We start from the raw sequence: 57,671 nt of genomic DNA, 5'->3' as shown, positions 1-57,671 counted from the left end.
TCAATCTCGCCTTCTCATTCCAAAACAATTGATTTTCCACACTCTTATCTTGTTGCATATAATTAACCCAACGCTCATGAGTTTGCATAACAACAAGGATAAGCATGACTCCGGATTTTCAGATCGTTACTCAGCGCTTACAACTTCGGTTAATTACCCCTAGCGAAGCACCAGAATTGATGCAGCGTATTCGTCAATCTCAAACACTTCATCAATGGGTAGACTGGTGCCACGCGTTATTTAGTACACAAGAAGCCGAACAATTCATTCAGGCGACTCGGTTAAATTGGGTTAAAGCGGAAGCGTATGGATTTGGGGTTTTCGAACGTCAAACACAAACACTGGTTGGGATGGTGGCGATTAATGAGTTTTACCATACCTTCAATATGGCCAGCTTGGGTTATTGGATAGCGGATAATTGCCAGCGGCAGGGTTATGGTAAGGAAGCTCTTACCGCACTCATCCTATTCTGTTTTGAGCGCTTAGAATTAACCCGGTTAGAAATTGTCTGCGACCCCGATAATGTGCCTAGCCAAACGTTGGCGTTGAGATGTGGTGCCGTTCAAGAGCAGTTGGCGCCCAATCGATTCTTATATGCAGGGGAACCCAGAGCCGGAATTGTCTTTTCATTAATTCCCTAAACAGCAGATAAAAATAAAGCGGCACTCAACGCCGCCTTACTCGATAACCAACCAAAACTATTAATGCAGTTTAAGGTTTGGACGTAGAACACGGTTAATTCGTCCAACCAACATCATCAGCCCTGTTTTGAGCATGCCATGCAGCGCCATTTGATGCATGCGATACAACGAAATGTACACCACGCGAGCAATTCGGCCTTCTACCATCATCGAACCACGAGTTAAGTTACCCATCAGGCTACCCACGGTGGAGAAACGGCTCAAAGACACCAGTGAACCATGATCTTTGTAGACATAAGATTTCAGCTCACGGCCATACATTTTGGCAACGATGTTACGGAACGCCAATGACGCCATTTGGTGTGCCGCTTGAGCACGAGGCGGCACAAACTTTCCATCCGCTTGGGTACATTGCGCCAAATCACCAATCACGAAAATATCGTCATCACGGGTGGTTTGTAGCGTACCCTTAACCACAACTTGGTTAATACGGTTAGTCTCCAACCCAGCAATATCTTTCATAAAATCAGGAGCTTTGATACCCGCAGCCCATACCATGATATGCGCGGAAATTTTCTCACCATCTTTCGTGGTTAAGCCATCTTTTTCCGCTTTAGTCACCATCGTCATGGTACGAACATTCACACCTAACTTAGTGAGTTCTTGATGCGCCGCTGCTGAGATACGTGGTGGTAATGCAGGTAAAATACGCTCACCGGCTTCAATTAAGTTTACGTTTAACTTGCTTGAATCGAGATCACCGAAACCATAAGTACGCAGTTCTTTCACAGCATTGTGCAATTCGGCTGAGAGCTCAACCCCCGTCGCACCCGCACCCACAATCGCAATGTCCACGGTGCCTTGCCCATTTTTCGCGTGCAGTTTCAGGAACTCATTGTTCATTTCAGTACGGAAACGGTTGGCTTGTTCAGGGCTATCTAGGAAGATGCAGTGTTCTTTGACGCCTGGGGTGTTGAAATCGTTCGAGGTTGAACCAATCGCCAACACCAACATGTCGTATTCCAAATCGCGTTTAGGCATGAGCAGTTCGCCATGCTCATCTTTGAGCTCGCTTAACGTGATTTTTTTGTTTTCACGATCAATCGACTCTAAACTGCCGAGTTGGAAATCAAAGCTGTGATTTTTGGCATGTGCGCGGTAGCTCAGTGCGTCTACCCCTTCGTCCAGAGAACCGGTTGCAACTTCATGCAGCAATGGTTTCCAAAGATGACTTGAATTGCGGTCAACCAAAGTGACATTGGCTCGACCTTTGCGCCCTAGTGTGCGACCCAGTTTGGTGACTAGCTCTAAACCGCCAGCTCCACCACCTACAACGATAATTCGTGTCACAACAACAATCCTCAAATAAAGATGAATAATTATTATCCAGCCCGATCACTCGTGCTGAGGGAATCTGTTATAGCCATGACGTATTGTCCATCTTGGCATGCTTGGGTGAGGGTGAGTTACTCTCAGTGGCACGTTACGAGGCAGAAAAGGCTGCGCTAACACAAATAAATGGCAAGTTTTCAACTCGCTCTCAATTTTTTTTGACATTTATCAACAAATCTTTGCGTCAGTCATTATATAGGGCTGAATCTATCGCGCAACCACAGATTCACTCATATTCATTAGATTTTTTGTGGGTTTGGATAAATAAAAACAGCCTCAACATGAGGCTGTTAAACAATGCATACATCGACGAAATCAAACGGCTTTGAAGGCTTTCATCGCCTGTAGATGCTGAGCGATTTTTTTGAATTTGTGGGTTTGGGTTTCATCCCAGAGAATATCGTAGTAGTCCTGTAGCTCTTGCGCGGTTTTCTGGTTGTCATGGATTTCGTCCTGACGCGACAGTACCACTAAGCAGCGGCCTTGGTTTTTGGTACGAAATTTTTCAACACATTTAGTCGCGATGTCCTCGTACTCTTCAGGGCGATCAATACGTCCCTGCATTGTCAACTCAGGATGCAGATTAGGATTAAAGATAACTTGCTTAATTCCACACAAGAAGCCAATCCGTTCAGACCAATATCCGCCTAAACCAACGCCGCAAATCAATGGATGTGGATCGCCCGATTGTTCAATGGCTTTGTGCACTTCTTTCAGTAAGTGCTGCATATCATGCTTAGGATGTAAGGTGCTGTAATTAATGAAACGAACATCACTATCAATGAACTGCAATTGCAGCACTTTTTCATGGTTGCCCGGGCTGGTTGAATCAAATCCGTGTAAATAAATAATCATAATATTTCCCCCGTTCCTTGAGGTTTAATCTACCACGAAGATTATGGTTTTAAACAGCCTCACGGACATCTCCATAAAGAGAATCAGAAAAAATTTCTTTTCGTTGCCCAACGGGCATTTTGCCAAGCGCAATACGGTTAAAGAAATCCATCACTGTGTGCTCTTATAGGTGGCGAATCGCTGCTCTAATTGCTGTGCACATTGAAGATAAAGATCATCACCCCACAATTGATAAGCCAAGAGATACCATAACATTGCCATCATCATTGTGCGTGGCCGCCATGCTTGCACGCCTTCAACCCAGTCATCAATGCCAGAGAGTTCTCGCAATTGACAGTAACGAAACACGGCATCAAGCACTTTTTCTTCTGCCACATCAATACTCAACGCCAAGTCGATCCTTGGGTCAGCTAACGCCGCATATTCCCAATCGATCACTCGCTGACCTTGGGCGGTTTTCACCATGTTGTAACCGGCAAGGTCAAAGTGACAAAGCACTTGCCCGACATCGGCCAAATTAGGTACTGAACGCCACTGGCCATAAAGCGCTTTTACTGAATCTGTTTTCAGCTCTTCTCGAATTTGTAGCCAATAGTGATCGACCCGACCAAGATAGTTAAACGGCGCAACGGGAATTCGGTGTACATCCAACTCATGGATTCGGATCTGCGTTTTCAAGATGGCATCAAAAGCCACACCGTCGCGCAGTGACTCCCCATCAATCCATTCGACAAGCAAACCTTGATCATTAATTAATTCAGCTTTAGGGCCGATATGATCATGCTCAATCGCCTTGAGTATTTGATACTCCTGAAATCGGGAAATAGAAAAAGCTTTGGTGATGGCCGTTGCAGGTCGCCAGACAAAGGCTCTCTCGCCCGTCACGATTTTCCAACAACGATTAGTGAGACCTCCGGTTAAGGTCTGCGCATAGTTAGGTGGCACAGAGAAGAAGTGATTCAATGACAACAGTGATGGATCTAACGAGCTTGCTTCGCGCCACGCAATCTTTGCCATTGCCAACTCCTTCTCTGTGTTAGTGGATTACAAACCGAGTAAGCTCTTAGATTGTTGCTTACGGATTTCGGTTTCATCCGCCCATTCGATCAAACCTGTTTGTAAGTCCATCAAACGCATGGTCATTTTGTAGTAAACGTCTTTGTCACTACCCTCATTCTTTACAATGCTCGATAGGTTGCCGTATAGCATGTATTGAGCACCGACCATTTTACCAAATTGGATTGCTGTGCTTTGATTGACCAGTTCATCATTATTTTGGAAGTTCAGCTGATCGCGAACCGCTTCCACACGATCCATATCCACAAAACGGAACTTGCCAGAATTGAGCATTTTGGTACTGATCGTATCGGTGATTGATTCGGTATCGATATGTTCACTGGTTTTGTTCTTGATCCGCTCAACAAACACAATTGGTCGGCCATCTCGAGTAATGGCAGATACCGAACCCGACATCATCATGCTGTCGACCATTTCTGCGGCAATTTTTTGCAGATCGGTTGAACCAAAATCCACATTCACGGTTTCAACGGCTTGCGCATCACCATAACTGACTTTATTTGAACATCCCCCTAAGATAACCGCTAGACCTAGCAGGGCAATGACACTCTTTTTCATTGTGAATCCTCTTGAACTTACGTTTTATTCATTCGCTTCGCGAATTTGGACACGGAACTGCTTACCGTTCGGGTTCACCGAAACTTCAGTCAGAGACACGGTTTCCATACCTCGCAAAATGATGATTTTCCATGGGCTTAATTTCGTATTTACTTCAAGCCCATCATTGTCATACCAGTAAAAACGGTACTGTACATGCAGATCACTTTTCTGGTTGCTCTGCAGACGTACCACACCTCGGGTGTGACCATCGACTTCCGTGGTCGCGATATCTTCAATGCTCAAGCTTTTGCTCAACGCACTGTCATTAAATAATACTTGTTGTGATGCGCCATCGACCCGCAAACCTGCGGTATTGGCACTGCATCCCACCAAAAGTAACCCTGTTAATACAGCTAATAGCCACGTTTTCATTACCGTATCCCTAGTTGTTTATGCCAAATCGTCACACTGTTACTCTGTCTCGATAGCCAAACTAACGCGGTGCCTTTTTCTGGAACATGAAAGGTATAGTGAGACCCTGCAATATCCAGCACTTGATCACCCGCTTTTACCACTTGAGTTGCTGTATTGACAGTAGCGGGTAACGTTAACCAGCTGCGGGTATCCGGCTGCTCGGTTAAGGTATTCCAAATATTAAACACTAAATTAGCCACATCTTCTTCTTTTGTGGTCTCTTTACGGAGTTGGTCTTTAGCCACTACGCGTAAGGCTTGACGCAAAACCAGAGTAGGCATTTGCTCTGTAAGTGCCTGTCTAGCCATTAAGTTCACATCCGTCACTGGTGCGGGCTGCACACTCACCCCATTCAAACTGAAAGTCGCACGGTGAGGTATCACAGATTGCTCATAATACGGCAGAGCCAAAGAATACAACACGGTGTTTCCACGACTGTCAGATAGAGGTAAAGAGAGTCGCCATGCTTGTTTAGGCTGCACAATACCCTCCTCTTCAATTACGATCACGCGTGCTTGCGAAGCACTTAATCGTTGAGGCTCACCGTATTGTTGTTTAAGCGACTTGAGATCTTGTTGCATGCTCAAGCGCGTAGCAACTCTCAGCGTTCCATCAATCACAGCAGGGTTATTCGGTGCAACGGCTAACGCTCGACGGTAGTCAACATAGGCTGAGTTTAAATCATTGTCAGCCTCATAGAGCAACGCTGACAGATATAATAGATAACCATTTTGTACCGCTTGTAAGGTTTTGCCAGCATCGGGATACTGTGCTAACACGCTGCCTAAACTGGGAGATAAACCTTGTGAGCGCATGTCTTGCTCTGCATTAGCTAGCTCTTGCTCGCGTCTCTTTTTAGCGGCTTCTTGAACCTGATTCGCTCGGCGCATCTCAACCAGCGCACCATCAAGATCATTATTGCGCACATAATTTAACCCTAAGTACAGATGCAAAAAGCCCAGTTCATAATCTGCGGGTTCATACTCATTGAGGTTATCGTTAACAGCGAGCGAGCCCACACTGGTCGCGGTACTGCTCAGCGAAATAATGGCCCGATCTTGCTGTGCTTTAACCGCATTATCAGCTATCGACAAACTTTGCTGACTTTCTGAATATTGCTGACTCAGAAAGTAAACACGTCCTTTCTCAAGATTATCTAAAACATCACCAGCCACATAATCCGGTAATAATTGGCTAGCTTGGTCATATTGCCCTGCCGCAACAGACTGATATAAGCCACTATTTTGAGCACTATAATGGCTAAACAAATTGCCCGCGGTGAGGTTTGCACACCCCGCGAGCAAGACTGAGGTTATGGTCAGTACCAAGCGACGTTTGGGAAATTGCATGTATTGAACCATGGTATTGGTTACCCTATGGCACAGAAGTGCACAGGCTTAGCCCATCAACAGAGGTCCAAGAGGGCGACCTCCCACTAAATGCATATGAATATGATAGACTTCCTGACCACCGTGTGAGTTACAGTTCATGATTAAACGGTAACCGTTTTCTGCAATGCCTTCTTGTTCGGCGATTTTCTTCGCGACGGTAAACATACGCCCAAGGGCGAGTTCATCCTCGACTTCTACATCATTGACTGTAGGAATCAACTTATTAGGAATGATCAAAATATGGCTTGGTGCACGAGGATGAATATCACGAAATGCAGTAACCAGCTCATCTTGATAAAGAATCTCAGCAGGAATCTCTTTGCGAACGATTTTACTAAAAATGGTTTCTTCCGCCATGACTGCTCCATATAAAGGTTTTGATTAAGAATTTTTCTGGATTGAGTATGCGTCAAGGCATGCTAAAGCTCAATAAAAAACACCGTACAGTTAAAAGAACCTGAGCAAGCTCACTGGTGAAAGGCTGTTTTTGTTGTATCGGTCATAAAATGCGATTCCCAACCTCAATACAATAATGATTATTTTGTTACTTTTTTAAGACAACATTTGTCTTTAATGAATTCTAATAAAAACGAGTTATGTTCGAGGGAGAGAAAATATGCAGGGTTCCGTAATCAGGCGTATGTACGCAGGATTTGCGCTGATCATTATTATGTTTGTGGTGACGGTCGCGATCATGCTACGTGGGATGAGCCAAATTCACAGCAACTTTGAAAGTGTGTCGAAAACATCGTTGCCGCTTGTGTCACTGTCTAACCAGACTAGCGTGCAACTGCTATCTGCCGATAAATCATTCAAAGACTTTCTGACCACGCAAGATATGACACGTATGGAAGGCATGCGTCAGGAATTTGCGAAATCAAAACAAAATTTTCAGACCGTCTTGGATGAACTCGGTCAAGCGAGCTTAAATCACCCCGAACTTGAACAACCTATTGCAGACCTAAAAAAACTGGAAGCGCGTTATTTTAACGAAGCAGATCTCGCGATGGATAACTATCAAGCCATGTTCGCTGCTCAAGCTGCAGTACAGAAATCCACCCGAGAATTTCAACGCCTCCATTCTGAGTTAAGCGTAGGGATGAAAGAATTTGTCGATAACAATGACAGTATTTCAGTCAAAGTCATGGCTAAAAGCTATTTCATCAAACTCAAAGATGCCGAGTTGATCACTTCGGATGCGTTAGCCAGCTCGGATGTCAGTTTCGTTGAAAAAGCCGTCAACCAGAATAAAAAGGCGGTGACTCATCTTAACTACGCCTATCGTGGCCTAGTAACCCAAATGCCACAGATTAAAGAGCGTTTTGATGATTTGGTCGCTAAATTCACCCAAGACATTGGACAAAAAGGTGGTGTACTCGATCAGCACAATGAATATCTACAAGCTCGTGCTGCGCTTTACGACAACATCGCCAATCTTGCGAGTGAAGTTGATAAAGCGATGACGATTTTGGGTTCTTTTAACCAAACTGCTAGTGATGACCTCAATCAATCTCTGACCGAGGCGGGTTCGGTTTACAAACAGGGTACGATCAAGGCTATCATCATTGGCATTGCAGTAGTGCTCTTAGCGACTGCGATTGGTTACCATATTGCGCATAGTGTGCGAGAGCCTGTAACACGTATTCTGAAAACATTAGAAAGCCTCACCCAAGGTAACATGACTCAACGCATTGAAATCCGTTATAACAACGAATTCAGCCGCCTCAGTCGTCATATCAATACCCTTGCTGATAGCTTGCACGATATTTTGCTCAAGCTGAACAATGCCTCCGATGATTTAACCGCAACGGCTTCGAACAACCAAAGCACCTCACTCAGCGCTCAAAGTAAACTCAATAGTCAACGTGAGCAGACTTCGAGTGTGGCCGCCGCAATGACAGAAATGGCACATTCAGTACAAGAAGTCGCAAACAGTGCACAAAACTCGTTGTCGATGGTTCAGCAGGTCGAAACGGCGTCTGAATCGGGTCGCCAGATCATGAGCACGAACATCAGTACTATTCGCCAACTGGAAACCCGTTTAATTGAATCGGTTGAAGCGGTGGGTGACTTACGCAAGATGAGTAGCCAAATTGGTTCAATTTTAGATGTGATTCGTAATATCGCCGAACAAACCAACCTACTCGCGCTCAACGCTGCGATTGAAGCGGCGCGTGCCGGAGAACAAGGACGTGGTTTTGCGGTGGTCGCAGATGAAGTTCGTGTTCTTGCCCAACGCACTACGCAATCAACGTCTGAAATCGAGTCGATGATCAGCAATCTGCAATCAAGTTCTTCACTGGCGAGCAAAGTGATTGAAAGCTGTATGCAGGATATGGAACTCTCTGTGGAACAAGCCTCGCACGCCAACAGCGCGATGGAAGAGATTCAAGCACTCATTATCGAAATCAGCCATATGAGTACCCACATTTCGCAAGCTGCAGGTGAGCAAAATGAAACCACGACGTCGATTGCGCGTAGTATCGAAGATATCAATCATATCTCTGATGAAAGCTACCAAGCGATGTCTCAGATAGCACAAACCAGTGCCAACTTGACCGTATTAGCCAATCAACAAAGTGAGTTGGTACACCGTTTTACCCTCTAAAATCGGTCAGCATTGATACCCTCAGTGTCAATTTTTCCACAAAGAGCGACTTTTAACCGGAGTCGCTCTTGTTTTTTAATCTCCTCATCATTATATGGTTAACAAAGCTTGCGCCACTTTTCTCTCTACTCATGCAAGCAAATCATGAGGATACTTTATGGCTATTCACGTAGGAATTATCGATCAGGACCCGGTTCGTTTAGTGACACCGCTGCTCGATAACCGAACTGTCAGCCGCCACATCATTTTTATTGGCGACCAGACTCAACAATTGATTTTTCAACGCCTGAGTGCGGTATTACAAAAGCGCAATATCACGACAGATTTTTTTGAAATTCCAGCAGGAGCCAATACTTCTGCCATCAAAAGTGCAATTCGTCATCTCGCCGAGACATTAAAAGCCCGTGGTGAGGATGTGAAATTCAACGCAAGTTGTGGCTTACGCCATCGCCTTCTCTCCGCTTATGAAATTTTCCGCAGCTACCATTGGCCAATCTTTGTCGTCGAGCCTAACAGCGACTGTCTCTGCTGGCTCTACCCAGATGGAAATCAAGATACTCAAGTTCAAGACCGCATCACCATTGCCGATTATTTAACCATTTTTGGTGCGCGTGGCGAATTTAATGAGCAGCAACTCCCACCGCAATTAGATCAACAGCTTTACCAATTAGGTGAACGTTGGGCAGGCAATGCTTTAGAGTTGGGGCCTGGTTTGGCAACCCTTAACTATCTAGCGACGACATGCCGTAAAGAACAGCGGCTAGATGTTGAGCTTTCAGAGAAACAACAAGGCTATCGAGAATTAAATCTACTGCTCAGCGATCTTGTCGAAGCCAATATTGCCCGTTATGAAAATGGAGTTCTTACTTTCAGCAATGAAGATGCACGGCGCTTTGCCAACGGAGAATGGTTAGAGACTCTCGTGCACAGCACTGTTAAGCAGATACAAGACGATCTACCCACCATTCAAGATCGCTCACTAAACGTGCAAGTTTACCGCCAACTGGGTGATAGAGAAGTACGTAATGAGCTTGATGTGGCAACCGTGGTCAATAATAAGCTGCACATTATTGAATGCAAAACCAAAGGGATGCGGGATGATGGCGACGATACACTCTACAAATTAGAGTCACTACGCGATCTACTCGGTGGGCTGCAAGCACGCGCGATGTTAGTCAGTTTCCGCCCGCTGCGCCACAACGACATAACTCGAGCCGAAGATTTGGGCCTTGCGTTAATTGGACCTGATGAACTCAAAGACCTGAAAAACCATTTAACACAATGGTTTAAAGCCGCTGGTGGCCATTGATTTTCAACCACCCCATCCTCGTTCGATTAAACGTTATCACCACAAAAAAGCCCGCAACACTGCGGGCTTTTTATCGATTAGATAATCGACTTAACAATCATCTTCCGTAAAATTCGATGGCAGCGTTGTTTTCATCTGATTCCAGAGGTGCCCGCTCGCAATACCATATTGACGAATAACGTGGGGAAGTTGCTCACGATCGCCACTTTGGCATACGGCTAATAGTTGACGATAAAACTCCATCGCCAATTCACGTGCTTCTGGATTCGAGAAATAGTAGCTACCAACACGATCATAGAGCTTTTTCAATCCGTTAAAGATCAAGCCATAAATTTGGTTACCTGAATGGAAAGCCAAACGCTGGAAAAGCATGTAGTCATAGAAATTGAATGTCTTCGCAAGCAAGATTTCTTGTCTTTTTAGCTCGTCTTTTTCACCATCTTCTTTAATATGCTGCTGAATTTTATCTGCATAAGGAGAAGCAGTAATAAAAGCATCCCACGATGGTGCACTCATCAATGCGTCACAAGATTCAATCACATTGATGATGATGCGTTCCGCACTTTCTTTATTCGTCTTAAAGGCATAGCGCATAAATATTGGGCTAATATTCGTTCTGGCCGCAAGAAGGTCCTCGACAATACTCGTGGCATTATCCGCATCAAGCGTCATCAAAGTATCAAGGATATGCAGCCCAGAAGTCTCCATAAACTGATTCACTTTGGTTGGTTTTCCGTGTTGGATAGTCAGCCAGCCATCACGCGCCAAACGCTGTAACACTTCACGTAATGTTGTACGTGTCACCCCGATTAACTCTGAAAGCTCACGCTCTGCAGGTAAGATGGAACCCGGTGGAAAGCGACCATTCCAAATACTTTCAATAATGTACTTCTCAGCGAAACCTGCTGGGCTTTTTGCCTTAATGACCATTAATAACTTATCCAATGCTTGTTTTATTTGGGTCGAATGGCACTCATCATACCACTACTTAGGGTGACTCGAAAACCAAGCATCGATAATCTTGTCACAAAGCAAACATAGTGTAATTACTCTAATTTAACTTACAGCAAGCATTGTGAATATTTTGTTGAATAATATGGGTTGCGAATATTTTCTAAAAAACCGAAAAACACAACGTATCTAAAATTAAATCGACATAGCTCACACTCTTCTATTTCTTATCAGCAAAATAAACTTACTCTAAAGAGGTATTTATTCCGAGTTAATATGTATTAAATTCAATTTCGCCTAACTCACGGCTTCTAAATGAATTTTTTATCAACTTTGTGCTATGCTTACACCACTTAGATCGCGTTTTTTAACGAAAGTTTAGTAACTTTTTATCATCATGATATTTGTTGTTGACTATTATTTAACGGCAAGTAGAGTGCGGTCGAAGTACGGAGTGCTTGTTTTTCTCAGGGAGTGACTCGGTAAGAAAATATTTTGGTTTGATAAAGTATTTTCTTACCGAGTCACTGTTGAAGAAGATTTTGTCTAAACACTAAGTCTGATGTTTTCGTGAGAACAGGCACGACACAAAGTCTATCTATAACAACAGCTAAAGAGTAATCATCATGCCGATGTCCCTCGGAAATGCGTTTATCAAGAACTTTCTTGGTAAAGCGCCTGACTGGTACAAACTTGCCATCATTGCTTTTCTTATTATTAACCCCATCGTGTTCTTTTTTATCAATCCCTTCCTTGCGGGTTGGTTGTTGATTATCGAGTTCATTTTTACCCTTGCAATGGCTCTAAAGTGCTACCCACTACAACCGGGGGGATTACTGGCCATTGAGGCGATTGCTATAGGTATGACAAGCCCTGCTCAAGTGAAACATGAGCTAGTCGCCAACATCGAAGTTTTACTACTGCTGGTGTTCATGGTGGCTGGTATCTATTTCATGAAACAGCTGCTGCTGTTTATCTTTACTAAGATCCTGCTTGGCATCCGTTCTAAAATTCTACTTTCGGTCGCTTTTAGCGTAACGGCCGCTTTTCTCTCGGCATTTCTTGATGCTCTAACCGTGATCGCGGTCATCATTAGTGTTGCTGTTGGGTTCTATTCGATTTACCACAAAGTGGCTTCAGGTCAGAGTATTCAATCTTCACATGACCATACCCATGATGATGCTATTCCCGAATTAACTCGTGATGACTTAGAAAACTATCGCGCCTTTCTACGATCACTTCTTATGCATGCTGGTGTGGGTACTGCATTAGGTGGTGTAACAACCATGGTGGGTGAACCACAAAACTTAATCATTGCGGATCAAGCAGGTTGGCATTTTGGTGAGTTTTTACTACGGATGGCACCAGTAACTGTGCCAGTTTTCATTGCAGGTATGCTCACTTGCATGTTAGTTGAAAAATTTCGCCTCTTTGGTTATGGCGCTCGCTTACCTGCCAATGTTCGACAAATTTTGCTCGATTTCGATTCGGAAGAACGTAAAAACCGCACTAATCAAGACGTTGCTAAGCTGTGGGTACAAGGTGCCATTGCGGTTTGGTTGATTGTTGGTTTGGCGTTGCATTTAGCAGCGGTAGGTTTAATCGGTTTATCCGTCATTATTCTCGCCACCTCTTTCACAGGTGTGATAGAAGAGCACTCGTTGGGCAAAGCGTTTGAAGAAGCACTGCCCTTTACGGCTTTGCTCGCCGTATTCTTCTCTGTAGTTGCCGTGATTATTGATCAAGAACTGTTTAAGCCCGTTATTGATGCGGTGTTGAATGTGGAAGATCATGGTGCACAGCTTGCCTTATTCTACGTGGCAAACGGCTTGCTCTCCATGGTGTCGGATAACGTATTCGTCGGAACCGTCTATATTACGGAAGTCAAAACTGCCTTAATGGAGGGGATGATTTCTCGTGACCAATTTGACCTACTTGCGGTAGCCATCAACACGGGTACCAACTTACCTTCGGTCGCAACCCCGAATGGTCAAGCCGCATTTTTATTCTTACTCACTTCAGCCCTAGCTCCACTGATCCGTCTGTCATATGGTCGCATGGTTGTCATGGCATTCCCATACACTCTCGCACTGTCAGTCGTTGGTTTTATTGGCATTATGTTCTTCCTTGAGCCTATGACGGATGTTTTCTACAGCTTGGGTTGGATCAATCACCATGTGGTGCCTGCAGCAAATACGCTATTGCAAAGTGGACACTAAATTTCAGTTGAACCTGAAACTATTCCAAGATAAAAAGCTCTGAGTATTCAGAGCTTTTCTTTTCAACAAGGATCATTTGTGCGTTTACTCTCCTCTTTAAAAACCTTTTCACAGTCGCGATTATCTTGGTTATTGCTACTGGCTTTTGTGGTGTTCTTTGAATTATGTGCACTTTACTTCCAGCATGTGATGCTACTCGCGCCATGCGTGATGTGTATCTACGAACGTGTGGCGATGTTGGGGGTCGGTGCGGCGGCTATCGTAGGTGTAATTGCTCCACAAAACCCACTTTCACGTTGGTTAGGTCTCGCCGCTTGGGGAGCAAGTAGCTATAAGGGTCTGATGTTGGCGATAGAGCATGTGAACTATCAATTCAATCCTTCACCTTTTGCGACTTGTGATCTCTTTGTGACTTTCCCGTCATGGGCACCGCTCAACCAATGGGCTCCTGCCATGTTTGAAGCTTACGGAGATTGCAGCAAGATCGTGTGGCAATTTTTGACACTTTCGATGCCACAGTGGTTAGTGATCATTTTTGCGGCAAACTTGCTCGCAGCAGGTATCTTCCTAATCGCACAACTAGCGAAAACGACACGCTAGTTGAACGTCAGAAAATAAAAAAGGCGCTGAATGCGCCTTTTTTATTTTCCATTAATCACGAATGGGCGATGGAGCCAGCACATCACGGTTACCGTTATGTCCAGGAGGACTCACAATACCCTGCGCTTCAAGCTGCTCAACAATCCGTGCCGCACGGTTGTAGCCGATTTTAAAGCGACGCTGCACACCAGAAACCGAACCTCGCCGTGTTTCTACAACATGTTCAACCACTTGATCAAACAGGGGATCGAGCTCTTCGTCTGATTCAGACTGCTCTCCAGGCAATAAGGCTTCAGGGCCATGATCGCCTTGAATGATATCGCTGATGTAATTTGGTTTACCTCGTGCTTTCCAGTTATTCACTACTGCATGCACATCATCGTCAGACGCAAATGCACCGTGAACACGGATTGTATGGCTTGAGCCTGGAGGGAGATAAAGCATATCACCCATACCAAGCAAAGACTCTGCCCCACTTTGATCCAAAATGGTACGCGAGTCAGTCTTAGTCGAAACTGTAAAGGCGACGCGAGTCGGAATATTGGCCTTAATCAAACCGGTGATAACATCGACAGATGGACGCTGTGTAGCCAAAATTAAGTGGATGCCTGCTGCACGCGCTTTTTGTGCTAAACGGGCAATCAACTCTTCCACTTTTTTGCCAACCACCATCATTAAGTCAGCAAACTCATCCACCACAACGACGATATAAGGCAGTTTTTCCAATAATGGCGGTTCACTGTCCATACTATCCCCCTCTTTCCAAAGAGGATCGTAGATTGGATGCCCAGCCTCAGCAGCCATCCGCAACTTATCGTTGAAACCCTTAATATTACGCACACCCAATACCGACATCAGTTTATAGCGCCGTTCCATTTCTCCCACACACCAACGTAGCGCGTTAGAAGCATCTTTCATGTCGGTTACAACTTCAGCCAATAGATGCGGAATCCCCTCATACACCGATAACTCAAGCATTTTCGGATCAATCATGATGAAGCGTACATCTTCAGGAGATGCTTTATACAGCATACTCAGGATCATCACGTTCACACCGACTGACTTACCAGAGCCAGTGGTACCTGCAACCAACACATGAGGCATTTTTGAAAGATCCGCCACCACCGCATCACCGGCGATATCTTGACCAAGCACAACCGTAGTCGGGGACTTAGACTCTTTAAACTGAGGACTCGCTATCACATCAGATAAATAAACGGTTTGACGCGACATGTTAGGCAGTTCAAGTCCGACATAAGGCTTGCCTGGGATCACTTCGACCACTCGTACCGCCATTGCCGATAGAGAACGCGCTAAATCCATCGATAGGCTGGAAATACGGCTAACTTTCACGCCTGGAGCTAAATCTAACTCAAAACGAGTGATGACCGGCCCCGGAAAAATATCCACCACTTGCGCTTGGATTTTATAATCTGCCAATTTTGATTCAACCAAACGGGCAATCTCTTCCAAGGCATCGCGATCAATAAAGTTTTCGCGCTTTTCTGGATGATAAAGCAGCTCTAAGGTCGGCATCGGTTCCGTAGGCTTGGGCAAATTCACCGATTTTTGAACTAAAAATGGGTTTTGCTTTGCAACTGCACTCGCTTGCGCTTCGGCAACCATGCTTTGAAACGCGGTGACATCACGATCTCCGGAATCCCCCTCCTCTTCCCAGTCTTGATCAAGAGTTTGGGACATGTTAACGGAAGGTATCTCGTCCAACTCATCCTCTTCATCTGACCAATTGAGGTTGGAAATACTTGGTTCAACCTCTTCATCCTCAACATTAATATTGAATGAATGGCTAAATGATTCGGAGCTTAGATCATCGTCTTCCACGTCAGCAATTGAGTGTGCTGGTATAGTTGGCTGAACTTGCTCTTGCATCCCATTCGGGGCAAGTGATAAGTTTTCCTGTTCCTCTGCATAGTCGTCCATTAAGCGGGCTTGTTGATCTAACTCTTCGATGGTGACATCCCACTGTTGGGTACGTGGTGGGTTAATTGGTGCCGGTTGGGTAACCCCCACTGATGGGCGTGGCAGGGCAGGTTCGGCCTCAAATTTAGGTTCATGGGTAATGACAGGAACATCTCGTTCTTCAGGCATATGAATGTTGAATCTACGCAAGTTTGCCGCAGGCTCTTCAACCTCAGGTTCCACAAAACTCAGCGTTGGTTCAAGGTCTTCAACATCATTCTCTTCAGCATCTTCGGCAGGTAATTCTGGCTTGACTAAAGCTGGTGTTACTCGCTCTGCTTTTTCACCACGCAGACGATTAAATACCCCCACAAAAAACGCAATGCTACGATCACCAATCCATTCAACGATTCGTAGCCACGAAATTCCTGTTAATAACGTAAACCCAGCTCCCCACAAAAACAGCAGGACTAATGTTGTTCCCAAAATATTCAAGGTCGGCAGAGCCAAACTGGTTAATACATCACCAATCACGCCACCAGATGAGAAATACCAAATATCATCAAAGTTGATATCCGCTAAACCACAACTGGTTAAGAGCACAATGGTTAATCCAAGTAACCTTGTTCCCCAGAGCGTAAAATCAATTTCTTCATCTTCATCACGTTTGCGTAATACGACCCAAGCAGCAAAAGCAATAATGAAAGGTAATGGATAAGCTAAAGAGCCAAAAACAAAAAACAGCGTATCAGCCAGCCAAGCACCAACTAAACCACCTGCATTATGAATATCCGCGCCCCATGCAGTTTGTGACCATGAAGGATCGGCAGGATTAAAACTAAATAGGGCAACCGCAAGAAAAATAGAAGACAAGAAAGCGAGAATGAGTCCACTTTCTTTTAGACGTTGTGAGCCATTGAGTCGAGAAGAGGCAACCTCTTCACTCGTTTTAATAATGGTTTCGACTTTATTTTTGTTCTCTTTGAACATAAACCAACTTGACTATGATTAAGGCCGTTCATACTGCGCAACACTATACGCAGTTTCATGGCGTTGAAACAGTCCGAGCGGCTAACGCCGCTCGGTTTGTTTGGAGATTTAACCATATCAAGGGCAAAAACCCAATTCGCGAAAGTCAGAATGTGGAAAGATCTCCAACATTCGCTCTGAGTTAGCGAGTTTTAATCACTAATTGGTTGGTTTGCTTAACTTCTTCCATGACCACGTAAGTACGTGTGTCATTTACACCAGGTAAGCGGAGTAAGGTGTCACCTAACAAGCGGCGATAAGCCCCCATATCCGATACACGGGTTTTTAGCAGATAGTCAAAATCACCGGAAACTAGGTGACACTCTTGAATATCATCTAGCTTTTGAACCGCGGTATTAAACTGTTCAAATACATCGGGCGCACCACGATTTAACGTAATTTCAACAAACACCAATAGTGATGCATCCAAATACTGAGGATTCAATAACGCGGTGTAGCCGGTAATAAATCCTTGACGTTCGAGACGACGAACACGCTCAAGACACGGTGTAGGTGAAAGTCCTACACGCTTTGATAATTCTACGTTTGAAATTCGACCGTCTTTTTGCAATTCATTCAATATATTGCGATCAATACGGTCTAAGTCCTTAGACGGCTTCTTATAACTATCCACCATTTTTTATTCCACCTTATTACTTCCCTGCAAAAAAATATACTACAACTTCTTAATATTTAGCATCAAATTTTTCACACTAGTCACTATACTAGCCACAAATTCGATAGAACAACCCTACATATAGTCAATACAACCAAATTAATCTAAGGAGTTAGGATGATCATTGGCGTTCCTAAAGAAATCAAGAACCACGAATATCGTGTGGGCATGATTCCAGCTAGCGTGCGAGAACTTGTCACACACGGTCACCAAGTTTACGTAGAAACAAATGCCGGTTCCGGCATTGGCTTTTCAGACGATGATTACATCGCTGTAGGCGCATCCATTCTTCCTACCGCTGCAGACGTATTCGCGAAAGCAGAGATGATTGTAAAGGTCAAAGAACCTCAAGCTGTAGAGCGTGCCATGCTCAAAGAGGGGCAAATTTTATTTACTTATTTGCACCTCGCTCCAGATTTTCCACAAACTGAAGAGCTAATCAAGAGCAAAGCTGTCTGCATAGCCTATGAGACTGTAACAGATAATATGGGTCGTTTACCACTATTGGCTCCAATGTCTGAAGTTGCGGGCCGGATGTCCATTCAGGCTGGCGCTCAAACATTAGAAAAATCTCACGGCGGTAGCGGCTTATTGCTCGGCGGCGTACCCGGTGTAGCTCCTGCCAATATCGTCATCATCGGTGGTGGCGTTGTCGGCGCCAATGCTGCTCGTATGGCGATTGGGTTACGTGCAAATGTTACCATCTTAGATCGCAATATTGATACCTTACGCAAACTCGATGAAGAGTTTCAAGGCCGAGCTAACGTGGTTTATTCCACCACAGATGCTATCGAAAAATACGTATTAGAAGCAGACTTAGTGATCGGGGCGGTACTGATTCCCGGTGCAGCAGCTCCCAAACTGGTTACCAAACAACACATTGAGCGCATGAAACCAGGTTCTGCAGTCGTTGACGTTGCTATCGATCAAGGCGGCTGTTTCGAAACCTCTCATCCAACTACCCACGCAGAACCGACTTACATCGTTGATGATGTCGTTCATTATTGTGTGGCTAATATGCCTGGTGCTGTGGCGCGCACTTCTACCTTTGCTCTTAATAACGCCACGCTACCATATATCGTTAAACTCGCCAATAAAGGCTACCAAAAAGCCTTATTGGAAGACGCAGGATTTTTAAAAGGCCTCAACGTAATTCACGGAAAAGTGACTTATAAAGAGGTAGCAGAAAACTTTGGCCTCGAATATGTCGAGCCAGCCAAAGCGATTGCGATGTTTAATTAATTTTTCTGAGAGCCGATATTATCGGCTCTCTCCTTTTCGACGCTGAGCGTTTACCACCAAATTTCGTGGCGTTACCTTACGGTCACAAAACTCACTCAGGTTGACTTCATAGCCGTTTTCCTGCAAATACAGCGCCTTATCTAGCACAAGCCAAAGCTCTAGCAGCCGCCGGAAACCATCTTGAACTAGGCTTATCCGTTCCATTTGCCAAAATCGCTGATATCCAATACTCTCAAAGTAAGCAAAATCAACTTCAGTAAAATCCACTGCAATATTTTTTTCTTGCACCGCCCACTGGCAAAATTCTGCAAATCCTTGGTTAAGCTTGGATTTTTGAATACTGGGAACTGGCGTATAAGAAGGACAATTACACACTTGGCTCATTAAGGCATCAAAACCAAAGCGGTAAACCATCTCTTGTTGACGATGTCTCTTAACGCGGTCACCACCCGTCACAGTTTCTTGAAGCGGTAATCGCAGCTCTTGGCGAGTCAGGGTAAGAGCAGAACGCTGCGCAACACTCGACATGCATTGATACTGCTCCGTTTGAGTCAAATGGTAACAACAAGGAGAAAAGCTGATGGCATCAGCATGAGCAGATGTCGCGTACTGCAGCATCTTTACGTGTAAATCACCACACGCATGTAGCGCAACAGCGTGAGTATTGGGTTTAAACAAAGCGGCTGAACGCTCATCCAATGCATCCCCCTGTACAAACTGCATCGGCAGCTGAAGTGAGTCCGCATCTTTCTGCCCAGAACAGCAAAGCTCAGCTTGATACTCAAAACTGACCACGGGTTGCTGACTCACACAAGCCAAAATGCGCCCTAAATAACCTTTACCTGCACACCACTCTAGCCATTCATTTCCTTGATGATGAGCGATAAGCACTTTGCTCATTGCTTCGATCTGCTGCCATTTGCGCCCAGGGATTCCTTTGTCAAAGAACTTAGGCAAACGTAATGCCGGCAATGAACAAGACTGGATGGCAATTGTGTTTTTGACCTCATCCAACTGTGGGAAAAAATCAGACAGAATGGAGAATAGATGCTCAGGTTCAGCCTTGTATTGCTCTATCTCACTATGAGTGAGCGAATGCAACCAAGCGGTTAACGTAGGCTTTCGTCCTCCCCAAGGCACATCGGCCAAACGACAAGCGTGAAAAGCCTCATAACGCCAAAAAGGTTGTGTTTGGGTTAAGAATAAATCGAGTAGTTTGAACTGAGCTTGCATGCTTCCTCCAATGGGTGAGCCATTCTAGGAGGAAGCACAGCGAAGTGAAAGTAAAAGCGCGTTAACGTACCGGAAGATCAATGTCCTTAAACATTTCAGCGATCTCAACATTAGATTTAAGCGAAATTGCCTGTTCAACTACAGGACGAGTCAAATGTGGAGCAAAACGCTCCATAAAATCAAACATATAAGAACGCAGGAAAGTACCACGACGGAAACCAATACTGGTTGTACTGGCACTAAAAATGTGGCTCGCGTCGATGGCGACAAGATCGGTATCCTGTTTTTTATCAACGGCCATACTCGCAATTACCCCCACACCGATACCCATGCGCACATAAGTCTTGATCACATCCGCATCCGTGGCAGTGAACACCACTTTAGGTGTCATACCAACTCGGTTGAATGCACTGTCCAGCTCTGAACGGCCCGTAAAACCAAACACATAGGTCACTAATGGGTAAGCAGCCAGATCTTCGATCGTTACCTGTTCCTTCTTAGTCAGTGGGTGATCTTTCGGAACAACAATCGAACGATTCCAGTGATAACAAGGCAACATGATCGCGTCTTGGTACAAGTGCAAGGCTTCCGTCGCAATCGCAAAATTGGCTGTACCTTTTGCAATCGCTTCTGACATTTGAGTTGGCGTACCTTGGTGCATGTGTAAAGAGACTTTGGGATAACGTTTGGTGAAACCTTTGATCACTTCAGGTAAGGCATATCGAGCCTGTGTATGGGTTGTAGAAATATTCAACGTCCCCATTTCTGGATGAGTGTGTTCAGACGCCACCGCTTTAATGCTTTCTACTCGCGAAAGAATTTCAGTTGCGATCCGTACAATATGCTCCCCCGCTGGTGTCACTTGTGTCAGATGCTTGCCGCTACGCTCAAAAATCTGAATCCCAAGTTCATCTTCCAATAATCTGACCTGTTTACTGATCCCAGGTTGTGAGGTATACAGATTTTCCGCGGTCGCAGACACATTCAAATTGTGATTGACCACTTCAACGATGTATTTTAACTGCTGCAGTTTCATCTTTTTCCCATAATCCCTTGCGATGCTTTGCCACATACACACATATTTTATAATTATTAGTTATAACGCTTCAGGACAACAATTCCTAGCCTTTATCGAAAGAAGCGTGATTTGAATATTCAGCATCTTGCGTATCTGATGAAAAAATTGCCACGTAACCCTCAAAGTCGTTGCGGAAAAGCGGTTTTTGCTTGATAAAACAGGAATAATCAACAGAGTAAATTGTCGGGATTACAACGAGCGTGTATCCTTAATCGTTAGCCATTGAAAACTGAAGATACGGATTTTATGAATATAGGTTTAATCATTGCTCTGGTGGCCATTTTGCTTATTTTGGTTCTTGGCTACAACATCATGTTGCAATATAGAGTGAAGGTCGAAAGTGCTAAGAAGCAAGAATCTTCACGTTATGTTGCGATCATTGATGCCACTGAAGATCTTATCGGTAACGCTCATCACTTACCCTTCAGTAAAGAGCTATTAGTCTGCTTGAACAATCGCATTCTTGATGCACTCCAAAGCATGTTTGACCTTGACCCTAAAAATAAGCAACTCGCTCAACGAATTGAAAATATGAAAGGTCAAATCAACCACCTGCAACAAAGTCATCCTGGTGGTGAAAGTACATCCTTTAAGGTACCAAGTAGCGATAAACAAGCCATCATCATGCTCAAGCTCGTCAAGCGTCTACGTGATACGATCCGCAGCGAACACAACAAAGGCCGTTTTGAAACCCAAGCCTATGTAGCCGAAAATGCTCGCTTAGAAACCATTCAGATCCGTATCAACATAGAGAACGTTATCAAACGCGCTAATGACTCTATTTTGCGTGGTCAACCAGGTACCGCAATTCAGTTGCTACGTAAAGGAATCGATGTATTAGCGTCTAAAAATGATAGCTATTCGAACCAAGCTCGAGAAAAACTACAAACCATGTATGACGAGCTCGAACAAAAACGCCAAAACAAAACTGCGTCTGATTTACAACAGATCGAAGAGAATGAGCGTAAAAGCGATATGGATGTGCTCTTCGGCGAAAAGAAAAAGTGGTAGTATTCCGCGATATATTGATTTGATTAACTTCAGGCCGCTTATGCGGCCTTGCTATTAAATAATGACCATGATTTATTCCTCTACCATTCAACAGCTCTTAGAACCGATTAACCATTTCTTACTATGCCCTACTCCAGACTCATGGATAGCCGAAGCACGTAAACCAGAAAATTTGCGTATTCTACTTTTAGACCATTTACTGTGTGAATTAAAAGCAGGTCAATCGGCTATGTTCCTGATCCGTAAATATGCGGTCGACAAAGACAGTGAAGTATCGCTATTGGATTGGCTTAAGCCTTATGAAGATTTTGCGTACCGCAAAATTGGAGATATTGGCTCGCTCAAAGGAAAAAGCCAAATTTCTAAAGCGATCATTGCTAAATCTGACTCGCCATATAGCCAAGATCTGATCGACAAAATGGTGTTACTGATAAAAGAAGAGTTACACCATTTCTATCAAGTATTAGAAATCATGCAGGCACGCAATATCGACTATGAATCAATTCCTGCTAGTCGTTATGCGAAAACACTTTTATCACACATGAAAACGCATGAGCCTCAGACTTTGATAGATAAATTGATAGTAGGCGCTTACATTGAAGCTCGATCCTGTGAGCGCTTTGCTAAACTCGCGCCTTATCTAGATGAAGAAATGGCGAAATTCTACATTTCTTTGTTACGTTCAGAAGCACGCCATTATCAAGATTACTTACAGCTCGCAGAACAAATTGCCGGCCACGATAATGCTGAACGTGTAGCTTATTTCGGAAGGATTGAAGCGGAATTGATCTCAAGCCCAGACTGTGATTTCAAATTTCACAGCGGAGTTCCAAGCTAAACCATAAAATTAAGCCCTACAAAAGGTAGGGCTTGATGATTACATAGCGCTCATCTTCATCCAACTAGGCTAAAGAACGATTAATTTCTTGCAAGACGAGTGCAGGTTGCTCAGCCTGAGTGATAGGTCGACCAATCACTAAATAGTCGGAGCCCACAGCAATAGCTTGCGCTGGCGTCATAATACGGCGTTGATCGCCTTGTTCAGAACCTGCTGGTCGAATTCCTGGTGTAACGAGTTTGAATTCACGCCCCAAATTTTGCTTCAACAGTGACGCTTCTTGAGCTGAGCACACAACACCATCAAGGCCTGAATTTTTGGTCAAAGTAGCCAGCCTCAATACATGGTCTTGTGGTGAACTTTGAATTCCAATCCCTTGTAAATCAGAAGATTCCATACTGGTTAAAACCGTAACACCAATCAGTAATGGACGATCTTTTCCATATGGTTCTAATATTTCACGTGATGCCGCCATCATACGCTCACCACCACTAGCGTGAACGTTTACCATCCATACCCCCATCTCAGCGGCAGCTTTCACCGCCTTTGAACAAGTATTGGGAATATCGTGAAACTTCAGATCCAGAAACACAGAAAAACCGCGCTTATGTAGTTCACGGACAAAATCAGGGCCAAACAGAGTGAACATCTCTTTACCCACTTTTAATCGACATGAGCTTGGGTCGATCTTATCCACAAACGCGAGCGCATCCGCGAGATTGTCATAATCCAGTGCAACAATCACTTTTGGGTCGTTCATCGTTTCTCCTATCTGTACAACATGTTTAAAAAAAAGCAGCCATAAATAGCTGCATAATACTTCTGAATGCTTTAATTACTCACCGTCTAAGCCTCTGATCGGTTTAATTGAACCCCAGTTCTTACACGAAGGACAATGCCAATAGAGTGAATGCGTTGAAAACCCACATTTACGGCAGCGGTAGTGTGGTTTTACTTTGAGCTGTTCTCCCACCAAACGCTGCAGTGTCGATAAACTGGCTTTCGCTCGACCCTCTTCTGCTTCCGCAATATGGTAATCAATCAGGCGATAAAAACCTTTCATTGTGGGATTCTTAACCAACTGTTTGGTCAATATTTCTTGTGCCGCCGCAGTGCCTTCATGTTGAGCTACGAGCTGAGCTAGCATTAACTCTGCAGATACCCCAGCTTTGTTGGCAATACAGCGACGTAAAAAGTCAATGAGATCTTGCTCGCGGCCCAAGTGGTGGTAACACTCCGCTAAGGTATTAAGCACTTCACCAACAAAATCAACATCTTGTTCAATAACTGCTTCTAAATGGTCAATGGTTTTTTGGTAGTCTTCATTTTGTAGGTAAAGCTTACCAAGTGAGATCGTAGCACGCACACACTTAGGATCTTCTTGTAATGCTTTTTTAAACCACTGGACTGCTTTGCTGTCATTACCATCTGCTTTTTCAAGCATGGCTAATTCACAGTAAAAGTGTGCAATACTGCCTCTCATCCGCTTACGCCCTAACTTTACCAACGCTGAGGCACATTCAATAGCCTTGTGCCATTCACGAGTTTGTTGGTAGATAGCGGTGAGTTGTTGAAGAGCGGATTCACGATGCTCAGGTTCATCAATCAGCTGCTCAAGAATTTTTTCGGCTCGGTCAAGAAAACCTGACACCATATAATCTTTTGCTAGTTGTTGTAGCGCGAGGTTTTTCTGATCAACCGTTAACCCAGATCGAGAGATAAGATTCTGGTGAATACGAATAGCACGGTCCACTTCACCACGAGAACGGAAAAGATTACCAAGCGCTAAGTGAGTATCGATAGTTTCGTTATCGACTTGAAGTAATTCAATGAAGTGATCGACGGCTTTATCCGATTGATCAGAAAGCAGCAGGTTTAACCCCGTTACATATTGCCGTGAAATTTGATGAGATTGTTTCTGCTTGTCTTGCTGGGCACTACGATGTCCCATATACCAACCGTAGGCGGCGGCAATTGGCAATAACAAGAACAGTATTTCTAACATTGAAAAGCAGCCTTATCCGGTATGCACTTTAGTTTCAGGCGCCGATTGCTGATTGGCTAATTTCAGCTGTTTTGACAATTTTCTGATTCTCAGCTGCGATTTCAGGTGCATTGCTCCGAAGATCGCACCTGCACAAGCAAAACCTATAATAAAAACACCACCTAACAATGTAGACAGATGAAATTCACCTTGAGCCAGCAAATAGTTGAAAACCACAACCGACTGATTTTGAGAGCCTAGGGCTAATGCGATTAAGAAAAGAGCGAGTACGGCGACTATCTTTATAATTTTCATAAGTCATTACCTTTTCACAAATTGGCACACAGATTATGCAGGAAAATGGCGAGACAAACCACGGCTAAGTAAGCTTGCTTTCATAAAAAAGCGGCACACTGAATCAGCATGCCGCTTATATGAACAAACTTTACTCAATACCTATTACAAGTTAACGCGTTCACGTAACTCTTTGCCTGGTTTAAAGTGTGGAACGTATTTACCTTCCAGTTCAACCTTATCGCCAGTTTTAGGATTGCGACCAACACGAGGCTCACGATAGTGCAAGGAAAAGCTACCGAAACCACGAATCTCGATGCGCTCACCCGCTTCTAACGTAGAGGCCATATGCTCAAGGATATTTTTTACCGCATCTTCGATCTCTTTTGCAGATAGATGTGTTTGTTCTGCACAGAGTCTTTCAATCAATTCGGACTTAGTCATAGTTTCCCTCTTCGAGTTTTTACTGCTTAATTATAGTCAGTAATATCAATTCCAACAAACACTTGATTTATATTGTAGAAAAAGAACTCGGCGTTGGGCGAGATCTCACATCGGGTTTGTGGTGCTATTGATAAGAGTGAGCGCTCAACTGCACTTTCGCAACTTTTCATCGTGAATCTTAGGTCGCGATCATGAGATTACAAAGACAAAAAAGGAGCCTTGCGGCTCCTTTTATCTTTTAGCGTTTGGCTATTATTCGCCTTTCGCCGCTTTGAAAGCGTCAGCCATAGCATTACCGAACGCAGCTTCATCTTGCTTGTTCAGAGTTGCCATTACTTCTTGCTCTTCAGCTTCGTCTTTCGCTTTGATAGACAGGTTGATTACGCGGTTTTTACGGTCAACACCAGTAAATTTCGCTTCAACTTTGTCACCAACGCTCAGGATCAGTGATGCATCTTCGATACGATCACGTGATACTTCAGAAGCGCGGATGTAACCTTCTACGCCGTCTTCCAGCTCGATGGTTGCGCCTTTAGCGTCAACTGCAGTTACAGTACCGTTAACCAGAGCACCTTTCTTGTTGTCTGATACATAAGCGTTGAATGGATCATTTTCCATTTGCTTGATGCCCAGAGAAATACGCTCACGCTCAGCGTCTACTGCTAGAACAACTGCAGAGATTTCGTCGCCTTTCTTGAATTCACGAACTGCTTCTTCTCCTGGTACGTTCCAAGAGATGTCAGACAGGTGAACCAGACCGTCGATACCGCCGTCTAGACCGATGAAGATACCAAAGTCAGTGATAGACTTGATCTTACCAGTTACTTTGTCGCCTTTAGCTTGCGCTTCAGCGAATGATTGCCATGGGTTAGCTTTACACTGTTTCAGGCCTAGAGAGATACGACGACGTTCTTCGTCGATATCCAGAACCATAACCTCAACTTCGTCGCCAACATTAACAACTTTAGATGGGTGGATGTTCTTGTTAGTCCAGTCCATTTCAGAAACGTGTACTAGACCTTCAACGCCTTCTTCGATTTCAACGAAGCAGCCGTAGTCAGTCAGGTTAGTTACACGGCCAGACAGTTTGTGACCTTCTGGGTAACGCTTAGCGATTGCTACCCATGGATCTTCGCCCAGCTGTTTCAGACCTAGAGATACGCGAGTACGATCACGATCGAACTTCAGTACTTTAACTAGGATCTCGTCACCAACGTTAACGATTTCTGATGGATGCTTAACGCGTTTCCAAGCCATGTCAGTGATGTGTAGCAGACCGTCAACGCCGCCCAGATCAACGAATGCACCGTAGTCAGTCAGGTTCTTAACGATACCTTTAACTTCAGTACCTTCTTGCAGAGTTTCAAGCAGTTCATCACGCTCTACGCTGCTTTCAGATTCGATAACTGCACGACGAGAAACAACAACGTTGTTACGCTTCTGGTCTAGCTTGATAACTTTGAACTCTAGCTCTTTGTTTTCTAGGTGAGCAGTGTCACGGATTGGACGTACATCAACCAGAGAACCTGGCAGGAACGCACGGATACCGTTCAGTTCAACAGTGAAACCACCTTTAACTTTACCGTTAATGATACCGATAACAGTTGCAGCTTCTTCGTAAGCTTTTTCAAGTACGATCCAAGCTTCATGGCGCTTCGCTTTCTCACGAGAAAGTTGAGTTTCGCCGAAACCATCTTCAACCGCGTCCAGAGCTACGTCTACTTGAGAACCAACTTGAACTTCTAGTTCGCCAGCAGCGTTCTTGAATTGTTCAGCAGGGATAGCAGACTCAGACTTCAGGCCAGCATCAACCAGAACGTAGCCGTTCTCGATTGCTACTACAGTACCTTTAACGATGGTACCTTGTTGGAATTGGGTCTCGTTCAGAAACTCTTCAAAGAGTTGAGCAAAAGATTCAGTCATTTATTTAATCTTCAATAAGTAAACGGCCACGGGTGTCCTACCACATGGGGTTATTAAATTCGCCAGCCATCATCCTTGCGACCGACGTTCTTACTTAGCGTGATTCACTCACACCAGTTTAGATTCGATATATTGTAGCGCTTGTTCTACCACTTCATCGATAGTCAATGAGGTTGAATCGAGCACTAATGCGTCTTCAGCAGGACGTAAAGGAGCAACAGCACGATTTCTATCGCGATCGTCTCTTTCCTGAATTTCGCTTAAAAGGGCGTCAAATTTAACATCAAGCCCTTTCAGTTGCAACTGCTTGAATCGTCTACGGGCTCTTTCTTCTGCACTCGCATCAAGGAAAATTTTGGCTTCTGCGCTTGGAAAAACCACAGTGCCCATATCGCGGCCGTCAGCGACTAAACCATTGCCATTCGCAAATGCGCGTTGACGGCGCAAAAGAGCTTCACGAACTCGAGGTAATGCCGCGACTTTTGAGGCTGCCATACCGGTTTCTTCTTTGCGTAATTCGCGAGAAACATCTTCGCCTTCGAGAATGACTTTCACTAAGTCACCCTCGGCAATGAACTGTACATCGAGGTGAGTCGCTAGAGGGACTAAAGCCTCTTCTGATTCAAGATCCACTCCGTGATGAATGGCCGCTAGAGCTAATACACGATAAATCGCACCAGAATCTAGCAGTTGAAAACCGAGCTTTCTAGCCAACAACATGCATAGTGTGCCTTTACCTGCACCGCTCGGGCCATCGACGGTAACAACTGGCGTATGAGAGGACATGCGTTTCTCCACTTTCTAGTTTTAGGCGGCCGATATTACGTCCGCATTTTCGGCGAAGAATTATAAGTGTAAAGGCGCTTCTGTGCTAGGTAAGAGTCTGGATTAACCAACAAAAACACGGTTAATCAAAAAATTAACCCGGTATTAACCGGGTTAAAATGAATCCAAAACACGATTTATAACAAGATCCTTGCGGCATTATTGCGGACAGTCGCGTCACCGATTCCTTTTACCTTAGCAAGGTCATCAATAGTCAAGAAAGGCCCATTTGCTTCACGATATTCCACTATCGCCTGTGCTTTCTTTACACCAATGCCTTTTAGTAACGTGGCTAACTCTTCTGCCGAAGCCGTATTAATATTCACAGTAATAACAATGCCTTCTTCGACTTGAGCTTCAGGCACTGTTTCCTCCGCATTTGCCAATACTGGCAGTGTTGGCAGGCAGAGTGAAAGTAGCAGTATGATTAATTTAGTTTTGAATTGCATAGTTGACCCTCGTTTTGGTTATAGAGGGACATCATAACTAGGATAGTTATGATGCATATTTCAAGGTGTTATAAATAGAACGGGCTACTGCTGTAGCCCGTTTCTTTAAACATATCAATTACAATCTGAATGATTATTCAGTCGCAATATGATACTCAATATCTGTGTTTTGACGCAGTACGCTGATCACGCCCGCTAAGTCTTGTTGTGAACCAATGCGTGATAACTGGGTGGCAATTTGCTCATGATAAGCCGGTGTTACTTTACTCTCGACTTTATCGAGTTCAATCACCACTACGTTGCCATCAAAGTCTTTCGCTTGTGCGTAACCTTTTGTGCCATCTTGTGGTTTAACCATTGCGTAGACGGTATTCGCGAGTGGTGAACTACGATCAATCATTTGCAATTCACCAAAGGCAACGCCGTTTTCAGCTAACACATCCATCTTGCCTGATTTCAGTGACGCAACTAACTGATTCCCTAACTCAAGAGCCTGCTGCTCGCCTTTCATTCGTGAAAGTTGTTCAACCACTTGAGGTTTCACTTCTTCTAAAGGCAATACCGTTTCTGGGCGTGATTCTTCAACACGCACCACAATCACATGCTCAGGAGCAACTTCGATCACTTCTGAATTTAAGCCATCTTCTTTCACTTCTGGAGTTTTTAACGCTTGCAGCACAGCAGGTGCAGCTAACAGTTCAGGCGCTTGTTCAGCCGAAATAAAATCCGTGTGTTGTACCGTAGCGGAAATCGCTTTCGCGGCTTCATCCAAAGAATCCGAGTGTTCAAAAGCTAGCTTTTCAAGTTCACTTTGTTTTGCATAGAACGTATCTAAAGCTTGCTGATCGACCAATTCTTGTTTAATCGCTTCCACAACTTCGCTATATGGCTTAACAACTGGAGCTTTCACTTCATCCAAACGAATAATGTGATAGCCAAACTCAGACTTAACTAAGCCAGAAATTTGCCCATTTTCGGTCAATGCAAAAGCGGCCGCTTCAAACGCTGGATCCATCGTGTCACGCTCGATCCAACCGAGTGATCCACCTTCTTGTGCGCTGCCAACATCTTGCGATTTTTCTTTTGCAACAGTTGCAAAATCAGCACCCGCGTTCAGTTCATCTAGAATCGCTTGCGCTTTTTGCTCATCACTGCCTTCAACGAGGATATGGCTCACTTTTCGCTGTTCAGCGGTTGAATATTTATCAAGGTGCTCTTGGTAATACTCTTGCGCAGCTTCATCATCAATCATGATCTGCTTTTTCAGTGCGTCAGCAGACAGCTCAACATAGGACACTTTCATCTGCTCAGGGCGAGTAAAGCGTTCTGTATTGGCCTTGTAATACTGTTGAATCTCTTCATCGCTGAGCGTGACTTTTTTCGCAAAGTCCGCCAGCGATAGGGTGATGGTACGGATATCTCGGGTTTGAGAAATCAGTTGATCTTGCAGATTCACTTCACCGGGTAGACTGAACTCACTGCCCTGCAATGCGCTCATTAATTGGTTACGGACTAAATCTTTACGTAAATATTCCGCGAACATGTCTGGTGTAAAACCGGCGCGACGCAAGGCTGCTTGGTAAAGTTCTTGATCAAACTGACCTTGTGACTGGAACTGAGGCATGTCCAAAATCATTTGGCGCACTTGCTGGTCACTCACACGTAGACCCAACGACGCCGCATGTTGTTCTAGAAGCAAATCATTCACCATACGGTCCAACACTGACTTACGGAAAGATGCGACATAAGTCGGATCGGCCAGTAAGTTGGAGAAATAATCGCCCAATTGAGCTTGCATACGGTTACGTTCGTTTTGATAGGCTTGCTCAAAGTCACCACGACTAATTTCTGCTTTACCCACTTTGGCGGCTGTGTTGTTACCGCCACTGATCAGGTAGTTACCTACACCAGCAAAAATGAAAGACAGGATGATTAATCCAAGGATAACTTTAACCGCGATGCTGTTCACGCCTTCGCGTAATCGATCCATCATAGTGCTACTACTCTCCGGGGTTGATATCAGGCACGTCAGCCCAAAATGAATGGCGCGATAATATCAGAAAAAGAAATGCGCATCAGTAGGATGCGCATAATTTCAAAAGGTTCGAATTTATTTTGCAGAAAAGTGCAAAATCTTCATTCAAATTAGTTGCAAGCGTCTTTCAGCGCTTTACCAGCTTTGAATGATGGTACTTTTGCTTCAGCGATTTTGATCTCTTCGCCAGTTTTTGGGTTACGGCCGGTACGCGCTGCACGAGTACGTACACTGAACGTACCAAAGCCAACCAGTGCCACTTGGTCACCAGATTGTAGTGTACCACTCACTGCTTCGATGAATGCGTCAAGAGCGCGGCCTGCAGAGGCTTTAGAGATATCTGCGTTCGCTGCAATTTGTTCTACTAATTGTGTCTTATTCACTGTGATTCCCCTTTGGTCACCCGTTATTATTTTATCGGTGCCGATTTCGTTCCATTAAAGTTTTTAAACTAGCCTAAAGCCTTGTTGCATCAGGGCTACAAGCTACTGACAGTAACGTTAGCTTCCAAAAAAAACGCTGACAAGCCTTTTTAGACCTATCAGCGTAAAGATTTACTTATTTTTGCTGCGCATCACTCTTTTTGCTCTCAAAGCTAACCCCTGTCGGGTCTTGCTCTAAAGCAACTTTGAGAACCTCGTCAATCCACTGTACCGGAAGAACTTGCAGATCGGCGATCACATTATCTGGGATCTCTTCCAAATCACGCTCATTATCTTTCGGGATCAGCACCGTTTTGATACCACCGCGATGTGCTGCCAGTAGTTTCTCTTTCAAACCGCCAATCGGTAGCACTTCACCACGCAGAGTGATTTCACCGGTCATGGCGACTTCCGCTTTGACTGGATTCCCCGTCAAACTAGAAACCAGTGCGGTGCACATGGCGATACCCGCACTTGGTCCATCTTTAGGAGTCGCGCCTTCAGGAACATGGACGTGAATATCTTTTTTCTCGTAGAAATCAGGGTTGATGCCCAGTTTTTCTGCACGTGAACGTACCACCGTCATAGCCGCTTGAATCGACTCTTGCATCACATCGCCCAATGAACCAGTTTGGGTGAGCTTACCTTTCCCAGGCATCGATTGGGTTTCGATTGTCAATAAATCACCGCCGACTTCTGTCCACGCCAAGCCGTTTACTTGACCGATACGGTTGCTCTCTTCTGCTTTGCCGTAATCAAAACGTTGGACACCTAAAAACTCTTTCAAGTTTTGTTGGTTTACGACAACGGTTTTCATCCCTTTATCGAGCAGAATTTTCTTCACGGCTTTACGACAAATCTTCGAGATTTCACGCTCAAGGCCACGTACGCCCGCTTCACGCGTGTAATAGCGGATAATGCCGACGATGGCTGAATCTTCAATCACGATTTCACTGGGTTTGAGACCATTACGCTCAATCTGCTTACTAACCAGGTGGTCTTTGGCAATGTTGAGTTTTTCATCTTCGGTGTAACCCGATAGACGAATGACTTCCATCCGATCCAACAATGGTCCCGGAATGTTCATCGAGTTTGAAGTTGCCACGAACATCACATCGGACAGATCGTAATCCACTTCCAGATAATGATCGTTGAACGAGTTGTTTTGCTCAGGGTCAAGCACCTCTAACAGTGCAGAAGCCGGATCGCCACGCATGTCAGATGACATCTTGTCGATTTCATCAAGCAGGAATAGCGGGTTTTTCACGCCAACTTTCGCCATTTTCTGGATAAGTTTGCCCGGCATCGAGCCAATATAGGTACGACGGTGGCCGCGAATCTCTGCTTCATCACGCACCCCACCCAGAGCCATACGCACATACTGGCGTCCTGTTGCAGCAGCAATCGAACGTCCTAATGACGTTTTACCCACACCTGGAGGTCCTACTAAACATAGGATTGGGCCTTTGAGTTTGTTGATACGGCTTTGTACTGCGAGATATTCCAAAATACGTTCTTTAACGCGTTCTAAACCATAGTGATCTGCATTAAGAATCTCTTCTGCTTTTGATAGATCCTTTTTCACTTTACTGCGTTTAATCCACGGAACACTCACCATCCAATCGATATAGCTACGCACAACGGTGGCTTCCGCAGACATTGGCGACATCATTTTCAGTTTATGCAGCTCTTGTTCCGTCTTCTCGCGTGCCTCTTTCGGCATCTTTGAGTCTTCGATTTTCTTTTTCAGCGTTTCAAATTCATCCGGCGCATCATCCATCTCGCCTAATTCTTTCTGGATCGCTTTCATTTGTTCATTCAGATAGTATTCGCGCTGCGATTTTTCCATCTGCTTTTTAACACGGGTACGGATGCGCTTCTCAACCTGTAGCAGATCGATTTCGGACTCCATCTGCCCCATCAAGAATTCTAAACGCTCTGTCACATCGAGCAGTTCGAGCACCTTTTGCTTATCCACCAATTTCAGCGGCATATGCGCTGCAATGGTGTCTGCTAAACGCGCAGCTTCATCAATACCGTTGAGAGAAGTAAGCACTTCAGGTGGAATCTTTTTATTGAGCTTGATAAAACCTTCGAACTGATTAATCGCACTACGAACTACAACTTCTTGTTCACGTTCATCCAGCTCTGGGGTAACCAAGTACTCGGCATCGGCAAAGAAATACTCTTCTTCATAGAATTGAGTGATTTTGGCGCGCTGCTGGCCTTCGACCAGCACTTTAACGGTGCCATCGGGAAGTTTTAGCAGTTGTAAGATAGTCGCTACCGTACCGACTTCAAATAAATCGGCCACTTTCGGCTCATCGGTTTCCGCTTTCTTTTGCGCTACTAACAAGACTTGCTTGTTGTTATCCATCGCCGCTTCAAGGCACTGGATCGATTTTTCTCGGCCAACAAACAAAGGAATGACCATGTGTGGATAGACAACCACATCGCGCAGGGGTAGTACGGGGATCTCGATACGCTCGGAACGCTCCAAGTTCATATTTTTCTCTCTTCCGCTTTGCATTTGTTACGCAGTATATGGGGGCTAACTGACTGGATTCAATGACAGAATAAAAAAAAGGAGGTATTGAATACCTCCTTGTGATTTTTTTGTTGCTTGAGATTACTCCGCGCCAGCGGCTTGGCTCTCATTTGCGCTATAAATCAGTAGTGGTGCAGACTCACCGTTAATTACGGATTCATCGATCACGACTTTACTGACGTCTTCCATCGAAGGCAGTTCATACATGGTTTCCAGTAGAACCGCTTCAAGGATTGAGCGCAGACCACGTGCACCGGTTTTGCGTTTCATCGCTTTAGCAGCAATCGCTTTCAGCGCATCTTCACGAAACTCCAGATCAACGTTTTCCAGTTCAAACAACGCCGCATACTGTTTGGTCAGTGCATTCTTTGGTTCACACAGAATTTGAATCAATGCCGCTTCATCCAGTTCAGTCAGCGTTGCCGTAACAGGCAGACGACCAATGAACTCTGGGATCAAACCGTATTTCACCAAATCTTCAGGTTCAACCTGAGTAAACAGTTCACTCAAGGTTTTGCTGTTATCTTTAGAACGCACATCCGCGCCAAAACCGATACCAGTACCTGTCGCAACACGCTGTTCAATCACTTTATCTAGGCCAGCAAACGCTCCACCACAGATAAACAGGATTTTCGAAGTGTCTACTTGCAGGAATTCCTGCTGAGGATGTTTACGGCCACCTTGTGGTGGAACCGAAGCAACTGTACCTTCAATCAGTTTTAACAGCGCTTGCTGAACCCCTTCACCCGACACGTCACGTGTGATGGATGGGTTTTCAGACTTACGAGAAATTTTGTCAATTTCATCGATATAGACGATACCACGCTCCGCTTTTGCAACATCGTAATCGCATTTTTGCAGCAGCTTTTGAATGATATTTTCTACATCTTCGCCCACATAACCCGCTTCGGTTAATGTGGTCGCATCCGCCATTGTAAACGGTACATCCAGCAAACGCGCCAACGTTTCAGCCAGTAGTGTTTTACCACTACCCGTTGGGCCAATTAGCAAAATGTTACTTTTGCCTAGCTCAACGCCTTCGCTAGTCGTATCACCATTACGTAAACGCTTGTAGTGGTTATATACCGCAACGGCTAGCACTTTTTTGGCTTGTTCTTGACCAATCACATAATCGTCAAGATGCTCACGAATCTTTCTTGGCGTCGGTAACGCCGCTGATTCCTTTTTTGGCAGAACATCTTTGATCTCTTCACGGATGATATCATTGCATAGATCAACGCACTCATCACAAATGTAAACAGATGGACCTGCGATCAGTTTGCGAACTTCGTGCTGGCTTTTGCCACAGAAAGAGCAGTACAGCAGTTTACTACTACCGCCCTCTTTGCTTTTGTCTGTCATTCGCTAACCTCTTAGCCTTTACTCACTTTGGTTTGAGTGTATAACACTTCAATCAAAATTGCGTTATACAATTACGAGCTTACTCGCCACGGTGTTTAAGCACCGCATCCACCAAACCGTATTCCACTGCTTGATCTGCCGACATGAAGTTATCACGATCAGTATCACGCTCAATCACTTCAAGTGGCTGGCCTGTGTGCTCTGCCAACAAACGGTTCAGTTTGTTTTTAATGGTCAGAATTTCTTGAGCATGAATTTGAATATCAGAGGCTTGGCCTTGGAATCCACCCAGTGGTTGGTGAATCATCACTCGTGAGTTCGGCAGTACATAACGCTTGCCTGGCGCGCCGCCAGCAAGCAAGAAAGCGCCCATTGAACAGGCTTGCCCCATACATACTGTGCTCACATTTGGTTTAATGAATTGCATGGTGTCGTAAATTGACATCCCAGCAGTCACACTGCCACCTGGTGAGTTGATGTAGAGGAAAATATCTTTATCAGGGTTTTCAGATTCTAAGAAAAGCAGTTGAGCCACGACAAGGTTTGCCATGTGATCTTCTACTTGACCGGTTAAGAAAATCACTCGCTCTTTCAGTAAGCGAGAATAGATGTCGTATGAGCGCTCACCACGAGAGGTTTGTTCAACCACCATAGGTACGAGTGCGTCAAAAATGGGCGACATTGCATTTTTTTCTTGGTAGCTCATAGTCTTAATATCCCTAAAATAAATGGCCCGAATGATGGGTATCACACGGACCATTGTTAGCAGATGATTGATTGTTTCGTCAACCTTCTACGCTACAGTTTGCTTATTAAGCAGCAACTGGGTTCATCAGCTCGCTGAAGCTGATCGCTTTTTCAGTTACTTGTGCTTTCGCAATGATCGCGTCTACCGCTTGCTCTTCTAGAGCAACGTTACGCATGTTGTTCATCAACTGTTGGTTTTGCTCGTAGTAAGCAACAACTTCAGTTGGATCTTCATACGCGGTAGCCATTTCAGTGATCAGTGCTTTCACTTTGTCTTCATCTGCTTTCAGTTCGTGAGTACGGATTACTTCACCCAGCAGCAGACCAACCACTACGCGGCGTTTTGCTTGCTCTTCGAACAGTTCACGAGGCAGTTGAGCTGCAGCTTCAACATTGCCACCGAAACGTTGTGCAGCTTGTTGACGCAGAACACCGATTTCTTGATCGATCAGTGCAGAAGGAACGTCGATTTCGTTCGCTTTTACTAGACCTTCGATTGCTTGCTCTTTGATGCGCGCTTTGATCGCTTGCTTCAGTTCGCGTTCCATGTTCTTACGTACTTCTGCTTTCAGAGCGTCAACGCCGCCTTCAGCAACGCCGAAACGTGCAACAAACTCATCGTTCAGTTCTGGCAGTTCACGTGCTTCCACTTTGTTCACTTTGATCGCGAACTGAGCCGCTTTACCTTTCAGGTTTTCTGCGTGGTACTCTTCTGGGAAGTTCACATCGATAACGAATTCCATTCCTTTAGTTTTGCCAACGATACCGTCTTCAAAACCTGGGATCATGCGGCCTGCGCCCATTTCCAGAGGGAAGTTTTCTGCTTTACCGCCTTCAAATTCAACGCCGTCGATAGAACCAACGAAATCGATAGAAACGCGCTTGCCGTTTTCTGCAGCTTCGTCAACTTCTTTCCAAGTTGCTTGTTGCTTACGCAGAGTTTCCAGCATTTCTGCTACATCAGCGTCAGTCACTTCTGCTGATGGTTTTTCTACTGCGATGCTTTCTAGGCCTTTCAGTTCAACTTCTGGGTAAACTTCGAATGTTGCTGTGAAAACCAGATCTTTGCCTTCGCCAATTTCAACTGGAGCAAACGTTGGCGCACCAGCTGGATTGATTTTTTCTTTTACGATCGCTTCGATGAAGTGGCGTTGCATCACTTCACCCAGCACGTCTTGACGTACTGCTTTGCCGTACATTTTCGCAACCATCTTCATTGGCACTTTGCCTTTACGGAAACCATCGAAACGACGGTTTTTCGCGATGTTGCGTAATTCAGCTGCTACAGCGTCTTCGATGTTTGCAGCTGGAACAGTAATATTCAGACGGCGCTGTAGGCCTTCTAGCGTTTCAACAGTAACTTGCATTATTTCTAAACCTCAAAACTGGCTCAGGGTTTCTGAGCGTCATGAGCCAACACGACGTGTGGCTGCATCCTTGTGTTGTGCCCGATTGAACACTGAAATGTAAATATTGAGCATCGGCTTTCAAGCAAATCGCCAGAAAACCAGACTAATGAGCGATATCTTTTGGTAAAGGTATCTCTGATTAGTCTCAGGACCAAATTTCAGACGCGACATTCTAACGACCACAGCCGAAGCTGTCGAGTTAATCCCCGGTCAGAGTCAAGCCAATCTCCTGAAAACCCAATCAAGTGCTAAAAATTCCACCAGAAGGAAACCAATAGCCACTCTGAAATGGGGACAATATAGGCTTTTTCAATGGAATCGAGGCTTTTTTTTATTGAAAAGCGTAAAAAGAGATCTTGCTCTTGTTTTGCATACCGAGATTGCGATCTTTTTAAACGCGTGAATGCCCTAGACTCAGTATGATGTGACTAAAGGATTTGTTGAATAAGAGCCAAGGATGTCTTCGATTCGTCGTCTTAGCCTGATCTTGTGGGTTATTTTCATTGCGCTAGCCAGTTTGAGCACGCATCTCTATTGGCGTGTTCAATATCATTCTTTGCTCAGTGAGCATCAATCACAGCTTGATCGATTTTCCAATCATATCGTTGCCACTTTAGATAAGTATGCTCACATTCCCCACTTGATTTCGAAAGATAAAGAGCTGGTTGACGCTCTGCTTTCCCCACAAAATTCAGCGCAAATTGACATTACCAATCGTTATCTCGAACAGGTCAACGAAGTGATTCAAGCGGCAGATACCTATTTGATTGACCGATTTGGTAACACGATTGCATCCAGTAACTGGAATTTGGATCGTTCTTTTATTGGGCGCAACTTTGCATGGCGACCCTATTTTTACCTCTCGATCTCCGGTGAAAAAAGTCAGTATTTCGCGCTCGGTTCGACTTCGGGACAACGCGGTTACTATTATGCTTACCCCGTTATTTATGCTGCGGAAACACTAGGAGTTATCGTAGTCAAAATGGATCTCTCTGCGATTGAAGAAGGCTGGCAGAGCAAGAACAGCTATTTTGTCGCGACGGATGAGAACCAAGTGGTGTTTATGTCTAGCCAACCGGCTTGGCTGTTTCATAGCGTTTCAGACTTGCCTACGTCGCAATTGAAAGCGATTCGTGCCAGCCAACAATATCTGGATAGCCCCATTCCGTCCTTGGGTTGGCGAGGCGATTTGTATGCAGAGCAGAGCGAATGGCGAAAGCCAGAAAAACATTGGCTGCAAGATGACTATATTGTTTCTAGCCGCACCTTACCGCAACACGCACTGACTATTCGTGTACTTTCACCGAAAATCGAACTGTTTTGGTCCGCTTTTGGTTTACTGATTATCCTGTGCATGCTGTTTGCGATCGTCTATCTCGGTTTCCAGCTCTGGTATCACAGGCAGCTGCGCCAACGACAAATTGAACAGCTGCAACAAGAAACCAAACAGAAACTGGAATTTGAGGTGATGGAACGTACCGCCAAGCTGCATGCGGAAATTGCCGAGCGAATAAAAACCGAGCAAGCCCTGCGTCAAACGCAGGATGAGTTGATTCAAGCGGCTAAATTGGCAGTGCTCGGCCAAATGTCAGCCAGCATCAGTCACGAGCTGAACAACCCTCTCGCCGCGATTCGCAGCTTTGCCGATAATGGTCGTCGTTTCCTTGCGACCAACAGGCCAGAACGGGCGGAAGAGAACTTAACGCGCATCTCAGCACTCACCGAACGCATGGCGAAGATCAGCGAACAGCTTAAATCATTTGCTCGTAAATCCACCTCGAATGAGCAGCAAGAAGTCCAGTTGTACCCGCTCATTTTATCCGCCAAAGAGTTGATGACCGCTCAATTCAAAACGCAGATAACCCAGTTAGAGTTATGTGAGGTTGATACTCCGGTCTGGGTACGCGTAAACCCCATCCAGCTTGAACAGGTGCTGATTAATCTACTCACCAATGCGTTACAAGCATTAGAGGGACAAGCTGAGCGCATCGTCCAAATCAGGTTGCAAATTTCTAAGCAGCAGATACAGCTTTATGTGGATGATAACGGCCCCGGCATTGGTCTTGAAACTCTGCCGCATCTGTTTGAGCCATTCCACACCACGAAAAAGAATGGTTTAGGGCTTGGACTTTCTATCTCACAACAGATTTTACACAGCATGCAGGGCGAATTGAGTGTCGCAACATCACCATTAGGTGGTGCGCGCTTTACCATCACCCTGCCTCGTTTCACACCTCTCAATATGGAATAACCATGTGTGATGTATTTTTGATTGATGATGAGAGCGATATTCGCATCGCGCTCGCACAAAGTTTCGAATTGGCCGATCTCAATGCTCAGTTTTTTTCCAGTGTCGAAGAGGCGTTGTTGGCAATCAAGACACAAGGGCTCCCTCTGGTCATCGTCAGTGATATTTGTTTACCCGGTTTAAGTGGGCAGAATTTACTGAGCTCCGTATTACATCAAGACAGTGAACTGCCCGTCATTCTCATCACGGGGCATGGTGATATTTCAATGGCGGTCAAAGCCATGCATGATGGCGCTTACGATTTTATTGAAAAGCCATTCGCTCCAGAGCGACTGATTGATACGGTGCATCGTGCCATCGAAAAGCGTCGCCTTACGTTGGAAAACCGCCAGCTAAAACGCAGTTTAAAAGTCAGCCAAACTTTAGGCCCACGTATTATTGGCGAGACAACGGCGATTCAGTCTTTGCGTGAGACGATAGCCCAAGTCGCTGACACGCAAGCGGATATTCTATTGCTCGGAGAGACAGGAACCGGCAAAGAGTTGGTTGCCCGTTCGCTGCATGAGCAGAGTTCACGCCGTGAGCAAAACTTTGTGGCGATTAACTGTGGCGCGGTACCAGAAAACTTGATTGAAAGTGAGCTTTACGGTCATGAAAAAGGCGCGTTTACGGGTGCCGAAAGCCGACGCATTGGTAAATTTGAACATGCCCAAGGTGGCACTCTGTTCCTCGATGAGATTGAGTCTATGCCAATGCAAGCGCAGATCCGGCTGCTGCGCGTATTACAAGAGCGAGTGATAGAACGCATTGGCTCGAATGAGCTCATCCCTCTCGATATTCGTATGATTGCGGCAACCAAAATTGATTTAAAGCAAGCCGCGGCGGAAGGACAATTTCGGCAAGATCTCTATTATCGACTCAACATTGTCACCTTGGACATTCCACCGCTGCGTGAACGCAGAGAGGACATTCCAGCTCTCTTTCACCATTTTTTACTGGTCGCCGCCGCTCGCTATGGCAAAGCCGCAACCGCTCTGACTCCCATTGATGTGCAGCACCTACTCAGCCACGACTGGCCGGGCAATGTACGTGAGCTGCGCAATGCCGCTGAACGCTACGTGTTACTCGGTAAACTGGCACAATTTGCTGAAAATAATGAGCCTAAGCGCCAGCTGTTGGGGTTGAATGAACAAGTCGCTGAGTTCGAGAAATCCATTCTAGAGCAAACGCTAATAGAGTGCGGAGGCAGTATCAAGGCGACTATGGAACGCCTTAACCTGCCGCGTAAAACCTTGTATGACAAAATGCAGAAGTACCAACTCGATAAAGAGAGTTACAAACCCTAGCTTTCGCCACAGAAAGCACGTACACCGCAATCGGTTGTGGATGTTCGGAAAAAACAGCCCTTCGCATGCGAAGGGCTGTGTCTCATTAACGGTATGCCTCATTCTCTAGCGAGTAATGATTTCCGGCCCCATCAAGAGTGTGGGCAACCATGTCGATATCCACGGTACATAAGTTACAATGATGAGGAATAAGAACATCACGCCAACCCATGGCAGCGCCGCTTTCACCACATTAACCATCGACATTTTTGCAACCCCCGCCGTCACAAACAAGTTCAAGCCCACCGGAGGAGTGATCATCCCAATTTCCATGTTCACCACCATCATGATTCCCAAATGAATTGGGTCAATACCTAGCGCGATTGCGATCGGAAATACCAGAGGTGCGACAATCACTAATAGACCCGATGGTTCCATAAATTGGCCGCCAATCAGCAACAGTAAGTTCACCACAATCAAGAAAGTGATAGGGCCCATTCCCGCAGACAACATCGATTCTGCAATCATTTGTGGAATGCGTTCTTCGGTCAGTACATGCTTGAGGATCAGGGCGTTGGCAATAATGAACATCAGCATAATCGTCAGCTTGCCCGCATCGTACAGCGTCGCTTTGGTGTCTTTGTGTACGAAAGTTTCCAGCACTTTCACTGCTGCAGGTTTGGTGTTGTTCTTATCCGCAAACGGCCCCATATCGCGATAAATGAAGTTGGCGATAAAGAAAGCGTACACTGCCGCAACCGCTGCGGCCTCCGTTGGAGTAAAGATCCCACCGTAGATACCGCCTAGGATAATCACCACCAACAATAAGCCCCAGCTCGCTTCTTTGGCCGCTTTTAATGCCTCTTTCCAGCCGACAAAGGGCTGTTTGGGTAAGTTTTTCACCCGCGCGGTAATGTAAATGGCGATGATCAGCATCAAACCGGCCAATAACCCTGGGATCACACCACCAAGAAACATACGACCGACCGAGACGTTGGTTGCCGCTGAATACACCACCATAACAATCGAAGGCGGGATCAAAATACCCAAGGTTCCCGCGTTGCAGATCACTCCAGCTGCAAACTCTTTGCTATAGCCGTTTTTCACCATACCGGCGATCACAATACTACCGATGGCAACCACCGTTGCAGGAGAAGATCCGGACAACGCAGCAAACATCATACAAGCCACGACGGAGGCAATCGCCAAACCGCCGCGGAACCAACCCACCATCGCAATGGCGAAACGAATGATCCGTTTTGCTACCCCGCCAGTAGACATAAAACTTGAAGCCAAAATGAAAAACGGGATCGCCAGCAGCGTATAGTGTCCTGCAAACGCGTTAAACAACGTTTGCGCCACTGCCGCTAGAGAGGTATCCGAATGCCAAAGCAAGAACAGAATGCTCGACAACCCAAGAGAAATGGCAATCGGTACCCCAATCAACATTAGGCCAATCACCAGAATAAATAACAGTGCAACCGCCATGATTTACTTCTCCTTGCCTTGGGTATTAGGCATCATCGCCTCACTGGCTTCTGAAAGCTCCGCTTTTAGGGCTTCTAGATCTTCTTCTGCTTCATGCCCTGCGATCATACGATCCAGCTGACCCGTTACAATTTTCCAAGCGATCTGCATAAAACGAAAAGTGAGCAATCCCATACCAATTGGCAACGCGGCATAAGGGATAAAACGCGGCAGCTTTTCATAACGCTCACCTTCGTTTAACCAATCCGCGAGAAACTGCAGAGCATCAGGCATAGGAATATCGTCCGTTTCATACCATGCACGTTCACTGATAAAGGGGTACCAATATTGCCAAGATCCGACCAGCAGCATGATAGAAAATGCCAAGCAGCAAGCCACCGCCACTAGCGCATAGAGCTTGCGCAGCCCTTGAGGGGCAATATTAATCAATACATCCACACCAATATGGAAGTGTCTTTTTACGCCGAAAGAGGCACCGACCAGCACCATCCACGCAAACATAAATACGGTGCCTTCTAACGCCCAGAGAATGTTGTCGTTAAACAAATAGCGCATGACGACGTTAGCAAAGGTTAATAGGGTCATTGCGCCCATAAAAAACGCAATCAGAAATTCTTCAATCATGTCGGTAAACTGACCGACTCTAGAAAGCCATGACTGTTCCATGTGATACATCGCTCTAATAGTGTGACGAACAGACAAACGGCCCCACCGCAATGGGGCCAAAAGAGAGATTACTTCTTGTTCGAAGTCAACGCGGCATCAATCAGATCAGAACCGATGTCTTTTTCAAACTTCTTCCAAACCGGCTTGAAAGCATCAACCCATTGCTGACGTTGCTCTGGGGTCAGAGTACGCACCACGCCACCTGCTTCAATGATGTACTGCTTGTTCAGTTCCTCAACCTTATTGGATTCTGCGTTGCGTTCTAACGTCACTTCACGAAGAATTTGAGCAAACTGGTCACGCACATCTGCCGGTAAGCCATCCCACCATTTGCTTGATGTCACAACCAGATAATCCAAGATACCGTGATTGGTTTCGGTCACACCGTCTTGTACTTCAAAGTACTTCTGACCATAGATGTTTGACCAAGTATTTTCCTGTCCATCAATAACTTTGGTCTGCAGACCGCCATAAGTTTCTGCAAATGACATTTTCTGAGGGTTAGCACCGATCTGCTCAAACTGGGCTACCAATACATCAGATGCTTGTACGCGGAACTTCAAGCCTTTCGCATCTGCCGGAACGAGGATCGGTTTATTAGCAGAAATTTGCTTCATTCCGTTGTGCCAGAATTCTAGGCCTTTCACGCCACGGCGAGTCATGGCATTTTTCAACTCTTCACCTTTGGCAGAACTTTGGAAACGGTCAACAGCATCAACATCATCAAAAAGGAAAGGTAGGTCGAAAATGCGGTACTTTTTGGTGAATTTTTCGAATTTTGACAGCGAAGGTGCCGCCAATTGCACATCACCATTGAGCAATGCTTCTAACACTTTGTCATCATCGTACAGTGTCGAGTTAGGGAATACCTGCATACAGGCTTTGCCATTCATCTCTTCGTTGACACGTTTTTCGAGTAGTGACGCAGCAATCCCTTTCGGGTGCTTATCTGTATTGGTCACGTGGCTAAACTTGATCACGATTTCACCCGGATCACAGTTAGCAGCGGCGTTAAAGCTTGTTACAGCGAGGACAGAAGCGGCGATTAGGGTAAGCGGCTTGATCATTCTTATTCTCCTTGGTTGGATTTTTCAGCCCATCATTGGACTGCGTACTTATACCAAAGCAACAAGCGCGCCAATCATTACATATTTTTAACATCACTGAGGAATCAGTACGTTGCAATCCAACACACTGCAAAATAGAACCTCGCGTTACGCTAACACCATAAAAAATGGGTGGAAAACCACCCATCAAATTTAACGTTTGTGTAACTTTCCACCCATGCACAATAATCTAAGATGAGCAGCTAATTTCGAGTTTCTTACCCCACTCAGGAGGCAGCTTTGCATAATGTTCAAACTCTGGGTGTTCATCATAAGGGGTCGCGAGAACCTGAGCCAAATGATGCATCTCTTGGAAATTCCCACGCTCTGCCCACTCAATCACTTGCTGGGCTAAGTAGTTACGCAAGATGTATTTCGGGTTCACTTGACGCATAGCATGACAACGCTCACGGGTACTGATTGGCTGACCATCTTGCCCAAGCTCACGGGCTGCGCGGGTAAGATAACGCTCGATCCAAGCCTGAGCCGATTGACGATCAACCACCAAATCCACCACCGCAGCGGCATCTTGTCGATCCAGACAAGAAAGTTCACGCAAAAAGCGCGTGTAGTCGGTATGGTTATTGGTCAGTAGCGCGAAGAAATCAGCAAACAGCTCACCGTCGCCTTCTTGCTGACTTGTTAGCCCTAACTTTGCTCGCATCAATTGGCTGAAATGAACGTTAAGGTGATCGGAATAACTGGCTAGAGCGGTTTCTAAATCTGCTTTTTCGACTAATGGCGATAGTGCATGTGCGAGCGCAGACAGGTTCCATAAACCAATACGTGGCTGCTGATCAAACGCATAACGCCCCTGATAGTCGGAGTGATTACAGATAAAGTTCGGATCGTAATCATCCAAAAAAGCAAACGGACCGTAGTCAAAGGTTTGCCCTAGGATCGACATATTGTCGGTATTCATCACGCCATGGTTAAAGCCATACACCTGCCATTGCGCAATCATCAGTGCCGTGCGTTCTACGATTTGCTGAAACCAATTGGCATAAGGTTTTGCACACTGAGCGCAATCAGGGAAATGCCATTCAATCACTTTATCGGCTAACAATTTCAGTTCAACGTGTTGTTCGGTATAAAATAAATGTTCAAAATGACCGAACCGGATGTGGCTTTGCGCAAGGCGTACCAACAACGCCCCTCGTTCTTCACGCTCACGATACACTGGCGTATCACTCGCCATCAACGCTAAAGCGCGTGTGGTAGCAATCCCTAAACCAGCCATTGCTTCACTGCACAAATATTCGCGAATGGATGAACGCAACACCGCACGACCATCTCCCATTCGTGAATAAGGCGTGAGTCCTGCGCCCTTGAGATGAATATCAAACACTTCGCCCTGCTTCGTCGCCATTTCGGCCAACAGCAATCCGCGCCCATCACCGAGTTCGGGGTTATAGACACCAAATTGATGCCCTGCGTATTTCATCGCTAAAGGTGCAAAACCGACCGGTAACTGCTGACCCGAAAGTGAGGCCAACAATTCATCATTAGGCACTTCAGGCAAACCAAAATCCTGCGCGAGAGCCACATTCCACATCCCCCAGCGGACGTGTTCTAAAGGCTGCGGACGAATTGATGTATAAAAACATTGAGGTAAAGCAGCAAAGCGTTGGCTAAGACGTACAGAATTCCACACCGACATAATCAGACTCGCGATAAATCATTTGTCCGCACGTTAGCAAATACCCGACCTTTACACTAGGTTTTATTAAGTTCGTTTGTGTGCAGAAAATAACACCAACATAGATTCACAGTTCTATGCTTAACTCAGGCTCTCACAAAGCTATCCAAGCCCATAAAAAAGCCGAGCATTAAGCTCGGCTTTGATAACTATTCGGTGTCATTACAAAAGCATGAAGGTGAAGCCTAATGCCAGCAAGGAAAACACCAAAGTACGACCCACAACACCTAGCATGCTAGGTTGAACCATTTCAACGTGTTCCATATCGATCTCCTCACCTTTATGTTTATGACACGGTAATGACAATATGGTGAAGTTTCGGAAAATCAGCAAGAGATTATGGTGTTAATTTTTTGTGACAAAAGTTGTACCAGATACCCATCCTGAACCCAAACAAACACGACTTTAGTGCTAAGCCTAAAGATGGAACTTGCACGCTGCACACGGGCTACCTATACCTATAAGAGTCACTCATGTATAGAGAGATATATCGAATGAAAACTGGGCGTACTTTATTCTTTACACTACTAGCATTAATCAGCACCAAGCTGTTTGCTGAAGAACCGATTCTAACCCTAACCCATCAGGATCAAACCATTTCTGCCACCTACCAAGATCTTCTGGCACGTAGTGATTTAACGATTGTCACTGAGACACCGTGGACACAAGGCAATACTGAATTTAAGGGCATTTCTGCTCAAGCGATTTTAGCTTGGGTAGGCGTAAAGCAAGCCGATCTCAAAGTTATCGCATTAAATAAATATTGGGCCGTTATCCCTTATTCCGACATCGAGAAATACAATCCTGTGTTTGCTATTCAGAAAAATGGCAAGCCAATGGCCATTCGTGATCGTGGGCCGGTTTGGTCAATTTACCCACTCACCAACAGCGGGGAACTAAACAATGAAGTGCTCCACAGCCGTATGGTCTGGCAAATCAGTCATATAGAAATTATCAGCCCCTAACTATTATGAAAAAGTCTTTACTTGCTTTTTTCACTCTAGTCTTCGCTATGATCCTAATTTCGTTATGGGCCATGGTACGCTTTACCAATACCTACAACATGCTGACCAAATATACTCAGCTTACCGCTTGGTCTTTGGCACAACTGGAAGTAGAGACGCTCAATTTTACCCATAGATTAGACACTTACTTGCTAACCGGAAGCAGTGAAAGCTATAAGGCAATGAGCCTCAACTACGATATTCTGTGGAACCGTTTTGATCTCTTTCTAACCAGCAAAGAGACCCATGAACTTAGGCAGCAGCATGATGCCCAAAAAATCATTCAAGAAACGTTTACTCAACTCAAACGTTATGAGCTAGCAATAAGCCGAGGCGATAAAGCCGCACTTCAGGAGTTGCGGCAAATTCTGGAGCCTTATAACGATCAAATTCGAGATTTAGCCATTGTGAATTTCACGGGTGAAAGCGCCAACGCAAACCTCCGAATTATCACCGACAATAAACAGCAACTGCTCTATTTTTTCGCCGCGATCTTGCTAATTTTGATTTTGCTGTCTTACATGACCTATCGTTCTGCAGATTACCAACAGTTTCTCGCATGGCATGATCCATTAACAAAACTGAAGAACCGCAACTTTATTGTTAAAACACTGAAAAAAAGTCGACTAAAAAAGCAAGAACCTGTCGCGCTAATCCTATTCGACCTCAATCGATTCAAAGAATTAAACGATACGATCGGTTACGCCTCTGGCGATCTATTGCTCGTAAAAATTGCAGGATTGTTGACTCAACGCTGTCACCCATTCGCTTATCAATGTGCCAGAATGGGTGCCGATGAGTTCGCGGTATTACTGCACCCTTGTAATGGTAACGCAGAGTTTTTCATCCGTAATTTATGGAATGACCTGACCAAGTTAGTACAGGACAATGACCCCACAAAACGTTTGAGCGTAGCGATGGGTGTTGTCACCTGCCAAACCCAAGACTTTACTCAAACCAATTCAACCCTACGCGCGAAGAGTTTATTAAACAATGCTGACTTAGCGCTTAATATCGCGAAAAAAACACCAGATGGTCAGGTGGTGTATTACACCCGTGAAATTGAAAGTGCCTACAACAAAAAGCGGATACTCGCAGAGCAATTACAAAAGCTACTGGCAGACCCTAACCAATCTCACTTGTACTTATGCTACCAACCTATTTTATCGCGTAACCCTGAACGATTAGGGTGTGAAGCCTTAATTCGTTGGCAACATCATGAATTTGGTTTCATCAATCCACAATACTTAATCGAAATAGCAGAAGAATACGGGCTCGGGAAAAAACTCGGCGCGTGGATCATGCAGCAAGTCTACCTTGCATTACAAAATGATTGGAAAAACTATAACCGTCGATTAGATGTTTCCATCAACCTTTCCAATTCTCTGTTTGACGATGCATTGCCCGACCTCGTGACCGAAATTTTTGGCAGCCATGAAAACTTTCTCAACGCGATCATTTTAGAACTGACTGAAACCATGACGATCGATGACTTCGCACACAGCATGAACATCATCGAAAAATTGGAAAAAATGAAGGTTCGCCTTGCCTTAGACGACTTTGGAACAGGCTGGTCTTCACTGTATCAACTCAACCACCTCAGATTCAGTAAATTGAAAATTGATAAATCCTTTGTCGACAATATGAATCGAAATCAGCAACAAGCGATTTTCATCGCTTCAATTGTTAATCTCTCCCATCAATTAGGAATGGAAGTCGTTGCTGAAGGTATTGAACAAATGACCCAACTCGAACAACTTAAACAACTGGGTGTCGACGAGTTTCAAGGTTATTACTTCTCACGACCTATCTCAAAAACCGAGTTTACTGCGTTTTGTAAACACTATTTCGCCTCAGGTAATGTGCCTCTTTCAACCCAAATTAATGAGTGATGCATTAACAATCGGCGCCACAAGATTGAGACGCGTGCCAAATATCACTCAACCTACCTTGGTATGACTTCTTTTCACTACAGATTATGTGTTACCACATCGCCTATTGCCAACCACGCTTTCATTTGTGGTAACAAGAGGTTACATGGAAAAGACACTATCTGAAGAGAAAAATCGCCGCCCACTTGCGGTTCGAGAACTGAGCTTCACCAAACGTATTGCCGTTTGGTTGAGCCAAAAACAGATCACACCTAACCAAATTTCGCTCATGAGTATTGCTTTTGCGCTGCTTGGCTGTGCCATTTTGGCCGTATATCAAGGCTACCCTGCTCCGCTTTGGCTCATTCTGGCAGCCTTATCGATTCAAGCACGTTTACTGTGTAACTTGTTTGATGGCATGGTTGCCGTAGAAGGCGGCAAGAAGACCCCTGCTGGCGAATTGTTTAATGATGTACCGGATCGGATCGCCGACCCTTTGTTGATTCTTGGTGCAGGTTTTGTCACGACTTCTGCGCTCGGAATGACCTTGGCATGGCTTTGTGCGCTTCTTGCGGTGCTGACCGCCTACATTCGTGTATTGGGAGTCAGCATGGGCGGTGAAGCTGATTTTCAAGGCCCGATGGCTAAACAGCATCGCATGGCGCTGCTTACCCTCAGTTTGCTCTTTATCGCGACACTGTCACTGTTCGATGAGCTCCCAACCTTTTTCGCATACACCATGGATATCACCTTAATCGTCATGCTGATCGGGCTGGTACTCACGGTTTGGCGACGCTTACAGCACATTTATCAATTCCATGCGGCGCGTGCTTCGTCGTCCGATCATCAAGGTAACTAGTCATGCTCAACATTCCTCAACACTCACTGCACTTGATGTTGGTGATTTTGGCCATTCTAGTGGTAGGTACACTCTGTTATTTGTGGCTGTCTCGCCGCTATCCTGAACGCGATTATCTCGAATTAAAGCTGCGTATTCGTTCATGGTGGTGGATGGTTGCGATTGTGTTTGTCGTATTGCAGCTTCCACTCAACTACACGCTCTTTTTTGTGGGTTTCCTGAGTTTCATGGCACTGAAAGAGTTCCTATCGATTGTGCCAACACGAATGACCGATCGCCGAGTGATTTTCTGGGCTTATTTATCTATTCCATTTCAGTACTACTGGCTCTCCATCGGCTGGTACGGCATGTTCATTATCTTTATTCCAGTCTATGTATTCCTGTACTTACCTATGGTGATGGTGCTGATTGGAGATACTAAAGGCTTTATTCGCTCGGCAGGCATTATTCACTGGGCAATGATGTTGACCGTATTTTGTATCAGCCATATGGCATACCTATTGGTGCTACCAAACTTAAACCCAGATGCAGGTTCACTGGGTATGTTGCTGTTTTTATTGGTGATGACTCAGTTCAATGATGTTGCCCAATACGTATGGGGAAAAAGTTTTGGTAAACATAAGATCGTTCCGAAAGTCAGCCCGAATAAAACTTGGCAAGGCTTTATCGGCGGCACATTGACCGTGGTTACCGTTTCATACTTTGCAGCGCCTTATCTAACACCGTTAACGGCGACGCAAGGGTTGGTCGGCGGAGTCATCATTGCCTTGAGTGGATTTATTGGCGATCTGGTCATTTCTTCAGTCAAGCGCGATTTGCGTATTAAAGATACCAGCCAATTTATTCCGGGTCATGGTGGCATTTTGGATAGGGTCGATAGCTTGATGTTTACCGCTCCGCTGTTTTTCCACTACCTCTATTATCTCTATTACTGAGGCTTATATGGCGCGTATTCTGAAAGTGCTGTTTTTCCTATTGATCGTTAAACCCTTAGTTTTTATTGGGTTAGGGCTCAATATTTTACAGCGTCAAAATCTCCCGACTCAAGGTCCAATGGTGATTGCCGCCAATCACAATAGTCATTTAGATACACTCGTACTCATGGCTCTGTTTCCGCTGCATTTAATTCACCGAGTGCGCCCTGTCGCTGCAGCGGATTACTTTCTGGTGAATCCGCTTGTGGCTTGGTTATCACTGAATATTATAGGCATCATTCCGATCCGTCGTTCCCCCTCAAGCAATGAACGTGACGCGGTACTGCAAGCTTGCCATGAGGCTTTAGACCAAGGCGATATTCTGATTATTTTCCCAGAAGGGAGTCGTGGTGAGCCGGAAATAATGAGTGGTTTGAAAAAAGGCATTTATCATTTAGTCAAAAATCACCCAGAGCGTGCGGTATTACCTGTGGTCATGCGTGGTTTGGGGCGAGCACTACCCAAAGGTACAGCGATATTTGTGCCTTTCAACTGCGATGTGGTGATAGGTGAGCCGTTAACCGGTTTTAGTGATGCGGAACATTTCGTACAGGTCATGCAAAAGAATTACCAGCAATTGGCGACCCACTGTATCACACAAACCCAAGCGACTCAGGATAGCGAAACCATCGACAGCAGAGAAATTTAACGTTTTGCTAACAAGCTCAAGCTTAAAATCGCCATTTACCGTTAGAATATTTGTTCTAATCACAACACGAGTAAAAGGCATGGAATCGCTTTTAAAAGATTTCCCTGTGGTCACAAAAATCGTGGTCGCATGGGGAGAGATGGATGCGCTGCAACACGTCAATAATGTGGTCTACTTTCGCTACTTTGAAACCGCGCGAATTGATTACTTCGCTCATCTTAAGTTGATGGAAGAGTTACAACGCACCCAAGTTGGCCCAGTGCTATCGGAAACACAAGCGCGTTATAAAATCCCCGTCACCTTTCCTGATACGCTGCTGATTGGTTCACGCATTACATCCGTACAAAGCGATCGATTTACGATGGAATACCAAGTGGTGAGCCAAAAACTTGGTAAAGTGACTACACTAGGCAGTGCAACGGTCGTGATGTTTAACTTTAAAACAGGTGAGAAAGCCCTGCTGCCAGAGCCAGTGAGAGACGCCATTCAAGCTTTGGAAGGACCATCCCTCTCCATCACCAACGCATCGTGACGCTAATACCTGCTTGGTCACCCTCAATCCAAGGTAATACTTGCACCGAGTCATCAAACGACTCGGTGAATATCCACGCTGACACCGTTCCTAACGCTGCGCCCGCAAGGACATCACGCCAGTAATGTTTATTACCTTCAACCCTACCCAAACCTGATAACGCCGCCATACCATATGCTGGCAGTCCAATCTCCCAACCATAGCGAATGTTCAGTGTCGTCGCAGCGGCGAAAGCGTTCGCGGTATGGTTTGACGGAAAACTGTCATTACCGCTACCATCTGGGCGTTCTTCATCAATCAATGATTTGGCAACCAAGCCAACACCGGAAGCCGTTGCAAGGCTCAATCCAGCTTGAGTAAAGCCTTGCCAGTCGCTTTGATAAGCTGGCACCACAAGCGCCAAGCCCACTAAACTGTATGTACCTATATCACTGAACGTTTCCCAGTTTTTTGCGTTATCGGCACACACCACTCCAGAATAAATGGCAGTCAACGCCGCACAGCTCAACCAAACCGTTTTCTTCATTATGCTATCCATCTCGTTTCAATACGGCCATTGTATCTTGCGATGAAAGAATACCCCAACCATCTTAAGGTTAGTGCAAATACCCGATGTACAACGCTATCGGTTTGAGGTGAATAAAAAAACATCGGTAAATTGCCGATTGCGCATTATTCAAATGGCCTATATTGTGAATCTGTTGTTAATGGAACTAACACAATAATCCTCTGGCTAGGGAGAGAATAGATGAATACGGCACTCTTGGGACTGTTTATACCCACCTTCTTTTTTGTTTCGATTACTCCAGGTATGAATATGACCTTAGCGCTCACTTTGGGGATGAGCGTCGGTTATCGAAGAACACTGTGGATGATGGTGGGTGAACTACTTGGAGTGGCTTTAGTGGCTGTTTCTGCCGTGGTTGGGATTGCTGCGATCATGTTGCGTTACCCGACTATTTTTACCCTGTTCAAAATTGTTGGGGCCAGTTATCTGATTTATCTTGGCATTCAAATGTGGCGCTCACGCGGCAAACTCGCTATCAATTTCGAGCAATCCTCGACCTACCAGGGCAGCGATTGGGGATTATTCGTGCAAGGTTTTGTGACGGCGATTGCCAACCCCAAAGGCTGGGCATTTATGGTGTCATTGCTGCCTCCCTTTATTGATCAATCATTAAGCCTAGCCCCGCAACTGACGTTACTGGTTGCCATCATTCTGCTTTCCGAGTTTATCAGCATGAGCTTGTATGCCACGGGTGGAAAAGGGCTAAAGCGCTTATTAAGCCAAGCTCACCATGTTCGCTTACTCAATCGGATTGCAGGATCATTAATGGCTGGGGTGGGTGTTTGGCTTTATTTTAGTTAGCGGATTTGCCACCCATCGACAAGATGGGTGGCAACCCAAACACTTACACCGCCCAAGATAATACGGGCCAGCCTTGCTGCTCAGCCTGAGCTTTCAAGCGCGGGCAAGGATTAACCACATACGCAAAATCGGCATGCTCACATAACGGCAGATCATTGATGGAATCGGTATAAAAATGAATGTCGTGGTAGGTTGCATCCTGCTCCGCTAACCACTGCTGCAATCGCAGCACTTTACCTTCGCGGTAGCTCGCAACGCCCTCAATATCACCGCTGTAGCAACCGTCGTGGTTCACAAGGTCAATTCCTAGCGCATGTTCAATCCCAAAACGTTGAGCGACTGTTTTCACTAAGAAAGAAACCGAAGCGGAAATAATTATGCAGGTATTGCCTTGCTGCTTTAACCGCGCAATCAGTTCGCGGGCTTGAGAAAATTGTTTCGGAACAATTAAGCGTGACACGCATTCTTCCACCCAATCTTGCACCGTTGCAATTGGCACTAGAGCTAACGGCTGCATCGCAAAAGCAATGTATTCCGCCATATCCATCTTGCCTTGCGCGTACAGCGCCATGCGCCTTCTATCTTCTTCCACAAAATTGCGCTCCGTCGCAATGCCTTTCTCGGCAAGAAACGCATTCCAAATCATCGCACAGTCCCCATCAATCAGGGTGTCATCCAAATCAAACACATAAAGGGGGTTGCTCATTTCAGGCTCTCACCGGTTGTACTTCGTTTAAATTAAACATCAATTCTAATTGGCTCCCTTTCGCCAGCAAACGCTGTGAGGAACGATTGAGTAAATCGACCGTCAGCTCACATTCATCAACCTGTACTTGATAACGAATAACGTTACCTAGCAATTGATGATTGAGCACTACGGCAGGCTTTGGTGCAGAAACATGCTCTCCATAATGACGCCCCGCCTCACGCACATAAATCGACTCAGGTCGAATCGCCACTTTAAACGAGGTATCAAGGTTGAGGAGCACTTTCGCTTGCTGAGCGTCCACCACGTTATAGTGCCCCATAAAACTGGCGACAAATTCGTTGGCAGGTTGAGTGTAAATCTGCTCCGGCGAGCCAGTTTGTACGATTTTCCCTTGATGCATAAGGAAGATTCGGTCAGACATCATCATCGCTTCTTCTTGGTCATGGGTGACAAAAAGCGTGGTCAGTTGTAGCTCTTGCTGAATTTGCCGGATCTGTTGACGCAGGCTTTTGCGGATCTTGGCATCCAACGCTGAAAGCGGCTCATCAAGCAACAAAATACGTGGCTGAGTGACTAAAGCCCGTGCCAGAGCAACCCGCTGTTTTTGTCCGCCAGATAACTGATGCGGGTACTGGTGCTCTTTACCTTGCAGCTCAACCAGTGCAATCACTTGCTTCACTTGTTTGGTTATTTGAGCCGCTGGCACTTTTTTCATCTTCAGGCCAAACCCAATGTTTTGCTCTACCGTCATATTGGGAAACAGAGCGTAAGATTGAAAGACCATGCCAATCCCACGCTGTTGAGGTGGCAGATCCGTCATGTTCTCGCCATCCACCCAAATTTCACCGTTATCGAGAGGGTTAAGGCCTGCTAGGCTGCGTAACAAAGTGGACTTACCGCAACCACTGGGACCAAGTAGGGTGATCAGTTCCCCCTTTTCAATTTGAAAAGAGACATCATTCACGACCGTATTCGCCGCAAACTGTTTCGTTAGATGGTATGCACTTACATAACTCATGCTTGTCCTCCTCGGCTCAAGCGTGCAGCAAGCCAAGTCAGTAGAAAAATAAACAAAAAATAGGTCATCACTAATGCAGAAGTGAAATGGCCACTGGTTTGGCGCATGTTGTAGAGGTAAATCTGCAAGGTTTCATAGCGTGTCCCAACCAAAATATTGGCAAACACGAACTCGCCGAGCAGGAATGAAAACGACAAAAACAGCGCAGAAAGGAGCCCTTTCTTCAAATTTGGTACGATGATGAAAAAGAAGGCTTGCCGAGTCGTAGCACCGAGCAGATGAGCGGCATCCATCAAATCCTGTAAGTGAATCGCCGCAAAATTATTGGCAATCGCACGATACATAAACGGCAAAGCAATGGTGAAATACGTCCCGATCAAAATCCACGCGCTACCTGCAATTGGGCTATCAGCGTAGAGTTGCAACAGACCCACCGATGACACCACAGGTGGCACAGCAAAGGGTAACAAAATCAACAGATTCATCAGCCGGTCTAATTTGGGGAAATAGTAAAACACCACAAACATCGCGGGTAACACCACCGCCACACTGAGTGCTAAAGCGCCAAAACTCACCAATAAAGAGCGCCCAAAAGCTTCGAGAAAACGCAGATCAGAGAACAAACTGATATACCAATCAAACGTTAACCCATCGGGCAGCACCGTTGCCCCCCAACGGGTTGAGATCGAATAAATAAAGGTTGCAACAATCGGCACTAGCATCAGTGTGGCAAAACCGTACACCACTACACGATAACGAAAAGCATTAGGCTGCATCGCGACTTCTCCTTACACTGCGGCCGATCAACCACTGATTAATAACCGTAAACAGCGCCAAAATAACCATCAACAAGGTCGATATCGCAGCGGCGAGGTTAGGTTCTAGAAATAAATCGCCCGAAACGAGGCTGGCAATACGAATGGTGATCAGGTTGTAATTACCCGATGTCAGTGCATACACGCTCGCGTAAGCACCCATGGCATTGGCCACTAAAATGATCAAGGTACCCAGTAGCGCGGGTGATAACACCGGCAGCGCGACGCTCAGCCAATACTGCCGATGGCTGGCACCCAATAACGCCGCAGCTTCCTGCCATGTATCATCCAAGGCATCAAAAGCTGGGTACAGTAACAACATGGCTAACGGGATCTGGAAATAGATATAAATCGCGAGCAGTCCCCACCTGCCATACAGGTCAAACTCCCCCAGCAGACCATACTGCTTGAGGAGCAGCGTGACGGCGCCATTGGTACCTAAAATAATCATAAAAGCGAATGCCAACGGCACTCCGGCAAAATTGCTGCTCATGTTGGTAAAGGCAATAACCCCATCGCGAATTTTACTGTTCACGCGCCGCAACGCCGCCACCCACAACACCGCCAAACCTAAGCCAATCACTGCCGACCAAAGTGACAACCACAAACTATTGGTAAACGCTTGACGCATGAACGCGGAATTCATCACCTCGAAATAATTGTCGAATCCCCACTCGCCTTGTGCCAAAAAGCTGTTCACTAACACCCATAACATAGGCGCTAACTGAAATAAGAAGAACAGCACTGCAAACGGCAGCAACCACACGGCGGGTAATAAGCGATGCTGTATCACCTTGAGTGCCGTATTCGGTTTGGCTTCCGCCATTTGGGAGGTTTCCGTCATGCTCATTGATCCTTTCATGGTTGTAACACCCCCATCGGCCAAGGTTTTTCATGCGTTAATCCCAATAGCTGACAAACCAAGCCACAGATCTCGGTTTGTTTGACAGTAGCGGGTAGCAAACTGAATTGGCTGCCTAACAAATAAAGGGGGACTTGGCGTTCTTCATTCAAGGTTCCACCGTGTGAGCGATCTTGATTCATACCGTGGTCACTGGTGATCAGCAATTGGTAGCCTTCATTGAGCCACTGCTCAATATAGCGACCTAATAAAGAGTCCATTTTTCTTGCGCTATTACGGTACTGTGCTGAATCTAAGCCGAACTGGTGTCCGGCATCATCAATATTCATCGGGTGTAGTAACAGAAAATCCGGATCATGCTGACGACGTAACCACTCTCCATCGAGCAATAACGCTTCGTCCGGATAATGGTCCCAATGATAAAAACAACCGTGTTGGATATTGAGTGATGTGTCTTGCGTAAAGCGATCACGAATGGGGTCGTAGGGCGCGCGGTTATAAAGCTCACTGACCCAATGATAAGCGGCAGCGGCCGTCACTTTATTTTGGGCTCTCGCGAGGCTGAAAATAGACTCATGATGCGAGCGTCGAACCACTTGATTGCTGATAATGCCGCTATCGGTCGGGCGAACTCCCGTGAGTAAACACTCGTACAAAGGACGAGATAAAGACGGTAACTCACTTTCGACGAGATAAACCGCTGCTCTTTGCTGCTCAACCAAGGCTTGCAAGTAGCCCAAACAGTGTTGGGCTACTTGATAGTTGAGTCCATCCAGAACAACGAGGATGACTTTATGACTCATAACAAGCTCTTATTGTTGATGGATCAGAACCGATTCCTGCCACTGGCGAGGCAGTTTGCGTGCCGATTTTTCCCATGCGGAAAAATCCGTCACAGGGTGCACATTGCGGTATTGGTCATTCGCCAACAATTTAGCTCGTACCGCTTCT

Annotated in this window: 53 protein-coding genes and 1 pseudogene (1 of these 54 cut by a window edge); 17 read left to right on the top strand and 37 right to left on the bottom strand. The window is 45.4% G+C overall.

Features of this window, described 5'->3' with window-relative positions; all coding sequences use genetic code 11:
* Positions 1-104: 104 nt before the first annotated feature.
* Complete coding sequence (locus EPB59_RS04085) at positions 105-641, top strand: GNAT family N-acetyltransferase (protein WP_055051081.1); 537 nt, start codon at positions 105-107, stop codon at positions 639-641.
* Positions 642-701: 60 nt separating this feature from the next.
* On the opposite strand, the gene EPB59_RS04080 is transcribed toward EPB59_RS04085, so the two are convergent.
* The 7 genes from EPB59_RS04080 to hinT form a co-directional block, all read right to left on the bottom strand.
* Positions 702-1,991 (bottom strand): NAD(P)/FAD-dependent oxidoreductase, encoded by a 1,290-nt coding sequence (locus tag EPB59_RS04080; protein ID WP_055051080.1) that lies wholly within the window; start codon positions 1,989-1,991, stop codon positions 702-704.
* Positions 1,992-2,348: 357 nt separating this feature from the next.
* The gene (gene ycfP, locus EPB59_RS04075; RefSeq protein WP_000587953.1) at positions 2,349-2,888 is read right to left on the bottom strand and encodes an alpha/beta hydrolase YcfP; all 540 of its coding nucleotides are present in this window, start codon (positions 2,886-2,888) and stop codon (positions 2,349-2,351) included.
* 150 nt (positions 2,889-3,038) lie between these two features.
* The gene (locus tag EPB59_RS04070; RefSeq protein WP_154171627.1) at positions 3,039-3,905 is read right to left on the bottom strand and encodes a phosphotransferase; all 867 of its coding nucleotides are present in this window, start codon (positions 3,903-3,905) and stop codon (positions 3,039-3,041) included.
* 27 nt (positions 3,906-3,932) lie between these two features.
* Positions 3,933-4,523 (bottom strand): penicillin-binding protein activator LpoB, encoded by a 591-nt coding sequence (gene lpoB / locus EPB59_RS04065; protein WP_000750166.1) that lies wholly within the window; start codon positions 4,521-4,523, stop codon positions 3,933-3,935.
* Between the two features lie 24 nt (positions 4,524-4,547).
* Positions 4,548-4,937: a YcfL family protein gene (locus EPB59_RS04060; protein ID WP_055051078.1), complete on the bottom strand. Its 390-nt coding sequence runs from the start codon at positions 4,935-4,937 to the stop codon at positions 4,548-4,550.
* Entirely contained in the window at positions 4,937-6,340 is a 1,404-nt protein-coding gene (locus tag EPB59_RS04055) for a COG3014 family protein (RefSeq protein ID WP_154171626.1), read from the bottom strand. The genes EPB59_RS04060 and EPB59_RS04055 overlap by 1 nt, the downstream gene beginning before the upstream one ends.
* A 36-nt stretch (positions 6,341-6,376) precedes the next feature.
* On the bottom strand, positions 6,377-6,727 hold the full coding sequence (gene hinT, locus EPB59_RS04050) for a purine nucleoside phosphoramidase (protein ID WP_055034680.1): 351 nt from the start codon (positions 6,725-6,727) through the stop codon (positions 6,377-6,379).
* A gap of 259 nt (positions 6,728-6,986) precedes the next feature.
* Between hinT and EPB59_RS04045 the strand changes: the two genes are divergently transcribed.
* Together EPB59_RS04045 and EPB59_RS04040 are read left to right on the top strand one after the other, a co-directional pair.
* Positions 6,987-8,978, top strand: coding sequence for a methyl-accepting chemotaxis protein (locus EPB59_RS04045; RefSeq protein ID WP_055051076.1), 1,992 nt, complete (start codon positions 6,987-6,989; stop codon positions 8,976-8,978).
* Positions 8,979-9,135: 157 nt separating this feature from the next.
* A complete protein-coding gene (locus EPB59_RS04040; RefSeq protein WP_154171625.1) occupies positions 9,136-10,287 on the top strand; it encodes a DUF1887 family protein in 1,152 nt (383 codons plus the stop codon).
* 90 nt (positions 10,288-10,377) lie between these two features.
* Here the strand turns inward: EPB59_RS04040 and fadR are convergent, their stop codons facing one another.
* On the bottom strand, positions 10,378-11,217 hold the full coding sequence (gene fadR, locus EPB59_RS04035) for a fatty acid metabolism transcriptional regulator FadR (protein WP_055051074.1): 840 nt from the start codon (positions 11,215-11,217) through the stop codon (positions 10,378-10,380).
* Between the two features lie 647 nt (positions 11,218-11,864).
* Here fadR and nhaB point away from each other — a divergent pair.
* Together nhaB and dsbB are read left to right on the top strand one after the other, a co-directional pair.
* Positions 11,865-13,457, top strand: a complete 1,593-nt coding sequence (gene nhaB, locus EPB59_RS04030; protein WP_154171624.1) for a Na(+)/H(+) antiporter NhaB — start codon at positions 11,865-11,867, stop codon at positions 13,455-13,457.
* A gap of 78 nt (positions 13,458-13,535) precedes the next feature.
* Positions 13,536-14,057, top strand: coding sequence for a disulfide bond formation protein DsbB (gene dsbB, locus EPB59_RS04025; RefSeq protein ID WP_154171623.1), 522 nt, complete (start codon positions 13,536-13,538; stop codon positions 14,055-14,057).
* A 51-nt stretch (positions 14,058-14,108) separates the two neighbouring features.
* Here dsbB and EPB59_RS04020 read toward each other — a convergent pair whose 3' ends face one another.
* Positions 14,109-16,967, bottom strand: coding sequence for a DNA translocase FtsK (locus tag EPB59_RS04020; protein ID WP_154171622.1), 2,859 nt, complete (start codon positions 16,965-16,967; stop codon positions 14,109-14,111).
* A gap of 181 nt (positions 16,968-17,148) precedes the next feature.
* On the bottom strand, positions 17,149-17,643 hold the full coding sequence (gene lrp / locus EPB59_RS04015) for a leucine-responsive transcriptional regulator Lrp (RefSeq protein ID WP_000228498.1): 495 nt from the start codon (positions 17,641-17,643) through the stop codon (positions 17,149-17,151).
* 156 nt (positions 17,644-17,799) lie between these two features.
* Here lrp and ald point away from each other — a divergent pair, with 156 nt between their 5' ends.
* A complete protein-coding gene (ald, locus tag EPB59_RS04010; RefSeq protein ID WP_154171621.1) occupies positions 17,800-18,924 on the top strand; it encodes an alanine dehydrogenase in 1,125 nt (374 codons plus the stop codon).
* Between the two features lie 18 nt (positions 18,925-18,942).
* Here ald and EPB59_RS04005 read toward each other — a convergent pair whose 3' ends face one another.
* Positions 18,943-20,157, bottom strand: a complete 1,215-nt coding sequence (locus EPB59_RS04005; RefSeq protein WP_154171620.1) for a methyltransferase — start codon at positions 20,155-20,157, stop codon at positions 18,943-18,945.
* 61 nt (positions 20,158-20,218) lie between these two features.
* Positions 20,219-21,193, bottom strand: coding sequence for an HTH-type transcriptional regulator CysB (gene cysB, locus EPB59_RS04000; RefSeq protein WP_000776224.1), 975 nt, complete (start codon positions 21,191-21,193; stop codon positions 20,219-20,221).
* Positions 21,194-21,481: 288 nt separating this feature from the next.
* On the opposite strand from cysB, the gene EPB59_RS03995 reads away from it, so the two are divergent.
* Positions 21,482-22,246 carry a DNA repair protein gene (locus EPB59_RS03995; RefSeq protein ID WP_154171619.1) on the top strand — a complete coding sequence of 255 codons (765 nt, stop codon included), beginning with the start codon at positions 21,482-21,484 and terminating at the stop codon, positions 22,244-22,246.
* A gap of 67 nt (positions 22,247-22,313) precedes the next feature.
* Entirely contained in the window at positions 22,314-23,084 is a 771-nt protein-coding gene (gene miaE / locus EPB59_RS03990; RefSeq protein WP_195707048.1) for a tRNA isopentenyl-2-thiomethyl-A-37 hydroxylase MiaE, read from the top strand.
* Positions 23,085-23,148: 64 nt separating this feature from the next.
* Here the strand turns inward: miaE and pyrF are convergent, their stop codons facing one another.
* The 14 genes and pseudogenes from pyrF to EPB59_RS18405 form a co-directional block, all read right to left on the bottom strand.
* Positions 23,149-23,844: an orotidine-5'-phosphate decarboxylase gene (pyrF, locus tag EPB59_RS03985; protein WP_055051068.1), complete on the bottom strand. Its 696-nt coding sequence runs from the start codon at positions 23,842-23,844 to the stop codon at positions 23,149-23,151.
* A 75-nt stretch (positions 23,845-23,919) separates the two neighbouring features.
* A complete protein-coding gene (lapB, locus tag EPB59_RS03980; RefSeq protein WP_154171617.1) occupies positions 23,920-25,089 on the bottom strand; it encodes a lipopolysaccharide assembly protein LapB in 1,170 nt (389 codons plus the stop codon).
* A 12-nt stretch (positions 25,090-25,101) separates the two neighbouring features.
* Positions 25,102-25,383 carry a LapA family protein gene (locus EPB59_RS03975; protein ID WP_000691489.1) on the bottom strand — a complete coding sequence of 94 codons (282 nt, stop codon included), beginning with the start codon at positions 25,381-25,383 and terminating at the stop codon, positions 25,102-25,104.
* 144 nt (positions 25,384-25,527) lie between these two features.
* Entirely contained in the window at positions 25,528-25,806 is a 279-nt protein-coding gene (ihfB, locus tag EPB59_RS03970; protein WP_000167341.1) for an integration host factor subunit beta, read from the bottom strand.
* A 252-nt stretch (positions 25,807-26,058) separates the two neighbouring features.
* Positions 26,059-27,729 (bottom strand): 30S ribosomal protein S1, encoded by a 1,671-nt coding sequence (gene rpsA, locus EPB59_RS03965; protein ID WP_055051066.1) that lies wholly within the window; start codon positions 27,727-27,729, stop codon positions 26,059-26,061.
* Positions 27,730-27,837: 108 nt separating this feature from the next.
* On the bottom strand, positions 27,838-28,515 hold the full coding sequence (gene cmk / locus EPB59_RS03960) for a (d)CMP kinase (RefSeq protein ID WP_154171616.1): 678 nt from the start codon (positions 28,513-28,515) through the stop codon (positions 27,838-27,840).
* Between the two features lie 176 nt (positions 28,516-28,691).
* Positions 28,692-29,003 carry a ComEA family DNA-binding protein gene (locus EPB59_RS03955; protein ID WP_055051064.1) on the bottom strand — a complete coding sequence of 104 codons (312 nt, stop codon included), beginning with the start codon at positions 29,001-29,003 and terminating at the stop codon, positions 28,692-28,694.
* A gap of 133 nt (positions 29,004-29,136) precedes the next feature.
* Complete coding sequence (gene ppiD / locus EPB59_RS03950; RefSeq protein WP_154171615.1) at positions 29,137-30,996, bottom strand: peptidylprolyl isomerase; 1,860 nt, start codon at positions 30,994-30,996, stop codon at positions 29,137-29,139.
* A gap of 152 nt (positions 30,997-31,148) precedes the next feature.
* Positions 31,149-31,421 (bottom strand): HU family DNA-binding protein, encoded by a 273-nt coding sequence (locus EPB59_RS03945; protein WP_001044516.1) that lies wholly within the window; start codon positions 31,419-31,421, stop codon positions 31,149-31,151.
* Between the two features lie 175 nt (positions 31,422-31,596).
* Positions 31,597-33,966, bottom strand: a complete 2,370-nt coding sequence (gene lon / locus EPB59_RS03940; protein ID WP_055051062.1) for an endopeptidase La — start codon at positions 33,964-33,966, stop codon at positions 31,597-31,599.
* Between the two features lie 123 nt (positions 33,967-34,089).
* Complete coding sequence (gene clpX / locus EPB59_RS03935; protein ID WP_055051061.1) at positions 34,090-35,370, bottom strand: ATP-dependent protease ATP-binding subunit ClpX; 1,281 nt, start codon at positions 35,368-35,370, stop codon at positions 34,090-34,092.
* A 79-nt stretch (positions 35,371-35,449) separates the two neighbouring features.
* Positions 35,450-36,076 carry an ATP-dependent Clp endopeptidase proteolytic subunit ClpP gene (gene clpP, locus EPB59_RS03930; RefSeq protein WP_000121679.1) on the bottom strand — a complete coding sequence of 209 codons (627 nt, stop codon included), beginning with the start codon at positions 36,074-36,076 and terminating at the stop codon, positions 35,450-35,452.
* A gap of 106 nt (positions 36,077-36,182) precedes the next feature.
* A complete protein-coding gene (gene tig, locus EPB59_RS03925; RefSeq protein WP_055051060.1) occupies positions 36,183-37,484 on the bottom strand; it encodes a trigger factor in 1,302 nt (433 codons plus the stop codon).
* Between the two features lie 290 nt (positions 37,485-37,774).
* Positions 37,775-37,994: pseudogene (locus EPB59_RS18405) on the bottom strand (TolB protein).
* Here EPB59_RS18405 and EPB59_RS03915 point away from each other — a divergent pair.
* Together EPB59_RS03915 and EPB59_RS03910 are read left to right on the top strand one after the other, a co-directional pair.
* On the top strand, positions 37,984-39,777 hold the full coding sequence (locus tag EPB59_RS03915; protein WP_154171614.1) for a sensor histidine kinase: 1,794 nt from the start codon (positions 37,984-37,986) through the stop codon (positions 39,775-39,777). The pseudogene EPB59_RS18405 and the gene EPB59_RS03915 overlap by 11 nt on opposite strands.
* A 2-nt stretch (positions 39,778-39,779) precedes the next feature.
* Positions 39,780-41,120: a sigma-54-dependent transcriptional regulator gene (locus EPB59_RS03910; RefSeq protein WP_154171613.1), complete on the top strand. Its 1,341-nt coding sequence runs from the start codon at positions 39,780-39,782 to the stop codon at positions 41,118-41,120.
* A 105-nt stretch (positions 41,121-41,225) separates the two neighbouring features.
* Here EPB59_RS03910 and EPB59_RS03905 read toward each other — a convergent pair whose 3' ends face one another.
* From EPB59_RS03905 to EPB59_RS03890, 4 genes are all read right to left on the bottom strand, one after another.
* Positions 41,226-42,587, bottom strand: coding sequence for a TRAP transporter large permease (locus tag EPB59_RS03905; RefSeq protein WP_055051057.1), 1,362 nt, complete (start codon positions 42,585-42,587; stop codon positions 41,226-41,228).
* Positions 42,588-42,590: 3 nt separating this feature from the next.
* Positions 42,591-43,253, bottom strand: coding sequence for a TRAP transporter small permease (locus EPB59_RS03900; RefSeq protein ID WP_000438268.1), 663 nt, complete (start codon positions 43,251-43,253; stop codon positions 42,591-42,593).
* Positions 43,254-43,321: 68 nt separating this feature from the next.
* Entirely contained in the window at positions 43,322-44,320 is a 999-nt protein-coding gene (gene dctP / locus EPB59_RS03895; protein WP_055051055.1) for a TRAP transporter solute-binding subunit DctP, read from the bottom strand.
* A 229-nt stretch (positions 44,321-44,549) separates the two neighbouring features.
* Positions 44,550-46,019, bottom strand: coding sequence for a protein adenylyltransferase SelO (locus EPB59_RS03890; RefSeq protein ID WP_154171612.1), 1,470 nt, complete (start codon positions 46,017-46,019; stop codon positions 44,550-44,552).
* Between the two features lie 533 nt (positions 46,020-46,552).
* Between EPB59_RS03890 and EPB59_RS03880 the strand changes: the two genes are divergently transcribed.
* The 6 genes from EPB59_RS03880 (at position 46,553) to EPB59_RS03855 (ending at position 51,947) form a co-directional block, all read left to right on the top strand.
* Complete coding sequence (locus EPB59_RS03880; RefSeq protein WP_055051053.1) at positions 46,553-47,023, top strand: oxidoreductase; 471 nt, start codon at positions 46,553-46,555, stop codon at positions 47,021-47,023.
* Between the two features lie 98 nt (positions 47,024-47,121).
* Positions 47,122-48,954 (top strand): putative bifunctional diguanylate cyclase/phosphodiesterase, encoded by a 1,833-nt coding sequence (locus EPB59_RS03875; protein WP_195707092.1) that lies wholly within the window; start codon positions 47,122-47,124, stop codon positions 48,952-48,954.
* 145 nt (positions 48,955-49,099) lie between these two features.
* A complete protein-coding gene (locus tag EPB59_RS03870; RefSeq protein ID WP_154171610.1) occupies positions 49,100-49,792 on the top strand; it encodes a CDP-alcohol phosphatidyltransferase family protein in 693 nt (230 codons plus the stop codon).
* Between the two features lie 2 nt (positions 49,793-49,794).
* On the top strand, positions 49,795-50,727 hold the full coding sequence (locus EPB59_RS03865) for a phosphatidate cytidylyltransferase (protein WP_055051051.1): 933 nt from the start codon (positions 49,795-49,797) through the stop codon (positions 50,725-50,727).
* A gap of 7 nt (positions 50,728-50,734) precedes the next feature.
* The gene (locus EPB59_RS03860) at positions 50,735-51,415 is read left to right on the top strand and encodes a lysophospholipid acyltransferase family protein (protein ID WP_154171609.1); all 681 of its coding nucleotides are present in this window, start codon (positions 50,735-50,737) and stop codon (positions 51,413-51,415) included.
* A gap of 79 nt (positions 51,416-51,494) precedes the next feature.
* Positions 51,495-51,947 carry an acyl-CoA thioesterase gene (locus tag EPB59_RS03855; RefSeq protein WP_154171608.1) on the top strand — a complete coding sequence of 151 codons (453 nt, stop codon included), beginning with the start codon at positions 51,495-51,497 and terminating at the stop codon, positions 51,945-51,947.
* Here EPB59_RS03855 and EPB59_RS03850 read toward each other — a convergent pair.
* The gene (locus EPB59_RS03850) at positions 51,931-52,473 is read right to left on the bottom strand and encodes a phosphatase PAP2 family protein (RefSeq protein WP_032469437.1); all 543 of its coding nucleotides are present in this window, start codon (positions 52,471-52,473) and stop codon (positions 51,931-51,933) included. The two genes, EPB59_RS03855 and EPB59_RS03850, sit on opposite strands and share 17 nt — an antisense overlap.
* Positions 52,474-52,695: 222 nt before the next feature.
* Between EPB59_RS03850 and EPB59_RS03845 the strand changes: the two genes are divergently transcribed.
* Positions 52,696-53,316 carry a LysE family translocator gene (locus EPB59_RS03845; protein ID WP_055051049.1) on the top strand — a complete coding sequence of 207 codons (621 nt, stop codon included), beginning with the start codon at positions 52,696-52,698 and terminating at the stop codon, positions 53,314-53,316.
* 43 nt (positions 53,317-53,359) lie between these two features.
* Here the strand turns inward: EPB59_RS03845 and EPB59_RS03840 are convergent, their stop codons facing one another.
* The 6 genes in view from EPB59_RS03840 to EPB59_RS03815 are tightly spaced (at most 32 nt apart) and all read right to left on the bottom strand, a layout consistent with a single transcriptional unit that may run on beyond the window.
* A complete protein-coding gene (locus tag EPB59_RS03840) occupies positions 53,360-54,022 on the bottom strand; it encodes an HAD-IB family hydrolase (protein WP_154171607.1) in 663 nt (220 codons plus the stop codon).
* A 1-nt stretch (position 54,023) separates the two neighbouring features.
* Positions 54,024-55,043 (bottom strand): ABC transporter ATP-binding protein, encoded by a 1,020-nt coding sequence (locus tag EPB59_RS03835; protein WP_154171606.1) that lies wholly within the window; start codon positions 55,041-55,043, stop codon positions 54,024-54,026.
* Entirely contained in the window at positions 55,040-55,819 is a 780-nt protein-coding gene (locus EPB59_RS03830) for an ABC transporter permease (RefSeq protein WP_055030037.1), read from the bottom strand. Before EPB59_RS03830 ends, EPB59_RS03835 begins: the two co-directional genes overlap by 4 nt.
* Positions 55,809-56,684, bottom strand: a complete 876-nt coding sequence (locus EPB59_RS03825) for an ABC transporter permease (protein ID WP_195707091.1) — start codon at positions 56,682-56,684, stop codon at positions 55,809-55,811. The genes EPB59_RS03830 and EPB59_RS03825 overlap by 11 nt, the downstream gene beginning before the upstream one ends.
* Before the next feature lie 32 nt (positions 56,685-56,716).
* Complete coding sequence (locus EPB59_RS03820; RefSeq protein ID WP_154171605.1) at positions 56,717-57,523, bottom strand: alkaline phosphatase family protein; 807 nt, start codon at positions 57,521-57,523, stop codon at positions 56,717-56,719.
* Positions 57,524-57,532: 9 nt separating this feature from the next.
* A protein-coding gene (locus tag EPB59_RS03815; RefSeq protein WP_154171604.1) for an ABC transporter substrate-binding protein crosses the window boundary here: on the bottom strand, positions 57,533-57,671 show its final stretch. 926 nt of this gene lie beyond the right edge of the window; the window shows 139 of its 1,065 coding nt (coding positions 927-1,065); the start codon falls outside the window, past its right edge — the gene reads right to left on this strand; it ends in the stop codon at positions 57,533-57,535.

Source organism: Vibrio metoecus (assembly GCF_009665255.1).
Classification (GTDB): Bacteria; Pseudomonadota; Gammaproteobacteria; order Enterobacterales; family Vibrionaceae; genus Vibrio; species Vibrio metoecus_B.
Note: the sequence above shows the minus strand (reverse complement) of the source record. Positions and strands in the feature narration are given on the sequence as shown.

What these genes read in the sequence shown, in the direction of transcription:
- EPB59_RS04085 (WP_055051081.1), top strand. Translation starts at nt 105, where the DNA reads ATGACTCCGGATTTTCAGATCGTTACTCAGCGCTTACAACTTCGGTTA.
- ycfP (WP_000587953.1), bottom strand. Translation starts at nt 2,888, where the DNA reads ATGATTATTTATTTACACGGATTTGATTCAACCAGCCCGGGCAACCAT.
- EPB59_RS04070 (WP_154171627.1), bottom strand. Translation starts at nt 3,905, where the DNA reads ATGGCAAAGATTGCGTGGCGCGAAGCAAGCTCGTTAGATCCATCACTG.
- lpoB (WP_000750166.1), bottom strand. Translation starts at nt 4,523, where the DNA reads ATGAAAAAGAGTGTCATTGCCCTGCTAGGTCTAGCGGTTATCTTAGGG.
- EPB59_RS04060 (WP_055051078.1), bottom strand. Translation starts at nt 4,937, where the DNA reads ATGAAAACGTGGCTATTAGCTGTATTAACAGGGTTACTTTTGGTGGGA.
- EPB59_RS04055 (WP_154171626.1), bottom strand. Translation starts at nt 6,340, where the DNA reads ATGGTTCAATACATGCAATTTCCCAAACGTCGCTTGGTACTGACCATA.
- hinT (WP_055034680.1), bottom strand. Translation starts at nt 6,727, where the DNA reads ATGGCGGAAGAAACCATTTTTAGTAAAATCGTTCGCAAAGAGATTCCT.
- EPB59_RS04045 (WP_055051076.1), top strand. Translation starts at nt 6,987, where the DNA reads ATGCAGGGTTCCGTAATCAGGCGTATGTACGCAGGATTTGCGCTGATC.
- EPB59_RS04040 (WP_154171625.1), top strand. Translation starts at nt 9,136, where the DNA reads ATGGCTATTCACGTAGGAATTATCGATCAGGACCCGGTTCGTTTAGTG.
- fadR (WP_055051074.1), bottom strand. Translation starts at nt 11,217, where the DNA reads ATGGTCATTAAGGCAAAAAGCCCAGCAGGTTTCGCTGAGAAGTACATT.
- nhaB (WP_154171624.1), top strand. Translation starts at nt 11,865, where the DNA reads ATGCCGATGTCCCTCGGAAATGCGTTTATCAAGAACTTTCTTGGTAAA.
- EPB59_RS04020 (WP_154171622.1), bottom strand. Translation starts at nt 16,967, where the DNA reads ATGTTCAAAGAGAACAAAAATAAAGTCGAAACCATTATTAAAACGAGT.
- lrp (WP_000228498.1), bottom strand. Translation starts at nt 17,643, where the DNA reads ATGGTGGATAGTTATAAGAAGCCGTCTAAGGACTTAGACCGTATTGAT.
- ald (WP_154171621.1), top strand. Translation starts at nt 17,800, where the DNA reads ATGATCATTGGCGTTCCTAAAGAAATCAAGAACCACGAATATCGTGTG.
- EPB59_RS04005 (WP_154171620.1), bottom strand. Translation starts at nt 20,157, where the DNA reads ATGCAAGCTCAGTTCAAACTACTCGATTTATTCTTAACCCAAACACAA.
- cysB (WP_000776224.1), bottom strand. Translation starts at nt 21,193, where the DNA reads ATGAAACTGCAGCAGTTAAAATACATCGTTGAAGTGGTCAATCACAAT.
- EPB59_RS03995 (WP_154171619.1), top strand. Translation starts at nt 21,482, where the DNA reads ATGAATATAGGTTTAATCATTGCTCTGGTGGCCATTTTGCTTATTTTG.
- miaE (WP_195707048.1), top strand. Translation starts at nt 22,314, where the DNA reads ATGATTTATTCCTCTACCATTCAACAGCTCTTAGAACCGATTAACCAT.
- pyrF (WP_055051068.1), bottom strand. Translation starts at nt 23,844, where the DNA reads ATGAACGACCCAAAAGTGATTGTTGCACTGGATTATGACAATCTCGCG.
- lapB (WP_154171617.1), bottom strand. Translation starts at nt 25,089, where the DNA reads ATGTTAGAAATACTGTTCTTGTTATTGCCAATTGCCGCCGCCTACGGT.
- EPB59_RS03975 (WP_000691489.1), bottom strand. Translation starts at nt 25,383, where the DNA reads ATGAAAATTATAAAGATAGTCGCCGTACTCGCTCTTTTCTTAATCGCA.
- ihfB (WP_000167341.1), bottom strand. Translation starts at nt 25,806, where the DNA reads ATGACTAAGTCCGAATTGATTGAAAGACTCTGTGCAGAACAAACACAT.
- rpsA (WP_055051066.1), bottom strand. Translation starts at nt 27,729, where the DNA reads ATGACTGAATCTTTTGCTCAACTCTTTGAAGAGTTTCTGAACGAGACC.
- cmk (WP_154171616.1), bottom strand. Translation starts at nt 28,515, where the DNA reads ATGTCCTCTCATACGCCAGTTGTTACCGTCGATGGCCCGAGCGGTGCA.
- EPB59_RS03955 (WP_055051064.1), bottom strand. Translation starts at nt 29,003, where the DNA reads ATGCAATTCAAAACTAAATTAATCATACTGCTACTTTCACTCTGCCTG.
- ppiD (WP_154171615.1), bottom strand. Translation starts at nt 30,996, where the DNA reads ATGATGGATCGATTACGCGAAGGCGTGAACAGCATCGCGGTTAAAGTT.
- lon (WP_055051062.1), bottom strand. Translation starts at nt 33,966, where the DNA reads ATGAACTTGGAGCGTTCCGAGCGTATCGAGATCCCCGTACTACCCCTG.
- clpX (WP_055051061.1), bottom strand. Translation starts at nt 35,370, where the DNA reads ATGACAGACAAAAGCAAAGAGGGCGGTAGTAGTAAACTGCTGTACTGC.
- clpP (WP_000121679.1), bottom strand. Translation starts at nt 36,076, where the DNA reads ATGAGCTACCAAGAAAAAAATGCAATGTCGCCCATTTTTGACGCACTC.
- tig (WP_055051060.1), bottom strand. Translation starts at nt 37,484, where the DNA reads ATGCAAGTTACTGTTGAAACGCTAGAAGGCCTACAGCGCCGTCTGAAT.
- EPB59_RS03915 (WP_154171614.1), top strand. Translation starts at nt 37,984, where the DNA reads ATGTCTTCGATTCGTCGTCTTAGCCTGATCTTGTGGGTTATTTTCATT.
- EPB59_RS03910 (WP_154171613.1), top strand. Translation starts at nt 39,780, where the DNA reads ATGTGTGATGTATTTTTGATTGATGATGAGAGCGATATTCGCATCGCG.
- EPB59_RS03905 (WP_055051057.1), bottom strand. Translation starts at nt 42,587, where the DNA reads ATGGCGGTTGCACTGTTATTTATTCTGGTGATTGGCCTAATGTTGATT.
- EPB59_RS03900 (WP_000438268.1), bottom strand. Translation starts at nt 43,253, where the DNA reads ATGGAACAGTCATGGCTTTCTAGAGTCGGTCAGTTTACCGACATGATT.
- dctP (WP_055051055.1), bottom strand. Translation starts at nt 44,320, where the DNA reads ATGATCAAGCCGCTTACCCTAATCGCCGCTTCTGTCCTCGCTGTAACA.
- EPB59_RS03890 (WP_154171612.1), bottom strand. Translation starts at nt 46,019, where the DNA reads ATGTCGGTGTGGAATTCTGTACGTCTTAGCCAACGCTTTGCTGCTTTA.
- EPB59_RS03880 (WP_055051053.1), top strand. Translation starts at nt 46,553, where the DNA reads ATGAAAACTGGGCGTACTTTATTCTTTACACTACTAGCATTAATCAGC.
- EPB59_RS03875 (WP_195707092.1), top strand. Translation starts at nt 47,122, where the DNA reads ATGCTGACCAAATATACTCAGCTTACCGCTTGGTCTTTGGCACAACTG.
- EPB59_RS03870 (WP_154171610.1), top strand. Translation starts at nt 49,100, where the DNA reads ATGGAAAAGACACTATCTGAAGAGAAAAATCGCCGCCCACTTGCGGTT.
- EPB59_RS03865 (WP_055051051.1), top strand. Translation starts at nt 49,795, where the DNA reads ATGCTCAACATTCCTCAACACTCACTGCACTTGATGTTGGTGATTTTG.
- EPB59_RS03860 (WP_154171609.1), top strand. Translation starts at nt 50,735, where the DNA reads ATGGCGCGTATTCTGAAAGTGCTGTTTTTCCTATTGATCGTTAAACCC.
- EPB59_RS03855 (WP_154171608.1), top strand. Translation starts at nt 51,495, where the DNA reads ATGGAATCGCTTTTAAAAGATTTCCCTGTGGTCACAAAAATCGTGGTC.
- EPB59_RS03850 (WP_032469437.1), bottom strand. Translation starts at nt 52,473, where the DNA reads ATGAAGAAAACGGTTTGGTTGAGCTGTGCGGCGTTGACTGCCATTTAT.
- EPB59_RS03845 (WP_055051049.1), top strand. Translation starts at nt 52,696, where the DNA reads ATGAATACGGCACTCTTGGGACTGTTTATACCCACCTTCTTTTTTGTT.
- EPB59_RS03840 (WP_154171607.1), bottom strand. Translation starts at nt 54,022, where the DNA reads ATGAGCAACCCCCTTTATGTGTTTGATTTGGATGACACCCTGATTGAT.
- EPB59_RS03835 (WP_154171606.1), bottom strand. Translation starts at nt 55,043, where the DNA reads ATGAGTTATGTAAGTGCATACCATCTAACGAAACAGTTTGCGGCGAAT.
- EPB59_RS03830 (WP_055030037.1), bottom strand. Translation starts at nt 55,819, where the DNA reads ATGCAGCCTAATGCTTTTCGTTATCGTGTAGTGGTGTACGGTTTTGCC.
- EPB59_RS03825 (WP_195707091.1), bottom strand. Translation starts at nt 56,684, where the DNA reads ATGGCGGAAGCCAAACCGAATACGGCACTCAAGGTGATACAGCATCGC.
- EPB59_RS03820 (WP_154171605.1), bottom strand. Translation starts at nt 57,523, where the DNA reads ATGAGTCATAAAGTCATCCTCGTTGTTCTGGATGGACTCAACTATCAA.